The organism is Streptomyces sp. NPDC003393 (assembly GCF_053589015.1).
In genome coordinates this window covers 1-55,481 of the sequence record NZ_JBSFRB010000014.1, presented here as the reverse complement: position 1 = coordinate 55,481, position 55,481 = coordinate 1, and the positions used below count along the sequence as shown (strand labels likewise).

Here is a 55,481-nt window from a genome sequence, read left to right as displayed (position 1 = left end):
AGGGCGAGCGCGGCGGCGACCTCGCAGGCCTCCTGACCGGTGCTGGAGGGGTAGACGGCGAGCCGGCCCTGTTTGGTCAGGGCGGTGGCCTGTGCGTTGTAGCGGCGGCCGAGCACCACTTGCGCGTACAGACGGCGCAGCAGCTCCGGATCTGCCTTCCCGGCCGCGTCCGTCCCCAGGACGCGGTAGGGCTCCGCGTCGGGCAGCAGCGGCGCGGGGTCGGTACGGGGCTGCCAGGCGGGCGGCGGCGATGGCCGGTAGGCACCCCGCTGCTCCATGACCGTCATGACGGCACCTCCTCGTGGGAGCGGCTACGGAGGCGCGTCGGCTGTGACCCGCCCCACCTACCGATTGTTCGGTCGTCGGCACATTTTGGCTACAGGCGGCCCCAGGCTGTGGACAAACGGTTCTCCACGGCGTGGGATGGACGCAGTACGTCCATGGCGGAGAGGCGGGGGGACATGGCTCCTGAACAAATGGCCGAAAGCCCGGACGGCGCCGCCCTGCCGCCGCCCCGCCCGCTGGACTCCGTGGACCAGGACATCCTCCAGATGCTCCAGTCGGACGGCCGCGCCTCGATACGTTCGGTGGCCGAACACGTCCACGTCTCGCGCGCCAACGCCTACGCCCGCATCAACCGCCTCATCGAGGATGGTGTCATCCGCGGCTTCGGAGCGCGCGTCGACCATGAACGCGCCGGGCACGCCACGTCCGCCTACATCACGCTGAAGATCGTGCAGAACTCCTGGCGCACCGTGCGCGAGCAGCTTCGCCGACTTCCCGGCGCCTCCCACATCGCCCTGGTCGGCGGCGACTTCGACGTCCTGCTGCTGGTGCACACGCCGGACAACCGGGCGCTGCGCGAGCTGGTGCTGACCCGGCTCCAGGCGATCCCCGAAGTGCTCAGCACACGCACGCTGCTGGTGTTCGAGGAGGAGGACCTGGAACCGGAGCGGTGAGCGCGTGCCGGTCAGCCCTCCTTGCGCAGACCGCCGAAGACCAGCTGCACCACCGCGTCCGCCACTTCCCGCTCGCTCATGCCCCGGCCGTCCGGCCGGTACCACTCCACGATCGAGTTGATCATCCCGAAGACGAGGCGGGTCGCCAGCCGCACCTCCACGTCACCGCGCACGTCACCGTCGGCCGCCGCCGCCTTCAGCAGTTCGGCCACCCGGTGGTCGAACTCGCGCCGGCGCTCCAGCGCCCACCGCTCGGTCACGGTGTTGCCGCGCACCCGCAGCAGCAGTGTCACGTACGGCAGTTCGCCGATGAGCACCTCGACCATGCGGCGTACCACGTACTCGAGGCGTTCGGCGGCCCGCCCCGCGCGCGCGTGCTCCTCGTCGAGGATGCCGAAGAGCCCGTCCAGCGCCCGGCTGACGGCTCTGCGCAACAGTTCCTCCTTGCCGGCCACATGGTGATAGATGGACGACTTGGAGATGCCGGCGGCCTTGGACAGGTGCTCCATGGAGGTGCCGTCGTAACCGCGCTCGTTGAAGACCCGCACCGCCACGGACAGCAGCGTCTCGGGGGTGTACGTGTCGCGCCTGGCCGTGGTCATGCGATGCCCTCCCGCTTGTCGGAGGCGTAGGCGTGCCGGTACAGCGCCAGGGACGGGGCGTAACGTCCGGACGGATCACGCAGATGCAGGTCGTCCAGCAGCCCGTAGGCCCAGGTCCGGCCGAGACGGCGGTTCCACTCGAAGGGACCGAGGGGGTAGTTGACGCCCAGCCGCATCGCGGTGTCGATGTCCTCCTCGGTGGCCACGCCCTTGGCGACGGCGTCGTGCGCCAGGTCGACGATCCGGGCCACCGTCCGGGCCACGATCATTCCGGGGACGTCCCCGATGACGCTGACCTGCTTGCCGAGCGCCTGGAACAGGCCGGTGGACTCCGCGAGGGTCTGCGAGGAGGTGTCCTGGGAGGCCGACAGGGCGATGCGCGTGGCCCGCCGGTAGTCGAGCGCCAGGTCGAAGTAGACGACGTCGCGGAACTCCACCGAGGTCTGCCCGTCGGCGAGGACCAGTTGGCCGCCGCCCGGCAGCACCAGGCGGGTGCCGTTGTCCTCGTCCTCCTCACGGACCTGGATGCCCGCCTCACGGATCAGCGACAGCAACTCCGCCGCAGGTCCCAGATCGCCCTCCGCGACGACGTACGCGGGAGGCTGTGCCCGCTCGGCGGTGTGCGGCTCGGGGCGCTCGGCGCCGTCGCCGTAGTCGTACCAGCCGCGGCCGCTCTTGCGGCCGAGCCGGCCGGACTCGACCAGGCGACGCTGGGCGAGCGAGGGCGTGAAGCGCACGTCCTGGAAGAAGGACCGCCACACCGAGTGCGTCACGGACTCGTTGACGTCCTGGCCGATGAGGTCGGTCAGCTCGAAGGCGCCCATCTTGAACCCGCCGGACTCACGCAGGACCGCGTCGATGGTGGCGGGGTCGGCGGCCTGGGACTCCAGGACGGCGAAGGCCTCGGCGTAGAAGGGGCGCGCGATGCGGTTGACAATGAAGCCGGGGGTGTCGGCACAGGCGACCGGGGTCTTGCCCCAGGCGCGGGCCGTCTCGTACGCCTGCGTGGCCGAGGTGACGTCGGTGGCGAAGCCGGAGACCACCTCCACCAGCGGCATCAGCGGGGCCGGATTGAAGAAGTGCAGGCCCACGAAGCGGCCCGGGTTGCGCAGCGCCCCACCGATGGCCGTCACCGACAGGGACGAGGTGTTGGTGGCGAGCAGGCAGTCGTCGGCGACGACGTCTTCCAGTTCCTTCAGCAGCTCCTGCTTGACGTCCAGCCGCTCCAGGACGGCCTCGACGACCAGGGAGCAGTCCGCGAGCTCGGTCAGGCTCTCGGCGGGCTGCAACCGGGCCCGGGCCGCGTCCCGCTCGGCGCCGGTGAGCCGGTCCTTCTCGACGAGCCGGTCGAGCCTGGCTCCGATCGCGGTGGCCGCCTCCCGGGCCCGTCCGGGCACGGCGTCGTACAGGCGTACGAAATGGCCGGCGACCAGCGCGACCTGGGCTATGCCCTGGCCCATGGTGCCGGTGCCGACGACGGCCACGGGGCTGCTGAGGTCGAGTGCTGTCATGTGCGCGATCCTCCCGCACGGCGTTCTCCACAGATGCGGCGGACCCCGTCCGCCAGACTTTTCCACAGACGCGGCGGACCACTTGCCCCGACCGATCGTTCGGTTACTCTAACTCTGACCGGCTGTCCCTGCCCATGTTTCTGCCAGGTCATGAGCTCGACGAGGAGCTCTAGAGACGAGGAGTTGGTCCCGCATGGCCGCCGAACTGACCACGCCCGAGCTGATCGCCCGCCACCGGCCCACTCTCGACCAGGCGCTGGAAGCGATCCGCACGCGCGCGTACTGGTCGCCCCACCCCGAGCACCCCAAGGCCTACGGGGAGCACGGCAGCCTGGACGCAGCCGCCGGCAAGGCCGCCTTCGACGCCGTCCTGGGCACCCGCGTGGACCTCGGTCAGCCCGGCACCGACGACTGGGTGGGCGACGAGGTCTCGCCGTACGGCATCGAGCTGGGCGTGACGTATCCGCACGCCGACATCGACGTGCTGCTGCCCGCCATGAAGGCCGGCCAGGGCGCCTGGCGCGACGCGGGCGCCGAGACCCGCGCGGTGGTCTGCCTGGAGATCCTCAAGCGGATCAGCGACCGGACGCACGAGTTCGCGCACGCGGTCATGCACACCTCCGGCCAGGCCTTCATGATGGCGTTCCAGGCGGGCGGCCCGCACGCCCAGGACCGCGGTCTGGAAGCGGTGGCGTACGCGTACGCGGAACAGGTCCGCACGCCCGGGACCGCCGAGTGGACCAAGCCCCAGGGCAAGCGCGACCCGCTCGTCCTCACCAAGCACTTCACGCCGGTCCCGCGCGGTATCGCCCTGGTCATCGGCTGCAACACCTTCCCGACGTGGAACGGCTACCCGGGCCTGTTCGCCTCCCTGGCCACCGGCAACGCGGTCCTGGTCAAGCCCCACCCGCGCGCGGTCCTGCCGCTCGCGCTCACCGTCCGGATCGCCCGTGAGGTGCTGACCGAGGCGGGCTTCGACCCGAACCTGGTCGCGCTCGCCGCCGAACGCCAGGGGGAGGGCATCGCCAAGACACTGGCCACCCGCCCGGAGATCAGGATCATCGACTACACGGGCTCCACGGCTTTCGGCGACTGGCTGGAGGCCAACGCCCGCCAGGCGCAGGTCTACACCGAGAAGGCCGGCGTCAACACGGTCCTCGTGGAGTCCACCGACGACTACAAGGGGATGCTCTCCAACCTGGCCTTCTCGCTGTCCCTGTACAGCGGTCAGATGTGCACCACCCCGCAGAACCTGCTGATCCCCCGCGAGGGCATCCGCACCGACCAGGGCCCCAAGTCCTTCGACGAGGTGACGGCCGACCTCGCGAAGGCGGTCGACGCACTGCTCGGCGACGACGCCCGCGCGAACGCCCTGCTGGGCGCGATCGTCAACCCGGACGTCAAGGCCCGCCTGGAGGCCGCGGCATCCCTCGGAGAGGTCGCCCTCGCCTCCCGCGAGATCACCAACCCCGACTTCCCCGGAGCGGTCGTCCGCACGCCGGTCATCGTGAAGCTGGACGGCGCCAAGCCGGACGACGAGGCCGCCTACATGAGCGAGTGCTTCGGCCCCGTCTCCTTCGCCGTCGCCATGGACTCGGCCGCCGACGCGGTGGAGCTGCTGCGCCGCACGATCCGCGACAAGGGCGCCATGACGGTGGGCGCCCACACGACCGACGAGGAGGTCGAGCGGGCGGTGCGCGAGGTGTGCCTGGAAGAGGCCGCCCAGCTGTCGCTGAACCTGACCGGCGGGGTGTACGTCAACCAGACGGCCGCCTTCTCCGACTTCCACGGCTCGGGCGGCAACCCGGCGGCCAACGCGGCCCTGTGCGACGGCGCCTTCGTGGCCAACCGCTTCCGGGTCGTGGAGGTCCGGCGCGAGGCGTAGAGCGCGCGTTCCGGAAGCGGCGCCGGCCGCCCGTCAGGGTGAGAGTGCGCCCCCGGACGCGCTCCAGTGGTACAGCGTCATCGCGACACTGGTGGCGAGGTTGTAGCTGGAGACCTGGGGGCGCATCGGCAGGGCCACCAGATGGTCGGTGCGCTGCCGGAGCCCGGCGGACAGACCGCTGCGCTCGGAGCCGAAGGCGAGCACGGCGTCGTCGGGCAGCTTCAGTCCGCGGATGTCCTCGCCCTCCGGGTCGAGCGCGAACAACGGCCCGGTCGGGAGTTCGTCCGCGGACAGCCGTTCCACGACCGTCGCGAAGTGCAGCCCCGCCCCGCCGCGCACCACCGTCGGGTGCCAGGGGTCGAGGGTGCCGGTGGTGACCACCCCGGTCGCACCGAAACCGGCGGCCAGCCGGATCACCGCCCCCGCGTTGCCCAGGTTCCGCGGCTGGTCCAGGACGACGACCGGCGCGCCGCGGGGCGTGCGCGCCAGCGCCCGCAGGTTCGCCTCACGCGAGGGCCGCAGCGCGAGCGCGGCCACGGCGGTGGGATGCGGACGCGGCACCAGCGAGGCGTACGTGTCCCTCGGCACCTCGGCGAGCAGGGCGTCCAGGGTGTCTCGGACGTCCGGGGCCAGTTCCCCGGCAAGTGCGAGCGCCGCCGCGCGGTCGGCGGTGACGGCCACCGGCACCTCGGCCCCGAAGCGCACCGCGTGCTTGAGAGCGTGGAAGCCGTCGAGCAGCACGGTGGGCGTAGGCCCGTCGGCGAGCCGGCGCCAGGCGCGTACGGGGCCGAGTGCGGGGTCCGTCATGCCGGGAAGCCTACGCGCGCGGGCTCGCTGTCTTCGGGGGAGCGCGGCTGAACCGGAAATCGGCGGCCGCCACGGAGCAGCCGTCCACGCACGCGTGCCGCCCGGTCGCCGAGCCGGCGCAGGAACGACGTCGGCAGGAACACCGCGTCCGCGGCGATCATCGCCAGCGAGAAGAACGGCAGCCCCAGGACGACGGCGATCACGGCGTGCTCGGTCATCATGGCCACCAGCAGGACGTTCTTCACCCGCCGGTTGAACAGCGTGAAGGGGAAGGCGACCTGCACCATCACCGTCCCGTAGGTGACGATTGCCATGATCGTCCCGTTGGAGGACAGCAGATCGGCCAGGCCCGGCCAGGGTGAGAAGTAGTCCAGATGGAGCGGGTAGTACACCGCGGTGCCGTCCTGCCAGCGTGAGCCCTGGACCTTGTACCAGCCGGCCGTCGCGTAGATCAGGCACGCCTCGCTCATGATCACCAGCAGGGCGGCGTTGTGCAGCATGTTGGCGATCACGTCGAGCAGGATCCGCGGCTCCGCCGACCGCGCGCGCCGCGCGGCCGACCACCACAGGGCCTGCGCCGCCCACACCGCCCACAGCAGCGCGGGCACCAGCCACTCGCCCTGTGTCCTGCCCGCCAGCGTGACCGCGGCCAGGACCCCTCCCAGCACACCCCACAGCACCGGGCCCACCCGGTCCGGCGGCACCCGTTCCCCGCGCGCGCGTGCCGCACGCCCCCGCTCCGCCCGTCGCGCGTCCAGCGACCACACCTGCCCACAGCGGGTGAAGACCAGGTACAGCGACATCAGGTGCAGGACGTTGTCACCGCCGTCGCCCACGAAGACGCTGCGGTTCTGCAGCGCGAACACACCGAGCATGAACAGCACGGACATCGTGCGGGTACGCCAGCCCAGCAACAGCAGCAGGCTCGCCAGCACGGCCAGCGCGTAGACGGTCTCGAACCAGAACTGGCCCCTGAACCACAGCAGCGCGGTGAACGCGCCGTTCTCCTGCGTCAGACGCCGGCCCAGGTCCCAGCTCCACGGGCCGTCGGGGCCGTACAGCTCCTGGCGGTGCGGATACTCGCGCAACAGGAACAGTAGCCACGTCGCGGAGAAGCCGATGCGTATCACGGCCGTCTGGCAGGGGCCGTGGGCGGCCTCGGTGATCCGGCCGATCCCCCGGGACACGGTCAGGGCGAGCCGGTTCACCGCACACCTCCCCGGGCCTCGCCGGCCGGCACCGTCCACCACGGCAGCGTTCGGTAGGCGGGTTCGGACCTCGCCCTCTCGCCGCTCCACCCGGGCGGCGGCACGGCGGCGGTGCGGATGCGGACCTGGACCCGCTGGAGCGTGCCACCGGCGGCCGCCTGGTCGCGGTGCAGGCGCAGCACGACGATGCGGCGCAGGTACTCCTCGGACAGGGCGCCGCGCACGCCCACCGGCTGGTTGTCCTTGTCGTGCGTCCCGGCGTAGTAGTCGAAGGCGCGGCGCAACTGGTTCTGCTGCGTGTGGCTCGGCAGCGGGTTGTAGCGGATCGCCCGGCCGTCCTCCGCCGACAGGTCGTACCAGCCAGTGGTGGCGGTGCTGCCGTCCCCCGCATGCGTCTCGGCGCGCACCTGGACGGCGATGTTCTGCTGCAGCGGATTCGGCGCGAACAGTTTCCAGTTCTGCTCGAACTCCGGGTATATCCAGTCGTTGATGGCCTGGCCGTGCTGCTTCGTCACCGTGTTCGAGGGTGCGACGTGCAGGAACACCATGCCCAGGTGCACACAGGTGACCACCGCCACCACCGCGAGCGCCAGCGCGGCGCCCACCTGGTAGCGCGGCGAGAGCGCGGCGACACCGGAACGGACCCCGCCGAGGGGTTCGGCACGGTCCTGGGGCCCGCCGGCTCCCGGCTCCCCCTGCGGCCCCCGGGGCTCGTGCGTCGCGTGCGGACGGCCGGTCTCCCCGGTGCCGTAGGCCCAACCGGACCCGCCGGCCCCGGCGGACCAACCGGGCCCGGCGACTCGGGGGAGCTCGTCGCTCTCGCCGGTGCCGCCGGGCTCATGCGCCCCACTGGTCCCGCGGGTCCCAAGGAACTCGCGCGGATCGGCGGTCGGGTCCGGTCCGTGTCGCCCGCCCGGCCCGTGCGGAGCGTTGGAGCCCTCGTCGTGCGTGTCCATTCCGCCGCCCTGTTCCCGGTCCCGCTCCGTGCTCGCTGTCTCTTCCGGCCCTGTGGCCAGCCGTCACCCCTCCGCCCGGACGGAGGCAGGGCTCGCCGGGTCATGGCGCCCCCGCGCGCCGCTGGGAACGGTACTCAGAGCCGTCCACCGGGCACAGCCCCGGCCCGTGTGACCGCCCGGCGCGCAGGACGTTTGACACCGCTCTGTCGGTCTTCACCCGATTGGCGCCGGAGGCCGTGCACCCGAAGCCCGCACAACAGACCCTCACGGCGGGGGTGCGGCGTCCGGACCCGTCCGCGGCGGGTGCGGACGGTCCGCGCTCCGTCCACAGGGCGCGGACCGCTTTCCACAGCGGTTGACACTCCGCGGCGGCGAACCGCACCATGGAACCCACCGAACCGAACGATCGGTCGGTAGATGGCAGAGAAGTCGAGGTCAAGGGGGACCGCATGGCGACAGCAGCCGCGCACCTGACGGCCGGCACCCCGGCGCACGAGGCCCCGGACGGTGCCGCGGGAACGGACGCGAACCAGCGCGCCTTCGACGCCGCGGTGGCCGCCGACGAGCGCATCGAGCCGCGGGACTGGATGCCCGACGCCTACCGAGCGACGCTGGTCCGGCAGATCGCCCAGCACGCGCACTCCGAGATCATCGGCATGCAGCCGGAGGCCAACTGGATCACGCGCGCGCCGTCCCTGCGCCGCAAGGCCATCCTCATGGCCAAGGTCCAGGACGAGGCGGGCCACGGCCTGTACCTGTACAGCGCCGCCGAAACACTGGGCACCAGCCGCGAGGAGCTGCTCGACAAGCTGCACACGGGCCGCCAGAAGTACTCCTCGATCTTCAACTACCCGACGCTGACGTGGGCGGACGTGGGCGCGATCGGCTGGCTGGTGGACGGCGCCGCGATCACCAACCAGGTCCCCCTGTGCCGCTGCTCCTACGGCCCCTACGCCCGTGCCATGGTCCGGATCTGCAAGGAGGAGTCCTTCCACCAGCGCCAGGGGTACGAACTGCTGCTGGCCCTGAGCCGGGGCACACCCGAACAGCACGCGATGGCACAGGACGCGGTGAACCGCTGGTGGTGGCCGTCCCTGATGATGTTCGGCCCGCCGGACGACGCCTCCCAGCACTCCGCGCAGTCGATGGCCTGGAAGATCAAGCGTCATTCGAACGACGAGCTGCGCCAGCGTTTCGTCGACATCTGCGTCCCCCAGGCGGAGTCCCTCGGCCTCACTCTCCCCGACCCGGACCTGAAGTGGAACGAGGAGCGGGGGCACCACGACTTCGGCGCCATCGACTGGACCGAGTTCCAGGCCGTCCTCAAGGGCAACGGCCCGTGCAACGAGCAGCGTCTGACCCAGCGCCGCCGTGCGCACGACGAGGGGGCCTGGGTGCGGGAGGCGGCCGCGGCCCACGCCGCCCGGCACAGCGGCAGAGCCGGCGCGGCAGGCACGGCGGACACGACAGACGCGACAGACGCGACAGGCAGGACAGGAGCGAAGCAGGCATGACCAACACCGACTGGCCCCTGTGGGAGGTCTTCGTGCGCTCCCGGCGCGGGCTCTCCCACACCCACGCCGGCAGCCTGCACGCCCCCGACGCCGAGCTGGCCCTGCGCAACGCCCGCGACCTGTACACGCGGCGCGGTGAGGGCGTCTCCATCTGGGTGGTCCCCTCCGCCGCGATCACGGCCTCCTCGCCGGACGAGAAGGACCCGTTCTTCGAGCCGGCCGCCGACAAGCCCTACCGGCACCCGACCTTCTACGAGATCCCGGAAGGGGTGAAGCACCTGTGACGGCCACCGTCGCCACCACCGCCGCCCTGGCCCTGGGCGACGACGCCCTGGTGCTCTCCCACCGGCTGGGGGAGTGGGCGGGTCACGCGCCCGTCCTGGAGGAGGAGGTCGCCCTCGCCAACATCGCCCTCGACCTGCTGGGCCAGGCCCGGGTCCTGTTGTCGATGGTCGGCGACGAGGACGAACTGGCGTACCTGCGCGAGGAGCGCGCCTTCACCAACCTCCAGCTCGTCGAGCAGCCGAACGGCGACTTCGCGCACACCATCGCCCGCCAGCTGTACTTCTCCACCTACCAGCACCTGCTGTACGCGGCGCTGGCCGGCGGCGAGGGCGAGTTCGCCCCGCTCGCCGCCAAGGCGGTCCACGAGGTCGCCTACCACCGCGACCACGCCGAGCAGTGGACGCTGCGGCTCGGCGACGGCACGGACGTCAGCCACGAGCGGATGCAACGGGCCTGCGGGGCGCTGTGGCGGTTCACCGGCGAGATGTTCCAGCCGGTGGCAGGCCTGGACGTCGACTGGGCCGGCCTGGAGGCCGCCTGGCTGGAGTCCGTGGGTGACGTGCTGGAGCGGGCCACCCTGACACTGCCGGAAGGTCCGCGGGCCACGGCCTGGTCGGCGGGCGCCGGGCGACAGGGCGTGCACACCGAGCCGTTCGGGCGGATGCTCGCCGAGATGCAGCACCTGCACCGCAGCCACCCGGGGGCGTCATGGTGACCGCGACGACCACGCTGGAGGCGGAGCTGCTGCGGCTCGCGGGCTCCGTGCCCGACCCGGAGCTACCGGTGCTCACCCTCCGGGAGCTGGGCGTGGTCCGTGCGGTGCACCTGCACGGCGTGGACGCGGTCGAGGTCGAGCTGACCCCGACGTACACCGGCTGCCCGGCCGTCGAGGCGATGTCGCTCGACATAGAACGGGTGCTGCACGAGCACGGCATGCGGGAGGTCACCGTCCGCAAGGTGCTCTCGCCGGCCTGGTCGACGGACGACATCACCACCGAAGGACGGCGCAAACTGCGGGAGTTCGGCATCGCACCGCCGCGCGTACGGACCGCCTCGGGACCCGTCTCCGTGGAGCTCGGCCCCACCCGCACCCGCCCCCGTACGACCCCCGGGGCCGAGGACTCCTCCCCCACCACTCCCGCGCCCGCTCCCACCGCCGGCCCGTCTCTCGGTCCCGTCCGCTGTCCGCACTGCGGATCGGCGGACACCGAGCTGCTCAGCCGGTTCTCCTCCACCGCCTGCAAGGCGCTGCGCCGCTGCCTGGCCTGCCGGGAACCGTTCGACCACTTCAAGGAGGTGTGATGGCCCGGTTCCACCCACTGCGCGTGACGGCCGTCGACCGGCTCACCGACGACTCCGTGGCCCTCACCCTCGCGGTGCCACCGGAGCTGCGGGCGGAGTACCGGCACGCGCCGGGCCAGCACCTCGCCCTGCGGCGGGTTGCCGACGGGGCCGACATCCGCCGGACGTACTCGATCTGCTCGCCGGCCCCGGACCCCGACGGAGAGGGGCCGCGCACCCTGCGGGTCGGGGTGCGGCTGGTGGAGGGCGGGGTGTTCTCCGCCTACGCGCTGAAGGGGATCGCCGTCGGGGACGAGCTGGAGGTGATGACCCCGGCGGGCCGATTCACCCTGCATCCCGCACCCGGTCTGTACGCGGCGGTGGTCGGCGGCAGCGGCATCACGCCGGTGCTCTCCATGGCCGCCACCCTGCTGGCCCGCGAACCGTCGGCCCGCTTCTGCCTGATACGCGGCGACCGCACCACCGCCTCGACGATGTTCCTGGAAGAGGTCGCCGACCTGAAGGACCGCTACCCGGAGCGGTTTCAGCTGGTGACGGTGCTCTCGCGGGAGGAGCAGCAGGCCGGGTTGCCGACCGGGCGGCTCGACGAGGAGCGGCTCACCGGGCTGCTTCCCGCGCTGCTGCCGGTGTCCGAGGTGGCCGGGTGGTTCCTGTGCGGGCCGTACGGGCTGGTGCAGGGGGCCGAGCGGGCCCTGCGGGGACTCGGGGTCACCCGGGACCGGATCCACCAGGAGATATTCCACGTGGACGCCGGTACGGCCACCCGCCCGGCAGCCGGGGCGCCGGCGCACAGCACGGTCACCGTCCGGCTCGACGGCCGTGGCGGGACGTGGCCGGTCCAGGACGGGGAGACGCTGCTGGAGACGGTGCTGCGCAACCGTCCCGACGCGCCGTACGCCTGCAAGGGCGGCGTGTGCGGGACGTGCCGCGCCTTCCTGGTGGCGGGCGAGGTCCGCATGGACCGCAACTTCGCGCTGGAGCCGGAGGAGACGGAGGCCGGCTACGTGCTGGCGTGCCAGTCGCACCCGGCGACGGAGAAGGTGGAGCTGGACTTCGACCGCTGAGCCGGGCCCGGGTCACAGCACGTGACCCGGCGTCTGTTCACCGCGTGCTCACGGCATGTGGACCACGGAATGCAGGTCACAGCCTGCGGCTCACGGCATACGTCATAGCGTGCGGCTCACAGCACGTGCTCACGGCGTGCGGCTCACAGCACGTGGCCGGGCTTGCCCTCGTCGGTCACGACGGGGCGGCCCGCGGCGGCCCACACCTGCATTCCGCCGTCCACGTTCACCGCGTCGATGCCCTGCTGGACCAGGTACATCGTCACCTGCGCCGAACGGCCACCCGAGCGGCAGATCACATGGACCCGGCCGTCCTGCGGCGCCGCCTGTGTCAGCTCGCCGTAGCGGGCCACGAACTCGCTGATGGGGATGTGCAGGGCCGCCTCGGCATGACCCGCCTGCCACTCGTCGTCCTCGCGGACGTCCAGCAGGAAGTCGCCGTCCTTGAGGTCCTGGACCTCGACCGTGGGTACACCAGCTCCGAAATGCATGGTCCCGACGCTACCCGAAGCGCAACCGGTGGCGGACGGTCGCCGGCGGGTACGGGCCGCCACCGGACCCGGTCGAGCCGGGCTGCGGGTGCCGGGGCGTCAGGCCCCGGCCCGCAGCTCCGCCAGTTCCGACTCGCGTTTCGCCACGTCGTCGCGCAGCTGTGCGGCGATCTCGTCGAGAAGACCGTCGGGGTCGTCGGGGGCGAGCCGGAGCATCCCGGCGATCGCGCTGTCCTCCAGCTGCTTGGCGACGAGCGTGAGGATCTCCTTGCGCTCGGCGAGCCACTCCAGGCGGGCGTAGAGCTCCTCGCTGCGGCTGGGGCGCCGCTCGGCGGGTGCGGGGCCGGCGGCCCACTCCTCGGCCAGCCGACGCAGCTCGTCCTCGTCACCGCGGGCGTAGGCGATGTTGACCCGGGTGATGAACTCCTCGCGCCGCTTGCGCTCGCCGTCCTCCTGCGCCAGGTCGGGGTGGGCCTTGCGGGCCAGCTCCCGGTAGAGGCTGCGGGCCTCCTCGCTCGGGCGCACCCGCTGCGGGGGCCGCACCGGCTGGTCGGTGAGCATCGCGACGGCCTCCGGGAACAGGCCGTCTCCGTCCATCCAGCCGTGCAGCAGCTCCCCGACGCCGGGGATGGGCTGCAGGCGGGCCCGCGCCTCCTCGGCCCGGCGGACGTCCTCGGGGTCACCGGTGCGCTCGGCCCGGGCCTCGGCGATCTGCGCGTCCAGCTCGTCCAGGCGCGCGTAGAGCGGGCCGAGCCGCTGCTCGTGCAGCCGGGAGAAGTTCTCGACCTCCACCCGGAAGGTCTCCACCGCGATCTCGTACTCGATGAGCGCCTGCTCGGCGGCCCGCACGGCCCGTTCCAACCGCTCCTCGGGCCGCGCCGCGGCGCCCTGTGACCTCGCCCGATCAGCTCCGGCGACGTCACCCTGCTCAGGTTCCGGGGTCGTCACCCGACCAGCCTAGCGCCGCACCCACCGCGACCGGACCGCCGCCCGACATCACCCCCGCCGCCGACACCACCGAGATCACCCGCGGGCTGACACCGCCCGCACCACCGACACCGAGATCACCTACCGGCCGACACCACCCCCGCCACCGACACCACCAAGGTCAGCCACCGGACCGATCCCCCCGTCCGCACCGCCCGGCAGGCTCGCAGCGCCCCCAGCGGGCTACACCCCCGCCTCGGCCGCGATCCGGCCCGCCCGCACCGCCGCCACCAGGTCCGCGTGGTCCGCCTCGGTGCGGTCGGCGTAGGCGACGGCGAAGGCGGCCATGGCCTCGTCCAGCTCCTCGTTCTTGCCGCAGTAACCGGCGATCAGCCGGGGGTCGGCGCTGTGGGCGTGGGCGCGGGCCAGGAGCGCGCCGGTCATCCGGGCATAGTCGTCGATCTGGTCGGCGGGGAGGGCGGCCGGGTCGACGCTGCCCTTGCGGTTGCGGAACTGCCGCACCTGGAACGGCCGTCCCGCCACGGTCGTCCAGCCCAGCAGGATGTCGCTGACCACCTGCATCCGCTTCTGCCCGAACACCACCCGCCGGCCCTCGTGGTCCACCACCGGCGCGTCGAAACCGGCGGTCACCAGGTGCGGCTCCAGCGCCGACGGCCGGGCCTCCTTGACCTGGAGCACCAGCGGCTCACCGCGGTGGTCCAGGAGCAGCACGACGTACGACCGCGTGCCCACGCTGCCCGTACCGACCACCCGGAACGCGACGTCGTGCACGGCGTGCCGGGCCAGCAGCGGGAGCCGGTCCACCGGGAGCGAGCCCAGGTAGTGCTCCAGCGACGCCGCCACCAGCGCCGCCTCCGCGTCGCTCACCCGCCGCAGCACCGGTGGGGCGTCCACGAAGCGGCGCCCGCCGTCCCGCGTCCGCTCCGTCGACCGGGCGGCGAAACGGCCGCTGGTGTTGGCCCGCGCCTTCCGCGAGACCCGCTCCAGCGTGCCGAGCAGGTCGTGGGCGTCGGTGTGGGAGACCAGTTCCTCGTCGGCGATGGCGTTCCAGGCGTCCAGGACCGGAAGCTTGGCCAGCAGCCGCATGGTGCGCCGGTAGGCGCCCACCGCGTCCTGGGCGGCGGCACGGCAGCTGTCCTCCTCGCAGCCCGCCTCCCGGCCCGCGAGCACCAAGGAGGCGGCGAGCCGCTTCAGGTCCCACTCCCAGGGTCCGTGGACGGTCTCGTCGAAGTCGTTCAGGTCGATCACCAGGCCGCCGCGGGCGTCCGCGTACAGGCCGAAGTTGGCCGCGTGCGCGTCACCGCATATCTGGGCGCCGACGCCGGTCATGGGGGTGCGCGCGAGGTCGTACGCCATCAGGCCCGCCGAGCCGCGCAGGAACGCGAACGGTGTCGCCGCCATCCTGCCCACCCGGATCGGCGTCAGCTCGGGGATGCGGCCCCGGTTGGACTCCTCGACGGCCGTGAGGGCGTCCGGCCGGCCGGCGTCCGCCTCGAAGGCGACGTGCGCGGACCGCGGGACACGTGCTCGCAGCGCTTTGCCCTCCGCCTTGGGCGAGCCCTCGACGGGCCACCGGGCGAACCCGGGCACCACCGGCACCCGCCCCGCCCGTCCGACCCCGTCACCGGCCCCCGCGACGGCCGCCGCCGCCTCCGTGTCCCCCGGACCCCGTGCGCCTCCTACGCGCCTCGCGCGTCCTACGACCCCTTCGGCCGTGTCCGTCCCCACCGTGAGCTCGGTCATCCCGACCGTCCCTCCCCGTCCAGTTCACGTCGACGAGCCAGACCGTACAGCCGGGCCCGCCCCCGGTACACCGGGACGCCCGCCCCTCAGGGCGCCATGACGCCACGCAGGGGCCGGGTCGGTGTCTCCACGGCCGTCAGCGACGTGCCTACAGTCGTCCGGGATCGCAACGATCATCACGATCACCGCGCTCACCACCGCACACCGTCATGCCCGTCCCGTCCTTCTTCCCCCGTCCGAGGAGACCGGGGAGCCGCCATGACACCCACCCCACCCGAGACCACTCCGGCCCCGTCCCCCGACCGGACTCCTCCACCGGCCCGGCCCCCGTTCAGACCCCCCATCCCCCCGAACCCGTCTTAGGCCCCGGCCCCGGCCGCCCGATCAGCCGCAAGAGCCTGCTCGGAGCGGCCGTCGCCGACGGTGCCGACCTTCCGCTGCTCACCGGCACCGCGGCACTCGCCCGGGACTTCGCGGGCCGGGACCGGTCCTCGCCGTCCACACCCGCCTGCGAGGACGGCGACGGCCCCACCCACGACCGGATCGCGGGCCCCTACTTCAAACCGGGCTCCCCGCTGCGCACCGACCTGGTGACGCCGGGCACCGCGGGCGTCCCGCTGACCGTCGGCGGCTACGTCTTCGGGCGCGAGTGCACCCCGCTGCCGGGGTCCTCCGCGACTTCTGGCAGGCCGACGACGACGGCGCGTACGACGTGGCCGGGTACTCGCTGCTAGGGCACCGGTTCACGGACGCCACCGGGGCGTACACGCTGAGCACGGTCGGGCCGGGCCTCTATCCGGGCCGCACCCGGCACCTCCACGTCAAGGCCGGGCCCCCGGGCACCCCGCGCGTGAGCTTCGCCCCTGAGACCTTCCTCACAGGCACGAAGGCCGACCGGCACGTGCGCCCGGACACCGCCAGGCACACCCCGCAAGGCTCGGGCGACGCAAAAGCCCCGCAGGTCCGAGACCTGCGGGGCTTCCAGCTGTGCGCGAGGGGGGAGTTGAACCCCCACGCCCTTGCGGGCACTGGAACCTGAATCCAGCGCGTCTGCCTATTCCGCCACCCGCGCATTGGGTGTGTCCTCCGGCTCCGTTCCCTTCGTTTCGGGTCCGTCGCCTTCCGACACCCAGAACATTAGCACGCCGTCCGGGGTGGGTTCACATCCCTTTCCCCGGGGCAGACGCACCCGTACGCACCAGCACCGACGACGTCCGGCCGCCCCGCCCGGGCGTCCCCGCGAGGCCCGCTCTCGACGTCCCCCGACGTCCTCCGACACCCTGTTCACACAGCGATGTCCCGCGGAACGCCCGGCCGCGGGTCCCCGCACCCCGGAAGCCCCCCGCTCCGTATCAACCTGTGCCTGTTCACGTATCAACCTCGTACCGGTCCGGCCCGTCTCCCCAGGAGCCGGACAGGCCGCACCCTGAGGTGCGGGACACTGGTCTACGGCCGCCTCTACGATCCTGGGCAGACGTACACAGGGAGGTACGGACGTACAGGGAGTGTCGACAGCCGTCGACGGGGCCGACAGGGGGAACCAGCCGATTTACCGGCGCGTGGATACGATCAGTAAGCAGTACCAGGTAAGCAGTACGCCTCAGCACCACAGCAAGACCCGCAGCGACGGCCACGACGGAGGAGGTGCCCCATGGGAGTCCTGAAGAAGTTCGAGCAGCGCCTCGAAGGCCTGGTCAACGGCACCTTCGCCAAGGTCTTCAAGTCCGAGGTCCAGCCCGTGGAGATCGCGGGTGCGCTCCAGCGCGAGTGCGACAACAACGCGACCATCTGGAACCGCGACCGCACGGTCGTCCCCAACGACTTCATCGTGGAGCTCAGCGCGCCCGACTACGAGCGGCTGAGCCCCTACTCCGGTCAGCTCGGCGACGAGCTCGCCGGCATGGTGCGCGACTACGCCAAGCAGCAGCGCTACACCTTCATGGGACCGATCAAGGTCCACCTGGAGAAGGCGGACGACCTGGACACCGGCCTGTACCGGGTGCGCAGCCGTACGCTCGCCTCCTCCAGCAGCCAGCAGGCCCCGCAGAGTCCGCAGGGCCCCGCGCCGGCCGCACCCGGCCGCCCCGGCGCCCAGAGCGGCTACGGCTACCCGCCCGCGGCAGCGCCCCCCATGCCCTCCGCCCCGCCCCCGGGCTCGCGCCCCGGCGGGTACGGCTACCCGCAGCCCGCCGCGCACCGGGCCCCGCAGGGACCGTCCGCCGGCGGACGCACCCGCTACTGGATCGAGATCAACGGCAACCGCCACCAGATCTCCCGCCCGACGCTGGTGCTGGGCCGCAGCACCGACGCCGACGTGCGGATCGACGACCCCGGCGTCTCCCGCCGGCACTGCGAGATCCGGACCGGAACGCCCTCGACGATCCAGGATCTCGGGTCCACCAACGGCATCGTGGTGGACGGGCAGCACACCACCCGCGCTACGCTCCGCGACGGCTCGCGGATCGTCGTGGGCAGCACCACCGTTATCTATAGGCAAGCCGAAGGGTGAACCGGGGGCAATGTCAGAGCTGACCCTCACGGTCATGCGGCTGGGTTTCCTGGCCGTACTGTGGCTGTTCGTGATCGTGGCCGTGCAGGTCATCCGCAGCGACCTGTTCGGTACGCGCGTCACCCAGCGGGGGGCCCGCCGGGAGGCCGCCCGGCCGCAACAGGCCGCACGGCAGGCCGCGCCCCCGCAGCAGCGCGGTCAGCAGGGCGGCGGCCGGCAGCGCCGCAACGCCCCCGCCAAGCTCGTGGTGACCGAAGGCACCCTCACCGGCACCACCGTCGCGCTCCAGGGCCAGACCATCACGCTGGGCCGCGCGCACGACTCCACGATCGTGCTGGACGACGACTACGCCTCCAGCCGTCATGCCAGGATCTACCCGGACCGCGACGGCCAGTGGATCGTCGAGGACCTGGGATCCACCAACGGCACGTACCTGGACCGGTCCCGGCTGACGACCCCCACACCGATCCCGCTGGGCGCGCCGATCCGCATCGGCAAGACCGTCATCGAGCTGCGGAAGTAGTGCTACGTCATGAATGAGCGCGAGCGGAGCGAGCACGCAGCGGCGGCCGGCACCCCGGGCCCCGGCGCGCTCCCGACCGGAGGGTGGGCAGTGTGGCTCGACACGATCGGCTGTATCCGGAGCCGACGGGCGAGGTGCGCATGAGTCTGTCACTGCGCTTCGCCGCCGGATCACACAAAGGGATGATCCGCGAGGGCAACGAGGACTCCGGTTACGCCGGTCCGCGACTGCTCGCGATCGCCGACGGGATGGGTGGCCAGGCCGCCGGCGAGGTCGCCTCCTCCGAGGTGATCTCCACCATCGTCGCCCTCGACGACGACATCCCCGGCTCCGACATCCTCACCTCCCTCGCCGCGGCCGTGCAGCGCGCCAACGACCAGCTGCGCGCCATGGTCGAGGAGGATTCCCAGCTGGAGGGCATGGGGACCACGCTGACCGCACTGCTGTGGACCGGGCAGCGGCTCGGCCTCGTGCACGTCGGCGACTCGCGCGCCTATCTGCTGCGCGACGGCGTCCTGACCCAGATCACCCAGGACCACACCTGGGTGCAGCGCCTGGTCGACGAGGGACGCATCACCGAGGAGGAGGCCAGCACCCACCCGCAGCGCGCCCTGCTGATGCGCGCCCTGGGCAGCGGCGAGCACGTCGAGCCGGACCTGTCCATCCGCGAGGTCCGGGCCGGCGACCGCTACCTGATCTGCTCCGACGGCCTGTCCGGCGTGGTCTCCCACCAGACGATGGAGGAGACCCTCGCCAGCTACCAGGGCCCGCAGGAGACCGTGCAGGAACTGATCCAGCTCGCGCTGCGCGGTGGCGGCCCCGACAACATCACCGTCATCGTCGCCGACGTCCTCGACCTGGACACCGGCGACACCCTCGCCGCGCAGCTGTCCGACACCCCGGTCGTGGTCGGCGCGGTCGCGGAGAACCAGCACCACCTGCACGACAACGGCATCATGCAGACCCCGGCCGGCCGCGCCGCGGGCCTGGGCCGCCAGGTGCCCGGCCAGGGCGGCGGGGGCGAGTTCGGCCCGCCCGGGTCCGGCGACACCACCGGCTTCATCCCCGCGGGCGGCTTCGCCGGCTACGGCGACGACGACTTCGTCAAACCGCGCAGAGGACGCAGGTGGCTGAAGGGCACCCTGTACAGCGCGCTGGCGCTCGCCGTCATCGGCGGCGGCCTGTACGGGGGCTACCGCTGGACGCAGACCCAGTACTTCGTCGGCGTCAACGACGAGCACGTCGCGCTCTACCGGGGCATCAGCCAGGACCTGGCCTGGATGAAGCTGTCCAAGGTGGAGACCGACCACCCCGAGATCGAACTCAAGTACCTGCCGCCCTACCAGCAGAAGCAGGTCAAGGCGACGATCGCCGGCGACGGCGGTCTCCACGACGCCCAGAAGAAGATCGACGAGCTGTCGGTGCAGGCCTCAGCGTGCCGCAAGGAGGCCGAGCGCCGCGCCGCGGAGTCCCAGAACAACGCCAAGGAGCCGCAGGGCGAGACCGGAAGCACCACCGGCACCGACGGCACCACGGGAACCACCGCCGCCTCCTTCACGTCCAAGGCGACACCGACGCCGCATTCGTCCACGTCACCGTCCCCGTCCAAGTCCGCGACCGCGCCCACTTCCAACCCCGGCCCCACTCTCTCGGAGGAAGAGCAGAAGGTCGTCTCGCAGTGCGGTAAGCAGTAGGCAAGCCGTGAGAGGCCCCGTCACACGATGAGCAGTACTACCAACCCGCCGACGCACCACACGTCCACGATCGGCGCCATCGGCGCGCCGAGCCGGCGCAACACCGAGCTGGCCCTGCTGATCTTCGCGGTCGTCATCCCGGTCTTCGCCTACGCCAACGTGGGCCTGGCCATCGACAACCAGGTGCCCTCCGGCCTGCTGAGCTACGGCCTGGGCCTCGGCCTGCTGGCCGGCGTCGCCCATCTCGTCGTACGCAAGTTCGCCCCCTACGCGGACCCGCTGCTGCTCCCGCTGGCCACCCTGCTGAACGGGCTCGGTCTGGTCGTCATCTGGCGGCTGGACCAGTCCAAGCTGCTGCAGGCCATCGACCAGGCCGGCGACAAGGCACCCAACCAGCTGATGTACACGGCGATGGGCATCGCGCTGTTCGTCGTGGCGCTGATCTTCCTGAAGGACCACCGGGTTCTGCAGCGCTACACCTACATCTCGATGGTCGTCGCGCTGGTCCTGCTGCTGCTGCCCCTGGTCCCCGGTCTCGGCCTGCCCGTCTACGGCGCCAAGATCTGGATCCACGTCGGCAGCTTCTCCATCCAGCCGGGCGAGTTCGCCAAGATCGTCCTCGCGGTCTTCTTCGCCGGCTACCTGATGGTCAAGCGGGACGCGCTCGCCCTGGCCAGCCGCCGCTTCATGGGCCTGTACCTGCCACGCGGGCGCGACCTCGGCCCGATTCTGGTCGTCTGGGTCATCTCGATCCTCATCCTGGTCTTCGAGACGGACCTCGGCACCTCCCTGCTGTTCTTCGGCATGTTCGTGATCATGCTGTACGTCGCCACCGAGCGGACCAGCTGGATCGTCTTCGGTCTGCTGATGTCCGCGGCCGGCGCCGTCGGCGTGGCCAGCTTCGAGCCGCACGTCCACCAGCGCGTGCAGGCCTGGCTGGACCCCATGAACGAGTACAAGCTGAGCCGTTCGGGCGCACCCGGCGTGCACTCCGAGCAGCTCCAGCAGGCCCTGTGGGCGTTCGGCTCCGGCGGCACCCTCGGCTCCGGCCTCGGCCAGGGCCACTCCGACCTCATCCGGTTCGCCGCCAACTCCGACTTCATCCTCGCCACCTTCGGCGAGGAGCTGGGCCTGGCCGGCATCATGGCCATCCTGCTGATCTACGGCCTGATCGTGGAGCGCGGCGTGCGCACCGCGCTGGCCGCCCGCGACCCGTTCGGCAAGCTGCTCGCCATCGGCCTGTCCGGCGCCTTCGCGCTCCAGGTCTTCGTCGTCTCCGGCGGTGTGATGGGCCTCATCCCGCTGACCGGTATGACCATGCCGTTCCTCGCGTACGGCGGCTCCTCCGTCATCGCCAACTGGGCCCTCATCGGAGTACTGATCCGGATCAGCGACACGGCCCGCCGGCCGGCGCCCGCCCCCGCCTCCAACCCCGACGCCGAGATGACCCAGGTGGTCCGCCCGTGAACAAGCCCCTGCGCCGGATCGCGATCTTCTGCGGCCTCCTCGTCCTCACGCTGCTCATCCGCGACAACTGGCTCCAGTACGTCAAGGCCGACGGCCTGAAGAACGACGAGAACAACCGCCGCGTCACCATCGCCCGCTACTCCACCCCGCGCGGCGACATCATCGTCGGCGGCTCCCCGATCACCGGGTCGACCGAGACCAAGAGCAACGGGCTCAACGACCTGAAGTACAAGCGCACGTACAAGAACGGCCCCATGTGGGCACCCGTCACCGGTTTCGCCTCGCAGTCCTTCGGTGCCACCCAGCTGGAGAACATCGACGACGGCATCCTCACCGGCAACGACGACCGGCTGTTCTTCCGCAACACCCTGGACATGATCACGGGCAAGCCCAAGCAGGGCGGCAACGTGGTCACCACGCTGAACGCGGCGGCCCAGAAGGCGGCGTACAACGGCCTCAAGGGTCACGGCAAGGGCGCCGTCGTCGCCCTGGAGCCGTCCACCGGCAAGATCCTCGCACTGGCCTCCTACCCGTCGTACGACCCCTCCTCGTTCGCCGGCACCTCCGCGGCGGATGGCAAGGCCTGGAACAAGCTCCAGAAGAAGAACGATCCCAGCGACCCGACGCTGAACCGGGCGCTGCGCGAGACCTATCCGCCGGGCTCCACCTTCAAGGTGGTCACCGCGGCCGCCGCGCTGGAGAACAACCTGTACACGTCCGCCGACGAGAAGACCGACTCGCCGGACCCCTGGACCATGCCGGGCACCACCACCCAGCTGCCCAACGAGGGCCACATCCCCTGCAAGGACGCCACCATGCGCGTCGCGCTGCGGTACTCCTGCAACACCGTCTTCGGCAAGATCGGCTCCACCCTCGGCAACGACAAGATGCTCGACGAGGCGGAGAAGTTCGGCTTCAACGAGGAGCAGTTCACCCCGGTCCGCGCCAACGCCTCGGTGTTCTCCGACGACATGAACCCCTCGCAGACCGCGCTGTCCTCGATCGGCCAGTACAACACCGCCGCGACCCCGCTCCAGATGGCCATGGTCGCCTCCGCGGTCGCCAACGACGGCAAGCTGATGAAGCCGTACATGGTCGACAAGCTCCAGTCGCCCACCCTGGACACCCTGGAGCAGACCCAGCCGGAGGAGCTGAGCCGGCCGCTGTCCTCGAAGAACGCCCAGATCCTCCAGTCGATGATGGAGACGGTCGTCAAGGAGGGCACGGGCCAGAACGCCCAGATCGGCAACGGCGTCACCGTGGGCGGCAAGACCGGTACCGCCCAGCACGGCGTCAACAACGCCGGCAAGCCGTACGCCTGGTTCATCTCCTACGCCAAGACCAGCGACGGCAGCTCGCCGGTCGCGGTGGCCGTGGTGGTCGAGGACGACAACGCCAACCGCGACGACATCTCCGGCGGCGGCCTCGCCGCGCCCATCGCCAAGAGCGTGATGGAGGCGGTCATCAACTCCAAGAAGTGACCCTGCTCACGCCCCCTTCACATCGGTGCACGTTGACATACCGGTCCTGTATCGGGTTACGGGCTTGGCCAGGTCATACAAAGCGAGCCGGGTACGGTAGGCCCGGACGGCAGCTCCGGCGGCACATGTGGTGCCGGTCGGGTCCGACGGAGAGGGCTGGTAGGTAGCTATGGAAGAGCCGCGTCGCCTCGGCGGCCGGTACGAGCTGGGCCAGGTGCTCGGCCGTGGTGGCATGGCGGAGGTGTACCTCGCGCATGACACCCGCCTGGGCCGCACCGTGGCGGTGAAGACGCTGCGCGCCGACCTGGCGCGCGACCCTTCCTTCCAGGCCCGGTTCCGCCGGGAGGCCCAGTCGGCCGCCTCGCTCAACCATCCCGCGATCGTCGCGGTCTACGACACGGGCGAGGACTACATCGACGGGGTCTCGATCCCGTACATCGTCATGGAGTACGTCGACGGCTCCACCCTCCGTGAACTGCTGCACAGCGGCCGCAAACTGCTGCCCGAGCGGGCCATGGAGATGACCGTCGGCATCCTCCAGGGCCTGGAGTACGCCCACCGCAACGGCATCGTCCACCGCGACATCAAGCCGGCCAACGTCATGCTGACCCGCAACGGCCAGGTCAAGGTCATGGACTTCGGCATCGCCCGCGCCATGGGCGACTCCGGCATGACGATGACGCAGACGGCCGCGGTCATCGGCACCGCCCAGTACCTCTCCCCGGAGCAGGCCAAGGGCGAGCAGGTCGACGCGCGGTCGGACCTGTACTCGACGGGTTGCCTGCTGTACGAACTGTTGACGGTGCGCCCGCCGTTCGTGGGCGACTCCCCGGTCGCGGTGGCCTACCAGCACGTGCGGGAGGAACCCCAGCCGCCCAGCGTCTTCGACCCGGAGATCACGCCCGAGATGGACGCGATCGTGCTGCGGGCGCTGGTCAAGGACCCCGACTACCGCTACCAGTCGGCCGACGAGATGCGCGCCGACATCGAGGCCTGTCTCGACGGCCAGCCGGTCGCGGCCACGGCCGCCATGGGCGCGGTCGGCTACGGCGGCTACCCGGACGACCAGCCGACCACGGCCCTGCGCCCCGACGCGGGCGCGCCCGCCACCACGATGCTGCCGCCGATGAACCCGGACGACGGCGGCTACGGCTACGACGAGCGCCCCGACCGCCGCCGCCAGCCGAAGAAGTCCCACACCTCGACGATCCTCCTGGTCGTCGCCGGTGTCCTGGTGCTCCTGGGCGCCATCCTGATCGGCAAGTGGGTCTTCAGCGGTCACAACGCGAACAACGACACCCTCCCGGCACCGAACTTCGTCGGCCACACGTACGACGACGCGAAGCAGATGGCCGAGAACTCCGATCTGGAACTGGCGCCGCCCACCCGCAAGCCCTGCGAGCAGCAGCCGAAGGGCAGCGTCTGCGAGCAGGACCCGAAGGCAGGCACGGAGGTCAAGAAGGGCGAGACCATCAACGTGGTGGTGTCGACCGGAGCGCCGAAGGTCCAGGTGCCCGGCGTGATCGGCCTCACCCTCGACGACGCCAAGGCCAAGCTGGAAGGTGACGACTACAAGTTCAAGGTCGAGACCAAGTTCAGGGAGTCGTCGGAGGCCGCGAACACCGTCCTGGAACAGAACCCGGTGAACGGCAAGGACGTGCAGAAGGGATCGACGATCACCCTGATCGTCGCCAAGGCCGCGGAGAAGGTCACGGTCCCGGACGTCACGAACCAGACCTGCGAGGCCGCCAAGCAGCAGATGCAAGCCAGCAACCTCAAGGGCGAGTGCACCGAGGTGGACAACACCGACCCCGCCAAGGCGGGCAAGGTCATCCAGACCTCACCGGCCGCGAACTCCCCGGTCGACAAGGGCTCCACGGTGTCGATCCAGATCGGCAAGCAGGTCCAGCAGCAGCAGACCCAGGTACCGGGCGTGACGGGCCAGACGGTGGCGCAGGCCACGCAGATCCTGAACGGGGCCGGCTTCACCAATGTCAGGGTCAGGGGCAGCAACGACCCCAACGCCCTCGTCATCGACCAGGACCCCAAGCCGAACCAGCCGGTCGGCAACCCGGGCGCCACGCAGATCACCCTGACCGCCTTCGGAGGCGGCAACAACCAGGGAGGCAACAACGGCGGCAACGACGGCCTGTTCCCCTGACCGTCCGGCGTCCCGGCCCTGACGAACGGAGCCCCCGGCACCCTTCCGGTGCCGGGGGCTCCGTCGCGTCCGGCCCCGCCGTTCGAACACCCACGGAGGGCTGACTCCCCCTGGCCGAGGGGTCTGTCAGCCCCGCAGCTCCTTGGGCGGCGTCCGCTCGCTGTCCACCTTGTCCACACGGACCAACTCGCCCCACACCACGTACCGGTACCGGCTGGTGTACACCGGAGTGCAGGTCGTCAGGGTGATGTAGTGGCCGGGTTTGGTCACGCCCGACTCCTTCGGGATGGGGGTGAGGACCTTGATGTTGAACTTCGAGGTCTCGGGCAGGATGTCGTAGACCTTGTAGACGTACCACTTGTCCCGGGTCTCGAAGACGATCGGGTCGCCCTTCTCGATCTTGTCGATGTTGTGGAACTTCGCGCCGTGCCCGTCCCGGTGGGCGGCGAGGGAGAAGTTGCCCGTCTTGCCGGTCGTCGGCAGGGTCGCCTTGACCGGGTCGACGTAGTAGCCGGCCACGCCGTCGTTCAGGATGTCCGTCGACGTGCCCTTCTTCACCAGGACCTCGCCGTTGTGCATGGCCGGCACGTGCAGGAAGCCGATGCCGTCCTTGGTGTCCAGCGCGCCGGGGCCGCCGGGCGCGGAGTGCGCCCACTGGTCGCGGATCCTGTGGCCCTGCCGGTCGGCCTTGCGGTCCGCTATCACATTGGTCCACCACAGCGAGTAGACGACGAACAGGCCGAGCACCAGACCCGCCGTGATGAGGAGTTCACCGAAGACGCTGACGGCCAGGGCCGGCCGGCCACCGCCCCGCCGGCGTGAGCGCGGCGCCGGGCCGTCGTCGGTGTGCTCTGCCGTGTCGTCCGTGGTCGCTGCCACTGTTCATCCGCCCTTTAACTGACGAGCGCATCCGGCTTGCCCTTGCTGCGCGGCCGTTCCTCGACCATCTTGCCCCAGACGATCAACCGGTACTTGCTGGTGAACTCCGGTGTGCAGGTGGTGAGTGTGATGTAGCGGCCCGGCTCGGTGAACCCCGAGCCCTTGGGGACCGGATCCAGGACACTGATGTTGGCCGGTGACGTCACCGGCAGCATCGACGTCATCTTGTACACGAAATAGGCGTCCTGCGTCTCCACGACGATCGGATCGCCCGGCTTGAGCCGGTTGATGTACCGGAACGGCTCGCCATGGGTGTTGCGGTGACCGGCGAGCCCGAAGTTGCCCGTCTTCGCCTCGGGCATCGCCGTGTTGAGGTCGCCCTGGCCGTAGTGCCCGACCATGCCCTTGTCCAGCACCTTCGTCTTGCTGGTGCCCTCCGCGATCGGCACCACCACGTCCAGCTTCGGGATGTGCAGGATGGCGAAGCCCTGCCCCGGCTCGAAGACCCCCGGGCTGCGCTTGCCGCTGGCCCAGTCGTCCTGCAGCTGATGCGTCTCGTTGCCGGCCTGCGCGTGGGCCCGGACGTTCGTCCACCACAGCTGATAGGTGACGAACAGGAGCATCAGCACACCGGTGGTGATGAACACCTCGCCGACGATCCGGCTGGCGATCACACCCGGGCCCGGCCGGCGCGCTCGCGCGAGCCGCCGCGCCTCCACCCGGCTCAGGGGAACGGCCGGCTGCTCCCCGGGCGCCCCGTCGCCTCCGGGCGAGGTACGGCCGGAGGCATGCGCGCCGGTCCCATGACGCCCTCCACGCGCCTGACGCCCGCGACGGCCCCTGGCGGCCTTCCTGCGGGCCGCGCGGCCCCCCTGGGGGCCTTCGGGCGTCAGGGCCGGTCCGGGCGCCGAGGGCGGGCTCGAGGTCGGTCCGCCGGCCGCCGCGGTGTCCCGCGTCCCTCCCGAGGCCCTCGGCGGCGGCTCGGGCACCCGCAGCCCCAGCGTCTCATCGGTGAGGGCACCCCCGTACGGCGCCGCCGAGCCAGGCGTGTCGTAGGGCACCGAGGCGTACGGATCCGCGGGGGCCTCGTAGCCCTCGGAGGATCCGTACCAGTCGGCACCGGACTCGCGCTCGGGGCGCAGCGCGGTCACGCCGTGGCCCTGCCCACCACCGGGGCGAGCCCCGCAGATCTCGCCACGGCACCCTGGTCGCCGCACTCCGCCAGCCAGTTGGCCAGCATCCGGTGGCCGTGCTCGGTGAGCACCGACTCGGGATGGAACTGCACGCCTTCCACGGGAAGTTCCCGGTGACGCAGACCCATGATGATGCCGTCGTGCGTGCGGGCGGTGACCTCCAGCTCGTCGGGCACGGTCTGCGGCATGGCGGCCAGCGAGTGGTAGCGGGTCGCCGTGAACGGAGAGGGCAGCCCGGCGAAGACGCCCCTGCCCTCGTGCTCCACCAGCGACGTCTTGCCGTGCAGCAGCTCGGGCGCCCGGTCCACCACGCCGCCGTACGCCACCTGCATGGACTGCATGCCCAGACACACGCCGAAGACGGGGACACCGGTCGCCGCGCAGTGCCGCACCATGTCCACGCACACCCCGGCGTGCTCGGGCGTGCCCGGACCCGGCGAGAGCAGCACGCCGTCGAAGCCGTCCTGGGCGTGCGCCGTGGACACCTCGTCGTTGCGCAGCACCTCGCACTCGGCGCCGAGCTGGTACAGATACTGGACGAGGTTGAAGACGAAACTGTCGTAGTTGTCGACGACGAGGATCCGCGCACTCACTGGTTGTTCACCGTCACATCGTTGAAGGGCAGCAGCGGTTCGGCCCACGGGAAGACGTACTGGAACAGGACGTAGACCACGGCCAGGACCAGGACCAGTGAGATCAGCGCCCTCACCAAGGCGTTCCCCGGCAGATGCCGCCAGATCCAGCCGTACATGCCGTCCCTTCCGTCTCACACGGCACCAGACTCACGCCGTACGCCGCCACTCACGCCGTACGCCAACAGACTAACGGCGCGGCGCCCCCGGTTTCCCGGCCTCGCGCAACCGCGCCCGGCGGCTACTTCACCGGCTGCGCGTAGTGCAGGTCCACAGTGCCCGAGTAGCCCGGCAGGGACACCGTCCCGTCCTCGGTGACCTTCCAGCCGAGGCCGTAGACGTTGACGTACACCATGTAGTTCTGGATCGCCGGGGAGTCCGCGAGCGCCTGCTGGAGCTTCTCCGGGTCGCCGACCGCCGTGATCTTGTACGGCGGGGAGTAGACGCGGCCCTGGAGGATCAGGGTGTTGCCCACGCAGCGCACGGCGCTGGTGGAGATGAGCCGCTGGTCCATGACCTTGATGCCCCGGGCGCCGCCGTGCCACAGCGCGTTGACCACGGCCTGCAGGTCCTGCTGGTGGATCACCAGGTAGTCGGGCTGCGGCTCGGGGTAGCCGGGGAGCTTGGCGGTGGCGTTCGGCGGGGCGTCGTCGAGGGTGACCGTGATCGCCTTCCCCTTGACCGGCCGCGTTCCCGCGCTGTCCTCCAGACCCGTCAGTTTCTCGTCCTGCGCCCTGGTGCTGCCGTCGTCGCTCTCGGCGAGGGACTCGACGTCGTGGCGCAGGGCCGCGTTGGACTCGTCCAGCTCCTTGTTCTTGCGGCTGCGTTCCTGGATGAGGTCCGACAGCTTCAGCAGTGAGGCGTCCGTCCGGATATTGGTGCCCTTGGCCGTGTTGAAGCTGGTGAAGAAGATCAGCCCGGCGAGGGCGAACACACCCACGGTGAGGATCCGCACGGGCCGGAAACGGGGCGTGCGGGCCGGACTGGATCCGGTCCCCGGAGAGTCGGCAGAATTGCTCAACGTACCCTTATCTCCTTCGGCGCCGCGGAAGGACTACGCTAACGGACGCCCGGGGGAGCGCGGGGTTCCCCCAGCAGTCCCTCGTACCGCCCCGGAGCCAGCCCAGTTCCCCTGCGCGGCCACGCAGCGCATCGACAGGAGAGACCCTCGTGCCGAAGTCACGTATCCGCAAGAAGGCCGACTACACGCCGCCGCCCGCGAAGCAGGCGACCGCCCTGAAGCTGGAGAGCCGCGGCTGGGTGGCCCCCGTGATGCTGGCCATGTTCGTCATCGGCCTGGCCTGGATCGTCGTCTTCTACGTGACCGACGGCTCGCTGCCCATCGACGCGCTGGACAACTGGAACATCGTGGTCGGCTTCGGCTTCATCGCGGCCGGATTCGGCGTCTCCACGCAGTGGAAGTAGCGGCCGGCCGCAGGTGAACCGGGCGGAGCCGGCTCTGCCCACGACCTCTCCGCCGAGTTATCCACAGCCTGTAGAAATCCCTGGGGAAAGAAACGACCATCTGTGGATAACCAGTCCCCCGTTGACACCGGTACGACTGTCGCACCACCTCCCCGCCAAGCCCCTGGCCCCCTTCCTGACCTGCACAAATACAGGTGAGCGACAGGGGGCACAGTTGTTCTCGCACACTGTGCACAAGATTCGGCACACACTGTGGACAACAGTGGACAACGCAGCGGAGACAAGGGGAGACCGCCCGGTCCGGGCCCGGTCTCAGGCGAGCTGGGCGGTTCTGGCGAGGACCATGACGACGATGACCGCCAGCACCAGTGCGCACGTCCCGTACTGCACCAGGGCCCGCCGCTCGCGCGGGGCGTGGACCATCGCGTAGCCGACGATCACACCGGCGACCAGGCCGCCGATGTGCGCCTGCCAGGAGATGTGGAACCCGGGGCTGAAGGTGAAGATCAGGTTGATCACCAGCAGCGCGATGATCGGGCGCAGGTCGTAGTTGAGCCGCCTCATCAGGACGGCGATGGCGCCGAACAGGCCGAAGATGGCGCCGGAGGCGCCGAGCGTGGCCGTGGTGGGAGAGGCCAGCAGATAGGCCAGGGCGCTGCCCGCCAGTCCGGAGACGAAGTAGACCGCGAGGTAGCGGGCGCGGCCGAGGGCGGCTTCGAGGGGGCCGCCGAGCCACCACAGGCTGAGCATGTTGAAGCCGATGTGCCAGTACTCCTGGTGCGTGAACATCGACGTCACCAGGCGGTACCACTGACCTCCCGCGACACCTTCGGTGGGCGTGAGGGGGGCCGGTGGCCAGGCTCCGAAGAGGACCAGGTCGTCGAGCAGCGAGGACCGCACCTGTACGGCGATGAACACCGCGATGTTGATCCCGATGAGGATCTTGGTGAGCAGCCGCGGGTCGGCCGTCACGGTGCCTCCCGCGACCGTGCGCGGCCGGGACGTCCGGGGCGGGTGGCCGGTGCCGGACCCGCTGCGGACGCAGTCCGGGCACTGGAAGCCCACGGAGGCGTCGACCATGCACTCCGGGCAGATCGGCCGCTCGCAGCGGGTGCAGCGGATGCCGGTCTCGCGGTCGGGGTGCCGGTAGCAGGTGGGCACGTCGCTGCGCGCCTCCGACCGGCCGCCTGGCGCCTGTTCCATGAGATCCCCTCGTGTTCGCTGTGGACGGTGCACGACGCGCCGTGGCAACGCACCGCCCCGCTCATCCTTACGGACGAGCGGGGCGATTGGTTCCCTTCCGGAGCCGCCGGGCCCGGCCCGGCCGAAGTCCTTGCGCGGGTCATGCGGCTCCTCGCGGGACTAGGCTCCGCGGGACTCGACCACGACCGACTCGATGACCACGTCGTTGAGCGGGCGGTCGTTGCGGTTGGTCTTCGTGGTCGCGATGGCGTCCACGACCTTCTGGCTGGCCGGGTCGGTGACCTCGCCGAAGATGGTGTGCTTCCGGGTCAGCCAGGCCGTCGGGGCGACGGTGACGAAGAACTGGGAGCCGTTGGTACCGGGGCCGGCGTTGGCCATCGCCAGCAGGTAGGGCTTGTTGAAGGCGAGGTCCGGGTGGAACTCGTCCTCGAAGGTGTAGCCGGGGCCGCCGGTGCCGTTGCCCAGCGGGTCACCGCCCTGGATCATGAAACCGCTGATCACCCGGTGGAAGACCGTGCCGTCGTACAGCTTCGCCGTGGACTTCTCGCCGGTGGCGGGGTGTGTCCACTCGCGCTCGCCCTTGGCGAGCTCCACGAAGTTGCGGACCGTCTTGGGGGCATGGTCCGGCAGGAGCCGGATCTCGATGTCGCCGTGGTTGGTCTTCAGGGTGGCGTAGAGCTGCTCAGCCACGATCTGCCTTCCGTTGTCTCTTCTTGACCCTCCGATCCTCGCACGGCGTGGGCCGGGCGTCGTCCGACGCCCGCGTCCGGGCGGACATCCGCCGGAATCGGTTGCGGAAATCGGGGTCAGTCCTCTCGGGTCGGGAGCGCCGCGCGGCGATCCGTGGCATTGTCATCGGCAAGCTCCCGTTGCTCCGTATTCATCCGCTATCGCCCTTCCACCGTCTTCGCGTGACGGTGACCCGGATGCCCGCGCGCACATGCTCACGGGCCCGTTGGCAGGCATGATCCGTAAATGGGTGGAAAGTCGAATTACCGTACGCCACCGAGGAGGAGGAACCCGTGACCCGCATCGACAGCGTGCGCGCCGCGACCGGCTCGGCGAAGGACAGCGTGCTGCACGCCGCGGAAGTGGTGGCGCCCTACGCCGACACGGCCAGGGAAAGGGCCGCGCACTATGCGCACGAGGCACGCGTACGGCTGGCGCCGAAGGTCTCCCTGGCCGCCGACCAGGCCCGTGTGCAGTATGGCGCCCATGTCGCCCCGCGGCTGGGCCAGGCCCGCACGCAGGCCATGACGTATGTCCCGCCGAAGCTCGATCAGGCCGCCCAGGAAGCCGCCTGCCGCACGCGCAAGGCCGCGCGGCAGGCCGCCGAGTATTCCAGGCCGCGGATTGAGCAGGCGGTGGCGGTGTCCCGGCCGCGCATCGAGCAGGCGATGGCCGCGGCCGGGCCGGTCGCGGACGAGGCCGCCGCGCGGGGTGCCGCCGCACTGGTCGCGCTGCGCGGCCAGGTTCCGGCCCAGAAGATCCAGAAGCTCGCCCGCAGGCGGACCCGGATGGCGCGGGCCGGTCGCATCGCCCGGATGGTCGCGCTGGCGGGCATGGTCGCGGGCGGCGCGTTCGCCGCCTGGAAGTGGTGGGACAAGCAGGCCAATCCCGACTGGCTGGTGGAGCCGCCGGCCGCCACCGAGGTACCCGAGTCCGGCCGGCTGTCCTCGGTGGACGGCAGCGGTCAGTCGGTCCTGGACCCCGAGGTCGAGGCCAAGGAGGCCGAGGAGGGCGCGGCGGACCGCGACGACCAGGGCTGACGGCGCGCCTCGCACGCTGTCCGGGCCGCCCGCGTACACCCGGTACGCGGGCGGCCCGCCGTTGTCCGCGCGTACGGGTGTACGCGTGACGGTCCGCGGCCTCCCTCGTCGTGGGCGGGACCCGGCGCGGATGCGGGGCGGTGCCGGCGTCCCGAGCGGCAGCCGTCCACGCCACTTGACCTGCGAAAAGCCCACCCGCCCTACGTTTCCGCAGGTCAGGTGGGCTGTGCCGGGGTGGAGCCTAGGGGAGTCGAACCCCTGACATCTGCCATGCAAAGACAGCGCTCTACCAACTGAGCTAAGGCCCCGAGGGGAAGCATCCGCCCGGACGAACCGTCCGCCGGTCGGTGCCGCAGACCAGAGTACCGGGTCACCCCCCGGATCTCGCAAAAGGATTGGGGGTCCCCGTCGCCGACCACTCTCCGTAAGATGCTCCGCGTGGTTCGCTACAGCGAACCACGGTAGTCGGGGAAGCGATGGGGAGACGCAATGGACGCCGCACAGCAGGAAGCCACCGCGAGAGCGCGGGAGCTGCAGCGGAACTGGTACGGGGAGCCGTTGGGGGCGCTGTTCCGCAAGCTCATAGACGACCTGGGGCTCAACCAGGCGCGTCTGGCGGGGGTACTGGGGCTGTCGGCGCCCATGCTGTCGCAGCTGATGAGCGGCCAGCGCGCGAAGATCGGCAATCCGGCGGTCGTCCAGCGCGTGCAACTGCTCCAGGAACTCGCGGGCCAGGTGGCCGACGGCAGCGTCAGCGCGGCCGAGGCGACCGAGCGCATGGATGAGATCAAGAGGTCGCAGGGGGGCTCGGTGCTCAGCAACGTCACACAGACGGCCGGCAGTTCGGGAGCGCCGACGGTCAAGCGCGTGGTCCGCGAGATCCAGTCGCTGCTCCGCTCGGTCGCCGCCGCCGGCGACATCATCGAGGCGGCGGACAGCCTCGCTCCCACCCACCCCGAACTGGCGGAGTTCCTGCGGGTCTACGGCGCCGGCCGCACCTCCGACGCGGTCGCCCACTACCAGACCCACCAGAACTGAGGCCGCGAAAGGCGTCGCGGCGCGTCCCGTGGGGGAGGCAAGGGGGGTGACCGCAGGGGGAGGAGCGACGTACAGCCATGGGTGAGGTCTTCGCCGGCCGGTACGAGCTGGCCGATCCGATCGGTCGCGGCGGGACCGGCGCGGTCTGGCGGGTCTGGGACCACCGGCGCCGCAGGTATGTCGCCGCGAAGGTGCTGCGGCAGCGCGACGCGCACTCCCTGCTGCGCTTCGTGCGGGAGCAGGCGCTGCGGATCGACCACCCCCATGTGCTCGCCCCGGCCAGCTGGGCCGCCGACGACGACAAGGTCCTGTTCACCATGGACCTGGTGGCCGGCGGCTCGCTGGTCCATCTGGTCGGTGACTACGGCCCGCTGCCCGCGTGGTTCGTCTGCACCCTCCTGGACCAGTTGCTGTCGGGGCTCGCCGCCGTGCACGAGGAAGGGGTCGTGCACCGCGACATCAAGCCCGCCAACGTGCTCCTGGAAGCCACCGGCACGGGACGTCCCCGACTGCGGCTGTCCGACTTCGGCATCGCCATGCGGCTGGGCGAGCCCCGGCTGACGGAGGTCGATCTCGTGGTGGGGACGCCCGGTTATCTCGCCCCCGAGCAGATGATGGGCGCCGAACCGGACTTCCCCGCCGACCTGTTCGCCACCGGTCTGGTCGCCCTCTATCTGCTGCAGGGCGCCAAGCCGGACGCCAAGGCGCTCGTGGAGCACTTCACGGAGCATGGAACTCCGAGTGCGCCCAGGGGCGTTCCCGAGCCGTTGTGGCAGGTCGTGGCGGCCCTGCTGCAACCGGACCCGCTGGCCCGGTTCCGTACGGCCACGGGGGCGCGCAAGGCCCTGGCCGCGGCCGCCGAGCTGTTGCCGGAGCCGGGCCCGGACGAGGAGCAGATCGAGGTCTTCGACCAACTCGGCCCCCTGCCACCGGGATTCGGGCCGGACGGCCCGGAGCGGTCCCGGGGTCCCGGCGTCACCGAGGAGACCGGGACAGGCGTGACACCCGTCCGTGCGCCGGCGCCCGGCGAGGACACCGACGGTTTCCTCCTCCCCCCGCCGGAACGCCCCCAGGACCCCGCCTCCGCCGCTTTGGCCACCCCCTCCACTGCTCCCACCGCCCCTGTCGTCCCCACGGCCTCGTACACCGCCGAGGACCCGCGCCTCCCCTCCCCGGCGGTTCCTCGCCCGCCGACTCCCCCTCCGGTCGTCCCCCCTCCGGCCGAACCCGCCGCGGCTCAGGCGGTCATACCGCACCGCGCCGTACACCCGCGCCGTCCCGGGCCGCCCGCCAAGGTGGCGCTCCCGCTTCTGCTCCTCGCGCTGGTCTGCTACGCCGTGGGGTTCTGGGCACTGGCCCGGATCTGAGGGCCGGCGCGGAGCCGTCGCGCTACCAGGCCCCCGCGCGGCGCCGGGCGGCCAGCGTCCACACCCCGAGGACCAGCAGCAGGACCGTCCCCGCACCGATGCCGCCCACGGCGAGCGCGCGCAGCGCCGCGGAGCCGCCGCCGGCACCGGCCCCGGTCGCCGCCTGCCGGTCCCCGGCCGTGACCTCGAACAGGTTCCGCGGCTCGGACCGGCCCGCGTACCCCGGCCCCGACCGTGCCGCACCGTCCACCCGCACCCGCAGGGTCAGGCCGTAAGGGCCCTCGCCGAAGGTGTCGGCGGTCTGGGCGGCGAGGTGCACGACCAGGTAGTAGGAGCCCGCGAACCGCATGGCCTTCACCTGGTCGGCGAATCCGTAGCGGTTGGCGTAGGCGACGGGCGGCAGGGGTGCGAGCGCGGCGGAGGCGGGCTGGCCGCTGTAACCGGCGTACGCGTCCTCGACATAGCCCCGGACCGGGTTGTACAGCGACAGCGTCAGCGCGCCGTCGGCGTAGCCGCTGCCCCCGCCGGCACCGGCCAGCTCGGCGAGGGCGCTCAGTTGCTGCCCCCAGTCCACCGGCACCCGGTAGAAGATTGTCTGACCGGGTCTGATCCGGGCCTGCCAGACCCCTTGACCGACCGTCGCGGCCCGGGCGAAGCCGGAGCCGCCCGCCCGGTGCACCGCCCGGCCCCCGGCCGGCTCCGGCGAGGCCGAGTCCCATGTCCGCGGCGCCCTCGTCGCACCGGAGCGTTCGAGGGCCGGCTCCGTCACGACGGCCAGTTCCAGAGGCCAGGCGTCCGACGAGGAGCCCGTGGCGGCGATGCGCTCGACGAGGACGTAGTACGCGCCGGCGCCCTGGCACAGCGCATGGCCGGGGGAGGCTTCGCGCGCCCCCCAAGCGGCGATCGGGTGCGCGCTGCGGCCCGTGCCGAAGCGGGTGGCCTGATAGGAGCAGGCGCTGCCCCGGGCATCGCGCACGGAGACGCGCAGGCCGTCCGTGGCCGAGACGGTGGTGCCCGCGCCGGGGACGGCGGTGGCGGAGACGTAGGCGGTGGAGGTGGCGTCGAGGTCGAGGCGGTAATAGAGCCTGCCGTTCGCCGGCAGGGAGCTCGCGTAGACACGGCCCGGCTCCAGGCTCTGCGCGCCCGAGGTCGTCGTCGCCCCTGTGACCGCCTCGGCCCCGTCGGCGAAGCCGTATCCGCCCGGTGTCCCGTCCGCGACGGCGCTCGTCGCCGGCAGGGCCGCCACCACCAGGCCCAGCACGGCCGCGACGACGCCGAGGCGTGCGACGCCGACGGTCCACCCTGCGGGACCATGCCGCCCCGTCACAGGCCCCGGTCCAGCCATGGGCCGTCTCATGCCGCGCCCCCTCGCGTTCGCCGCCGCTTCGGACGTCGCCCATCCTGCCCCGCGGGGTGTTGCGCCATCCGGGGGTTCCGTACGAGCGTCCGAAACATCCGCCTCAGGAGGTGACCGCTACCTCGGCGGCCGCGCCCTCGCAACACGAAACCCCGACCGCAACGGCGGTCGGGGCCTGCTCAGTATCGAGTATCGGTGCTCACGAACCCGTGGGCACGGAGTCAGTCGCCTCCGTCCACAGATCCTGCTCGGCGCGATCCGCCTGGATCTGGCGGTACACGAGGAGCCCGCCGATGGCGGCCAGTGCGACCAGGAGAAGCTTCTTCACCGCGCGACCTCGTCTTTCCTTGACGTAGGGGACCTCTGGCGCCCGACTATACACACCGGTCGATACCGATCGGTGACCTGCACGTGCCCTCGGCCCTCCGCACTTTCTCGCCTTTCATGCGTCCATCCGAGTGGTGTTCATCCGAAGAGCGACGCGCCACGAGCGTCGGTCCACCACTTCTCGGGGCTCATACACATCATGAGCAAAGTACGCAAATCGCCCAACCCGAAAGTGAGGGGCCATGGACCAGCACAAGGTCGTCAAGCTGTGGACCGCCATCGTCACCGCCTTCCTCGCGCTCTGCACGGCGCTCGGACTCATCACCACGACGGCCGGGGCGGCAAGCGCCGCGCCGCAGTCGGACAAGGCATCCAAGAGCACCAGCACCCGGCTGCGAGCTCTACCGGAACAGGCGACGTCCTCCCCATGGCCCAGGACCCATCTTCGGGCCCTGCCCCCCACGATGAAGCAGCGGATCCGGGCCGAGGCCCACGGAAAGTCCCCCAGCTGCCGGCACCGCCCGCTGGGTGACACTCCCTCCCTGGCCACCGATCCGCAGTGCGCCCCCGCCGACCCACCGGCCCGCCCCACCATTCCCCTCCAGCGCTGACAGCGCCAGCCCGGCACCACCGGGCACCACCAACCCGCACCCATGACGTAACGGCGAACTGCGTACAGCATCTCCGGAACCGAAACCCACGAAGATCCCCCGGTCGCTCCCGCCCGGGGATCTTCGCGTATCCCCGCCCGCTGGAAGTAGAACGGCACCACGTCAGGACCGACGAGAGTGTCATGAGTGACCTGGACGGTCTGCACGGCGGACAGGTCGGCCGGTATGCCCAGCGAGCGTGCCACCGCCGAAATCCGCCGGGCCGGCTCGATGTGCGGCTCGGTCAGCCCGTAGTAGTCGTCCGTCACCGTGATCAGCCGTACGGTCACGCCCTCGTGTCTCAGGTCGATGTCCGGGCGGCCGTCTCCCACGCCCGGCAACTCGCTGATCGCCTGCACGAGCCCGGCGCCGACGGCGAGCGACCCGGTCGGGTAGTGGCCGCACGCCCTCTCGCCCACCACCCGCCAGTCCTCCAGGCCGGGCGTCTAGTGGAACTGCCGCGGCCTGATGCGCTCGTGCTCGCCCTCTGCAAAGCTCATGCGCTCAACGTAGCGTCCAGGTCCGACAACTCTTGTCGACCGTCCGGAACCTGGGAACCACACCCGTGGATGCCGAAGACTCCCGACCATGGTCGAGGCGTGCTTCGCCGCTCCGCAGCCCCCGCCCTACTCCTCCGGGTCCCACGCGCGGAGCAGGTCGAACAAACCTGCGTCTCCCTCGATCCGCAAGGAGTCCGCCGGGACACGGTCGTACACGAAGAGAACCAGCTCACCGGCCGAGCCGCGAACGACGACGCCGGCCGCGTTCGGTCCCTCGTCGGCAGCGGCGACCGCTGCCGCGCCGGGCGCGGGGATCCGGGCGAAGCGCGCGCCGGCGCCGTCGACCGTGAGGCGCCAGGAGCGGCCCTCGGTGGCGTGGAAGTCGAAGGCGGTGGGCTTGTGCGGCCAGGCACTCGTCGTTGCGACGCAGGTGGACAGGAACTCCTCGACACCGTCGAGTGCCACCTCGTCCGGCAGCGGCTCCGGGCCCCCTGCGGTGACCTGGGCGTCGTAGGTGTGCACCGTGATCTGCTGGAGCTGGTGCCGGGCGACGGCGCCACAGGTCTGCGGCGACTGGGACGCACCCCACCACGTCCAGCACCCGCGATCCGGGCTGGCCTCGCGCAACGCGTCCAGCAGTTGCTCCGTGGACTCCGCCAGCCAGGCCAGCAGGGCCTCGCGCTCCCGAGGCGCAGCCGAGGCGCCCTCCGCCGCGGACTTGGCCGAAGCAGGCCCCGCGGCGACGGTGGCGGCCCAGGCGCGGCGCCCCTCGCCGATGTGCTCTGCCAGATCGAACAGCGTCCACTCGGGGCAGGTCGGCACCTGTACGTCGAGGCTGGGCGCGGAGGCGACCGCGGCGCGGAAGGCGCTCGACCGTTCGTCGATCAGTCGCAACAGAACGGGGAACGCGAGTGTCGTCGTCACAAGGAGTCTCTATCACCGTGTTCCGACCAACGGACAGTGATTTTCACAGCCGAGGCGGCAAGCGCGCGGCACGGACCGGGCCCCCTCAGGAACCACTCAAAAATAGCCGATGGATGTCAGAAGACCCCCGATCCGTCTGGACCGGGGGTCTTCTCGCTGGTGGGGCTAACAGGATTTGAACCTGTGGCCTCATCCTTATCAGGTCGAGAACAGTCCCCCGGGAGGTGGAGGGATCCAAGCCTGGCGACGGTCTATCGACCGCTGGGGGCCGCTCTCGTCCGTTGGCGTTCGCCGAGGTTGGTGTCAGATGCTGGTGTCAGGCACACCGACGGGCTTGACACGCGGCTGTGGAAGACGCCTTGCGATCACCTGCACGACAATGAGAACGATCACTGCGACGATCAGCCACGTTGCCTGGCGAAGAACAGCAGTCATCGTGTCACCGTTGATCACGCACGCCATGACTACGGCGAAGGGGATCATGATTTTCTTGCGGCTGTCAGTCCCACGTGCGACAGTTTCAAGCAGGTGGGTGTCGAGCACCGACAGTCCACCAAGGCCCGGGATGGGCATACGTCCTCCTTGGTTGTCAGAAGGGCGCGCCCGGATCCTCTTCCCAAAGGCGGGCGCGCCCTTCGGTGTTGGTACTCCAACGGTATGACACGCACGTGACAGTAGGTGCCCGTCGCCTCGAAGTCTCCGTCTTGTACACGGCACCGTGGACGCGATGAACTAGGGCTAACTCAGGCCAACTTGGGTCGACACTCCTCAGCCCACTGACCTGCAAGGACGCATTCCCATACCACACACCACTGACAGACATACACTGAAACGCGAGGTGACACGACTCGTGTCAAGTCGCATTGCCCCGCTTTATTACAGATTCGTCAGTGACCAAGCTCATATAAGACATAGCCGATCGCTTCCTCGACGGCACCAACCCACCACTCTCCCCAGCTTCCATCCCGTCCGCCGTCGACCCACACGCATGTGGAGCGGGCGTGGTTCAGGGCGTCCAGGTGGAGCGCGCCACTGTACGAACGACCTGGACGCCCTGGGCCGCGTCTGCTCGGCTCTGCCTGGGTCGATGGTGGACGGGATGGAAGCCCCCGCGCACGCCAATACGGACCCGCAGTCGGCAACGGCGCCCCCTCCATCCCGGTGCCGGCCGATCCCCCGCCGGAGGCTCTGTTCTGACCGTGGCGGCGCTATGCCGTGATCGACTCATGGCTTCCGGCCCTATCCAAACGTGGGCGCGCGTCGGCGCAGCGCGGGCGGAGCGGGCCGAAGGCAGGAGCGGCGCCCGGAGCGGAGCCGGGAAGCGCGCCCGGCGGAGCGGAGCGCAGCCGGGGCTTGATGAGGTAGAGAAACCTGTAACAGCTCAGGCATGCATGGGCTCGGGGCTGGGCGTCTCGTCGGCGAATCCGTGATCGGCAAGCCGTGTGCGGCGTTGGGCAAGCCATCCTGAGACGCGCGGGCCACCGTTGACGGCAGTGCCTTCGAGGACGGTCCTCACATGCTGGAAGCCCTGGTCAAGGTAGTACCGCTGAAGCCGCTCGTTCGTGGTCCACGCGTCGAGCCGTAGCCACTGCGCCGCTGCTCGGTATGCCCGGTCGCCGGCCCAGTCCAAGAGTCTGCCGCCGAGGTCCTGCCCCGCGTAGTCGCGAGAGACAGTCAACTTGTTGATGAACATCGAGGGCTCGGCAAGTTCTTCATCCGACCACAACCCCTCCTCTGCCTCCGAGGTGAGTGTGATCGTGCCGGCAGTCCGCCCCCCATCCCTCAGCATGAACACGGTTCCGCTTTCGATGGTGGCCAAGAGACGATCTGCCGGGTAGGGCCGACTCCACTGATCACTGCCCAGCTTGCTGATCCAGGACGCAGCCTCGGCGCGAAAGGCCAACAATTGTTCGAGGTCGGCCGGGGTGGCGCTGGTGATTCTCACTTGGCTTCGGTCTCATTCCGGGCGGACAGGTCGCCGATCTCGTAGTTCATGCGGTTCAGGTCGCCTCGGAAGGTCGTGATCGTGCAGCGGACAGGGCGTTGCACGGTGTAGCCCGTGCGTGTCCAGAGCAGGACGGGCACCCCAGGGCCGATCTCCAAGAGGCGCGCCTCTTCAGGGGTCGGCATGCGAGTGGCGATCTCATCGGCGTATCCGACTTGCTCGATGCCGAGGCTGGCCAGGTAGCGCGTGGTCCCCTCGTCTATGTCGCCGGGCTCGGCGATGCGCGGTGCCTCCCGGATCAGCCAATCCGGGTAGTGCGTCGCCTGCGTCGACCACGGCACGTCATCGACGAAACGATGACAGAACCGCAGTACGGAACGCGATCCCGGCTCCACCTTCAACCGCTGGGCGATGTACTCGGGCGTGGTCGTCAGCTCGACCCGGAAGGTCTGGTGCGGGCGCCGGCCTGCGTTCGTGACATCGGTCGAGTAGGCGTCGCCGTTTTGCGGCAAGTCCAGGTTCTCGAAGCGGGAGGCGTTCAGCTCGAAGACTTCGTGCTTGCGTACCTCGTACCCCAGGCCCTGGCTCGACGTGATGAGCCCCTGGCTGACGAGCAAGCTCAACCCTGATCGGACGGTGTTTCGCGACGCGTCGAAGCGGGTCGCCAACTCGGCCTCCGAGGGGAGTCGGGAACCTGGCCCGTAGGTGCCGTTGTCGATCTCGCGACGCAACGCGTCGGCCACCTGTCGGTACTTGGGCTGCTTGCTCATGTGTCCATCATGACGCACTCGCTCAACTTGTAGGTACAGGTACGCGCAAAGTGCTTGACGTCTCACTCGGGGTGCTGCAATCTCTAGGCATCAGCTTGTTCCTACAAGTTGAGCAAGAGGTCCAAGGGGCCTAACTCCAACCTGTTTGGGAGAAGCAATGCCGTCGTTCAAGATCGACCTTTCGACCGCTGTGGTGTTCGTGGCGACCGCCCCGACGCCGAAGCTGGCGAACGCCAAGACGGGTGAGCGTGCGATGGACCGGGAGACCGGGGCGCCGCTGTCGACGGTGGGCCTGCTGGTCTCGGATGAGGGGGAGGGCAACCTCTACCAGGTCACCATCCCGGAGACGGGCTACCAGGAGGGTCTGGCGCCGGGGATGCCGGTCAAGGTCGTCGGTCTCAAGGCGCGGGACTGGGAGAACGAGTTCAACGGGCAGAAGCGGCACGGCATCTCGTTCCGCGCGGTCGCGATCACCCCGGCGGCCTGACCATGACCGATCTGTCCATGGTGCTGGAAGCCGCGGGAGCCCTTGCAGGGGCCGGTGGTCTCGGCTACGCGAAGGTTCGCGCGCCGCGCGTGTACTGGTCTCTGGTCGGACTGCCGGTCACCTGGGGCCGGTTCACCCTCTCCTACCGCTCGACGATGGACGTGTGCGGGCTGACGGTGCAGCCGTCGCGTCTGCGGGCGTTCATCACGCGGAACGTGACCCGGCGTGAGGTGCTGCCGGTCCCTCCGAAGGTGCGCCGGGTTCGGGGCACGTCGACGGGGCTGCGGGTGACGCTGCGGCTTCCCGCCGGCCTGGAGCCTGCCGACCTGGTGGCCGCCTCGGAGCGGCTGCGGCACGCCTGGGGTGTGCACTCGGTGACCGTCGCCGAGACCAAGCCGGGGTACGTCGAGCTGCGCATGACCGGCTATGACGTGCTCCGCCGGGTCCGGATGCCCCGCCGGGTACGGCTGCAGGGCCTGGCCGTGCCGGTGGCGCTGCGGGAGGACGGGACCGCGTTCGTCCGCGACTACCGCAAGGTCCCCATGGCGCTGACGCTCGGGGCGAACAACTCGGGCAAGTCCGTCTATCAGCGCAACCTGATCAAGGGCCTGGCGCGGCTGCCCGTGGCGCTGGTCGGGATCGACTGCAAGCGCGGTGTCGAGCAGTCGGCGTACGCGCCTCGGCTGTCGGCCCTGGCCACCACCCCGGACGACGCGGCCTCCCTGCTGGATGTGCTGGTCTCCGAGATGGAAGACCGGTTCGACCTGCTGAGCCTGCATGGGGTCTCGGACGTGTGGGAGCTGCCCGAGAAGTTACGGCCGGTGCCGGTCGTCGTCCTGGTGGACGAGGTGGCGGAACTGTTCCTGATCTCCTCCCGGAAGGATGAGGAGCGGCGGGAGCGGATCGTCACGGCCTTGATTCGGCTGGCGCAGATGGCCCGCGCGGTCGGCATCCATCTGGAGATCTGCGGGCAGCGGTTCGGCTCCGAGCTGGGCAAGGGCGCGACCATGCTCCGCGCGCAGCTCACCGGCCGTGTGGTGCACCGGGTCAACGACAAGCAGACCGCGGAAATGGGTCTCACGGACGTGGCTCCGGATGCGGTCGTGGCGGCCTCCTTGATCCCGGCGGAGCGTCCCGGCACCGCGGTCGCGGCGGACTCCTCCGGAGGCTGGGCGAAGATCCGCACCCCGCACACCTCCCGCGATGAGGTCGTGGCTGTGTGCCGGGAGTTCGCCCACCTGGTCCCGGACCTGCCCGTACTTGATCCTTACCGGCCGCACGTGCCCACCGACGCCCCGGAGTCGGGTCCGTCGCTGGTCAAGCCGGTGCCGGTCACGGAGTAGGGAGTGATCGCTGTGAGTCGCTCGATCCACCCTGATGCCGTCCTGATCCAAGCCGTGATCGCTGGTGCCCTGTCGTTCGCGCACCTGCACGATCTGGCGGCGGCGGCCGGGCAGTCCGGATGGAAGGCGTGGGCCTACCCGGTCTCGGTCGACCTGCTGTTGGTCGCCGCCTGGCGTCGGCTGCGCACCGGCCGGGACCGGTCTTCCTGGACCTGGTTCGCCATCGCCCTCGCGGCTTCACTCGGTGCCAACGTCGCCACCGCGGGCCTGCTCGACCTGCACCACGTGCCCGCCTGGCTGCGCATCCTCGTCGCGGGCTGGCCCGCCCTGGCCTTCCTCGGCGGAACTCTCCTCGTCCACGCCCCGGCTCCTGCCCAGGTCGCCTCGGCACCGGAGCCGGACGGACCGGCGGCGCCGGAAGTCGAGATGCACCGCACCGACACACCCGAGCCTGCCCCGGCTCCGGTCCCGGCTGCGGCGCCGGAACTGACCCCGGCACCGGCCAAGCCACCCGCCAGCAGCCCGGCCGTTCCGCCGGTTCCGCCGGCCCTGCTCGACCACGCCCGCTCGATCGCCGACGCCCACCGCAACTCGACGGGTGAGCCGATCACTGCCGAAGCGCTGACCGCCCGGCTCGGCCTGCCCGCCCCGACCTGCCAAGCGATCGCCGCGCAACTCCAACTCGCCTGATCTGGAAGGGAGGTTCACCCCGTGCGCCCGAACCGCTTCTTCAACGTGATCCGCATCGGGCCGGTCAAGGTCGGCACCTACAACAACGGCCGTGGCCAGACCCGGCACACCGCCGCCTGCACCGCCCCCGGCTGCGGCTTCTCCACCGACCACCGCGACCGCTCGGCCGCCGAACTGGCCGCCCGCACCCACCGCTGCACCGCCTGACGACAGGAGACGATCCCGTGTTCACCCCGAAGTACCCGCCCCCGGACACCGCCCGCACCACGTCGGCGCCCGCGCCCTCGGTCGACCAAGCCCCGGCCCCCGCGTCGGCCCCGGTCCCGGCCGTCCCCGCGGCGAACCGGCCGATGGTTCAGCTCACGCCGGGCAGCGCGCTCGCCCTCGCGGCCGGCGGCGGCGCCGTCGTCCTCGTCGTCGGCGCGGTCCTGGTCTCCCTGCTCCTGGCCGTCGCCATCACCGGCGTCTCGGTCGCCGTCGTCGCGGTCGTCCTGCGGCTGCTCATCAAGGACCTGCACAAGCACTGAACGGCCCCCGGAGCGGCCTCGGTCGCCAAACTTCCGCCACTCCGGGGCGCCTGGACCCCATTCCAGATCCAACGGACCCGAAAGGGAGACCTCATCATGCCCCAGCACGCCCCGAGCCCGCGCGTCTGCCGCGACTGCGACGGCTTCGCCACCGTCGCCATCACCACCGGCACCCGCCACCCGGACGGCACCCGCGCCACCCTCCGCGTCGACTGCCCCACCTGCAAGGGCACCGGCCACACCCTCCCCGCCGCCCTCGTCCGCGCCGGGAGGTGACGACATGAGGACCCTCACCACCTCCGCACACCTGGAGCCGGACACCACCACCCGCGTGAACGTGTTCGACGCGACGCACGACGGCGAGTGCTTCGTCAGCCTCCGCATCGGCGGCGAACTGGTCGACATCGCGCTCATCGCCCGGCCGGGCACCGCCGATGCCCTGCGCGCCCTCGCCCGTGCCGCTGAGGAAGCCGCCTCGGCCCTCGACCAGATCACCGACCTTGCCGCGGACGGTGACGCGTGACCGACACCGCCACCATGGCGGGCCTGGACCCGGCCACCCTCGCCGACGTGCTGAGGCTGGCCGGGTCGGACGGCTTCGACCGCATCCAAGAACAGATCCGCCGCACCGGAGGCTGCTCCGACCCGATCCGCCTACAGGGCTCCACCGTCACCCGCGACGCCGCGACAGGGCACGTCCTGCACTCGTACTCGACCGACACCGAGCCGGGCGGCGTGCTGCGGGTGGCGTGCGGCAACCGGCGGGCCTCCCGCTGCCCTGCCTGCGCCTGGACCTACGCCGGGGACACCTACCACCTCATCCGCGCCGGCCTCGTCGGCGACCCGGCCAAGGGCACCCCGGACACCATCCGGGATCACCCGCGGGTCTTCGCCACGCTCACCGCGCCGTCGTTCGGCCCGGTCCACAACCGGCCCGGCAACCGGCCCTGCCGCTGCGGCACCCACCACCCCGAAGACGCCCCCGAGCTGGGCGCCCCACTCGACCCCGAGACGTACGACTACGCCGGGGCGGTGCTGTGGAACAACCACGCCTCCGAGCTGTGGCGCTACTTCACGATCTACCTGCGCCGAGAGATCGCCAGGCGGGCCGGGCTCACTCAGAAGGCCGCCCGCGAACAGTCGCGGGTCTCCTTCGGCAAGGTCGCCGAGTACCAAAAGCGCGGGGCCGTCCATTTCCACGCCGTGATCCGCTTCGATGGACCCGAAGGACCCGACACCCCGCCGCCGGCTTGGGCCACCCTCGACCTGCTCACCGACGCTATCCATGCCGCCGCTGCCCGCGTCGCCGTCGACGTGCCCCCGGCCGGTGACCAACCGGCCCGCACCCTGCGCTGGGGCACCCAGCTCGACGTACGGCCGATCCGCGCCTTCGGCGGCGGCCAGGAGATCACTGAACAGGCCGTGGCCTCCTACGTGGCCAAGTACGCCACCAAAGCCGCCGAGACCACCGGCACCGTGGACCGCCGCATCGGCAACAAGGAAGCCCTGGCCCTGCTCGGCGTGCCCGACCACCCGGCCCGGCTCATCGCCGCGTGCCTCGACCTGCACGCGCTCTACCCGGACCGCAAGTTACGGGACTGGGCTCACATGCTCGGCTTCCGCGGCCACTTCTCCACCAAGTCCCGCCGCTACTCCACCACCCTCGGCGCGCTGCGCCAGGTCCGCGCCGACTACCGCGCCGCCCAGCAACGCGAAGCGCTCGGCCTGCCCGACCCGGACGACGAGGAAGCAACCACGCTCACCCTCGCCCACTGGGTCTACGCCGGCCACGGCCACACCCCCGGCGAATCCTGGCTCGCCGCCACTGTCCGCCGGGACATCGAACTGAACCGCCAAACCGCCCGCGAAGAGCTGCCCGCTCAACTCGCCCTGGAAGGAGCCGCCGCATGACCACCGCCACCGCCGAACTCCTGACCGTGCCGGAAGTCATGGCGCGGCTCAAGGTCGGCCGGACCAAGGTCTACGACCTCATCCGTACCCACCGTCTGGCTTCGATCAAGGTCGACGGATGCCGCCGTATCCCCGCGGACTCGGTCGGGGACTTCATCCGCCGGCAGATCGAAAGGGGTGCCTGATGGCGAAGAGGCGGCCCAACGGCGGCGGCACGATCTCCAAGCGTGTGGACGGCCGCTACATGGGACGCGCGTATGTCACGGACACTGACGGCAACCGCGTCCGCAAGACCGTCTACGGCGCCACGTGGGACGAAGCCAACGAAAAGCTCGGCAAGCTCCAGGACCAGGAGCGCAACGGCGTCCCGGTGCCGTCCCGCTCCTGGACGGTCGGCGAGTGGCTGACCTACTGGCTTGAGCACATCGTGGAGCCGGAGCGCGAGCACAACACCTACGTCAAGTACGAGTCCAAGGTCCGGCTGTACCTGCTGCCGCACCTGGGCAAGAAGCCCTTGGTGAAGCTCACGCCTGCCCAGCTCCGCACGTTCATGGCGGCGTTGAAGCGTGAGAAGGTCGGCGCGGCGACTCGCTTCGAGGTGCTCCGCGTCCTCCGGAACGCGCTCAACCGGGCCATCCGTGAGGAGCTGCTGACCCGCAACGTCGCGCTCCTGGTCGACATGCCCAAGGTCGCTAAAGACAAGGGCAAGGCGTGGAGCGCGCCGGAGGCCATTACGTTCCTTCGCTTAGCCCGCGCCCACCGCCTCTACGCGGCCTGCGTGCTTGTCCTTGTGCTGGGGCTCCGCCGGAGTGAGGTCCTGGGCCTGCGCTGGCAGGACATCGACTTCGAGGCGGGCCAGTTCACCCCGGTCAAGCAGGTGCAGCGGGTCAAGGGCGCCGGCCTGGTCCTCAAGGACCTCAAGACCGAGTCCTCACAGGCCGTGCTCCCTCTGCCGGAGTTCTGCGCCCGCGCGCTGGAAGAACGGCGGGAGCTGCAAGAGCTGGAACGGAAGATTGCTGGTGAGCACTGGTCGCAGGAGCCGGACCATGACCTGATCTTCTCCTCGGGGCATGGCGGGATGATCGACCCGATGGGCTTCTCCCGCACCTTCGATCGTCTCGTCAAGCGCGCTGGCGTCCGCCGCATCACGGTCCGGCTCGCCCGGCACACCTGCGGCACGCTGCTCGCCTTCCTGAAGGTGCACCCCAAGGTGGCACAGGCGATCCTCCGGCACAGCCAGATCAGCATGACCATGGACGTCTACACGCACGTGGTCGGCGACAGTGAGCGGGAAGCCGTCGCGATGCTCGCCGAGCTCCTGGAGGACCCACTCATCGGCTGATCGGCGCTGTTGGTGTCAATCGTGGGTGTCAAAAGACCCCCGGCCCATTCGGACCGGGGGTCTTCTCGCTGGTGGGGCTAACAGGATTTGAACCTGTGGCCTCATCCTTATCAGGGATGCGCTCTAACCAACTGAGCTATAGCCCCGCCGCGCTCTGCGGTGTATCCCGCGCGCTGACTCCTGAAGATTAGCGCACGAGGCGGGCAGTCCCAAAATCGGTTGTCGGGGGACCGTCGCGGACACGCGGAGCGCTGTCACTCGTCCTCGGCCAGCGTCAGCTCGATGCCGCCGACGAAGCCCGCGGAGAGGTTGTAGATGAACGCCCCGAGGGTCGCCAGGGCGGTCGCCAGGACGACGTCGATGACCGCGATGATCGACGTGAACATCAGGACGTGCGGCAGCGACAGGAAGGACTGCAGGTCGAAGCCGTTCGAGTCGTTCGAGCCGGTCGCCTCCGAGATGGTCCCGCCGACCGTCGAGAAGACGCCCATGGCGTTCATGACCATCCACAGCACCGCGGCCGCCACGATCGTGCAGATGCCCAGCGCGATGGAGAGCAGGAAGCTGACCTTCATCACCGACCACGGGTCGGCCTTGGCCACGCGCAGCCGGGCCTTGCGGGTGCGCGGCATCGTCCGGGCGCCCGTGCGCGGGCGGCGCACCGAGGCGGACCCGGCCGCGCCGGGCGCGGCGCCCGCGGCCGGCGGGTAGGCCTGCGGCGGGTGGTACGGCCCCGCCTGCTGCTGCGGCTGCCGCTCGCCCGGCAGCGGGGAGGCCGCGCCGTGGCTTGGCAGGCCGGCCTGCGCCTGCGGGCTCTGCGGGCCTCGGGTGTCCGTCACCGTTCCCCCCTGGGATCCGTGAGTATGGGGTGCGTGCGCGTCGGCCGCGGGCGGCTTGATCGCTTGCAGGTTGGTCGTGTGCGAATCCGTCGCACGCGCGGCGGAGCCACGGCCGCCGCCGCCCGTCTCCGTACCAGTGGAGGTACCGGCCGATCCGGCGCCCGTGGCTCCGCTCACGATGACTCACTCCTCGTGCCTACTCGGCCGAGGGCGCCTCACCCTCGTCCGTGCCGATGCTCGCGGCACCCTCGGCGGTCTCGTCCACGGCCACGTCGCCGTCGACCTCCTCCGCCTCGCGTCCCGCCTCGGCGTTGCGTGCGATACCGACCACGGCATCGCGCTTGCCCAGGTTGATCAGCTGGACGCCCATGGTGTCACGGCCCGTCTCCCTGACCTCATTGACCCGCGTACGAATCACACCGCCCGAGAGCGTGATGGCGAGGATCTCGTCGGTCTCCTCGACCACCAGCGCGCCGACCAGCGAACCACGGTCCTCCACGATCTTGGCGGCCTTGATGCCGAGGCCGCCGCGACCCTGGACGCGGTACTCGTCGACGGCGGTCCGCTTCGCGTACCCGCCGTCCGTGGCAGTGAACACGAACGTACCGGGTCGAACAACATTCATCGAGAGCAGCTCGTCGCCCTCGCGGAAGCTCATGCCCTTCACACCCGAGGTGGCGCGGCCCATGGGACGCAGAGTGTCGTCCGATGCGGTGAACCTGATCGATTGCGCCTTCTTGCTGATCAGCAGCAGGTCGTCCTCGGCCGAGACGAGTTCGGCACCGATCAGTTCGTCATCGGTTCCGTCCTCCCGCTCACGCAGGTTGATCGCGATGACACCACCGGAACGCGGAGAATCGTAATCCTTCAGAGGCGTCTTCTTGACCAGGCCGCCCTTGGTGGCCAGCACCAGGTACGGAGCCGCCTCGTAGTCGCGGATCGCGAGGATCTCGGCGATCGCCTCGTCCGGCTGGAAGGCCAGCAGGTTCGCCACGTGCTGGCCGCGCGCGTCCCGGCCGGCGTCGGGCAGCTCGTAGGCCTTCGCCCGGTACACCCGGCCCTTGTTCGTGAAGAACAGCAGCCAGTGGTGCGTGGTGGAGACGAAGAAGTGGTCGACGATGTCGTCCTCCTTCAGCTTCGTCCCGCGCACGCCCTTGCCGCCGCGCTTCTGGGCGCGGTAGTCGTCGGTCTTGGTCCGCTTGATGTAGCCGCCGCGGGTGACCGTGACGACGATGTCCTCCTCGGCGATCAGATCCTCGATGGACATGTCGCCCTCGTACGGGATCAGCTTGGTCTGGCGGTCGTCGCCGTACTTCTCGACGATCGCGGCCAGCTCGGAGCTGACGATCCCGCGCTGGCGGACCGGGGAGGCCAGGATCTCGTTGTACTCGTTGATCTTCGACTGGAGCTCGTCGTGCTCCTGGACGATCTTCTGCCGCTCCAGGGCGGCCAGCCGCCGCAGCTGCATCTCGAGAATGGCGTTGGCCTGGATCTCGTCGATCTCCAGCAGGCCCATCAGGCCGCCACGTGCGACCTCGACGGTCTCGCTGCGCCGGATCAGCGCGATGACCTCGTCGATCGCGTCCAGGGCCTTGAGCAGACCGCGCAGGATGTGCGCCCGCTCCTCCGCCTTGCGCAGCCGGAAGCGCGTACGGCGGACGACGACCTCGATCTGGTGCGTCACCCAGTGCCGGATGAACGCGTCCAGCGACAGCGTGCGCGGCACACCGTCCACCAGCGCCAGCATGTTGGCACCGAAGTTCGTCTGCAGGTCCGTGTGCTTGTACAGGTTGTTCAGCACGACCTTGGCGACCGCGTCCCGCTTCAGCACGATCACCAGACGCTGGCCCGTGCGGGAGCTCGTCTCGTCACGGACGTCCGCGATGCCGCCGACCTTGCCGTCCTTCACCAGGTCGGCGATCTTCTGCGCCAGGTTGTCCGGGTTGACCTGGTACGGCAGCTCGGTGACCACCAGGCACTGACGGTTCTGGATCTCCTCGACCTCGACCACCGCGCGCATCGTGATGGAGCCACGGCCCGTGCGGTACGCCTCCTCGATGCCCTTGCGGCCCACCACCAGGGCGCCGGTCGGGAAGTCCGGGCCCTTGATCCGCTCGATCAGCGCGTCCAGCAGTTCCTCGTGCGAGGCGTCCGGGTTCTCCAGGCACCACTGGGCGCCCGCCGCGACCTCCCGCAGATTGTGCGGGGGGATGTTGGTCGCCATGCCGACCGCGATGCCGGCCGAGCCGTTGATCAGCAGGTTCGGGAAACGGGAGGGCAGGACGGTCGGCTCCTGGGAGCGGCCGTCGTAGTTGTCCGTGAAGTCGACGGTCTCCTCGTCGATGTCGCGGACCATCTCCATCGACAGCGGCGCCATCTTGCACTCGGTGTAGCGCATGGCCGCCGCCGGGTCGTTGCCCGGCGAGCCGAAGTTGCCGTTGGAGTCCACCAGCGGCATCCGCATCGACCACGGCTGCGCGAGACGGACCAGCGCGTCGTAGATCGAGGAGTCGCCGTGCGGGTGGTAGTTGCCCATGACGTCGCCGACGACGCGGGCGCACTTGTAGAAGCCGCGCTCGGGGCGGTAGCCGCCGTCGTACATCGCGTACAGCACACGGCGGTGGACGGGCTTGAGGCCGTCCCGGACGTCCGGCAGCGCGCGCGAGACGATGACGGACATCGCGTAGTCGAGGTACGAGCGCTGCATCTCCGTCTCGAGCCCGACGGGCTCGACACGCAGGCCGGTCTCGCCGCCTTCTTCAGGCGTGACAGGGGTGTTCTCGTCGGCCATTGCTGGTGAGGTTCCTTCCTGGTGCGGTCAGCTGAGACCGACTCAGATGTCGAGGAAGCGGACGTCCTTGGCGTTGCGCTGGATGAACTGGCGGCGGGCCTCGACGTCCTCGCCCATCAGGACCGAGAACAGGTCGTCGGCCTGGGCGGCGTCGTCGAGGGTGACCTGGCCGAGGACCCGGTGCTCCTGGTCCATCGTCGTCACGCGCAACTCCTCGGCGTTCATCTCGCCGAGGCCCTTGAAGCGCTGGATGGAGTCCTCGCGCACCCGCTTGCCGCGCTGCCGGCCCATCTCGATCAGGGCGTCGCGCTCGCGGTCGGAGTAGGCGTAGTCGATGTCGTCCTTGCCCCACTTGATCTTGTAGAGCGGGGGGCGGGACAGGAAGACGTGACCCGCCTCGACCAGCGGCCGCATGAAGCGGAACAGGAAGGTCAGCAGCAGGGTGTTGATGTGCTGGCCGTCGACGTCGGCGTCCGCCATCAGGATGATCTTGTGATAGCGGAGCTTCTCGATGTCGAAGTCCTCGTGCACACCCGTGCCGAACGCGGAGATCAGTGCCTGGATCTCCTGGTTCTGCAGGATCTTGTCGATGCGCGCCTTCTCGACGTTCAGGATCTTGCCGCGGATCGGGAGGATCGCCTGGTACTCCGGGTTCCGGCCGGACTTGGCCGAGCCGCCGGCGGAGTCACCCTCGACGATGAAGATCTCGCACTTGGTCGGGTCGTTCGACTGGCAGTCGGAGAGCTTGCCCGGCAGGGACGCCGACTCCAGCAGACCCTTACGGCGGGTCAGGTCACGGGCCTTGCGGGCCGCCACACGCGCGGTGGCCGCCTGGATGGCCTTGCGGACGATGTCCGCCGCCTCGTTCGGATTGCGGTCCAGCCAGTCGGTGAGGTGCTCGTAGACCGCCTTCTGCACGAAGGTCTTCGCCTCCGTGTTGCCCAGCTTCGTCTTGGTCTGGCCCTCGAACTGCGGCTCGCTCAGCTTCACCGAGATGATCGCCGTCAGACCCTCGCGGATGTCGTCACCCGTGAGGTTGTCGTCCTTCTCCCGCAGCAGCTTCTTGTCGCGCGCGTACTTGTTGATCAGCGAGGTCAGCGCGGCGCGGAAACCCTCCTCGTGCGTACCGCCCTCGTGCGTGTGGATGATGTTGGCGAAGGAGTACACGCCCTCGCTGTAACCGTTGTTCCACTGCATCGCGACCTCGAGGGACAGGCTCTTGTCCCTGTCCTCGGCCTCGAGGTCGATGACGCTGGGGTGCACCACGTCTCCCTTGCGGGAGTTGAGGTACTTCACGAAGTCGACGATGCCGCCCTCGTAGTGGTACGTGACCGTCTTGACCTCGGCCTTCTGGTCCGCACCCGCCTCGTCCGCACCGGAGGTGGCCTTCGCCGACTCACGCTCGTCGGTGAGCCTGATCGTCAGACCCTTGTTCAGGAACGCCATCTCCTGGAAGCGCCGCGAAAGCGTCTCGAAGGAGTACTCGGTGGTCTCGAAGATGTCCGGGTCGGCCCAGAACGTCACCGAGGTGCCGGTCTCGTCCGTCGCCTCGTGCTGGGCGAGCGGAGCGGTCGGAACACCCAGCTTGTAGTCCTGCGTCCAGCGGTGCCCGTCGGTCCTGATCTCCACGGAGACCCTGCTCGACAGAGCGTTCACCACGGAGACACCGACACCGTGCAGACCACCGGAGACCGCGTAGCCACCGCCGCCGAACTTGCCGCCCGCGTGCAGCACGGTCAGCACGACCTCGACGGCCGGCTTGCCCTCGGAGGGCACGATGCCCACCGGGATGCCACGGCCGTTGTCGACGACGCGGACACCGCCGTCGGCCAGGATCGTCACATCGATGGTGTCCGCGTGCCCGGCCAGCGCCTCGTCGACGGAGTTGTCGACCACCTCGTACACGAGGTGGTGCAGGCCGCGCTCACCGGTCGAACCGATGTACATGCCGGGTCGCTTGCGGACCGCGTCCAGGCCCTCGAGGACGGTGATGGCGCTGGCGTCGTACGAGGCCGTCACCTCACCGTTCGATGAGGTCGAAGAGGCGGCCGGGACAGCGCCGGCGTCGGTGGACGGGATGTTCTCGTTGGGGTTGCCGGAATCGGCCACGAAGCGCCCTTTCTGGCACAGCACGAGCCGGGCTCCAGGGGTGCCGGAGCGGCTGCGGCATGTTGCGTTGGTAAGCCTTGATCAGCGTTGCTCAGCTTTTCCCGGACGGTCCCCACGTTCGGGGCGGGATTGGCTCCCAGTCTACCGGTAGCGCCGACAGTGATGGGGGTTTGCCGGTACCTGAGTCCGCATGTGGCGCCCTGAACCGGTCTTGGCCGGGTCCCGATATACGGAAGGGGTCTCCGAGAGGCTCACAGCGGCACTCAGCGCTTCCAGCCGTCAACCCTTCGCTACTCCAGGGTCAGGTAGCCGTTCGCAAGAGCGTGCGGTTGCGCGCCGGACCACGGCCGGACGCCCCCCGACCGGCCTCCACGAAGCATTTTTGTGAAGTCCGTCACCCGAAGGTGTCGCGGGGCCCCAGACTGCCGGGCGCGCGCAGCGGACCGTACCGACGGGCGCCCCCGCCGGGGCCGTGCACCTTGATCAGCCGGACCGCGCCATGGCCCAGGTCCTCGTTGAGACGGGCGACCAGCGTCGGGGCCAGCAGACGCAGATTGGTCGCCCACGCCGTCGAGTCGCAGCGCACGCTCAGCACCCGCTCGTCCTCGTCGTAGCCCTCCGGCTCACAGTGCTTGGCCACGTCCGCACCGACGATCTGCGGCCAGCGCCCCATCACACCGCCCACGGCGGCCGGAGTCTCCCAGCCACGCTCGGTGATCAGCCGGTTGATCGCCGCGCCCAGCGCCATCGGATCGCGGCCGTCGGCACGCGCGCCCGAACGCAGCCCGCCGCGCCGCCCCTGCCGCTTCTGCTGCGCCACATCGCCCCGCGCGCGTGCCGCCTCCTTCGCCGCACGCAGCGCCACCCGCGCCAGGTCGACACCGGACGTCTCCGCCGTCTTCCGGGCGTCCGCCGCGGACGCCTTCCGGGGCGAGTCCTCCGGGGGCGCATCCCGGCGCGCCGGGTCGTGCTCGCCGCTCGTACGCCCACCGCTCATACCCGCTCCACCGCCCCTTCCGACACGGAGAACCGCGTACCCGCCAGCACATCCGGCACGTCGTCGTCCACCGCCGCGGTCACCAGAACCTGCTCACCGGGCGCGACCATCTCGGCCAGACGCTCACGGCGACGCGAGTCCAGCTCGGCGAACACATCGTCGAGGATCAGCACCGGCTCATTGCCCTCGGCGCGCAGCAGGTCGTACGACGCCAGCCGCAGCGCCAGCGCGCAGGACCACGACTCGCCGTGGGAGGCGTAACCCTTGGCGGGCAACTGCCCCAGCTTGAGCACCAGATCGTCCCGGTGCGGACCCACCAGGGTGACGCCCCGCTCGATCTCCTGCTTGCGGGCCTCCGCGAGCGCGGCCATCAGCTGGTCGAACAGCGCCTCCCGCGTGTGCGCCTCGCCGGGCGCCGACGGCTTGTACTCCAGCGCGACCGGGCCGCCCCCGGGTGCCAGCTGCTCGTAGGCCTTGTCGGCCAGCGGCTGCATCGCGGCGAGCAGATCGAGGCGCTGCGCGAGCAACTCCGCACCCGCGCGCGCCAAGTGCTGGTCCCACACGTCCAGCGTCGACAGGTCCATGGAGCGGCCGCCGTGCCGACGGGCCAGCGCGGCCGACTTCAGCAGCGTGTTGCGCTGCTTGAGCACCCGCTCGTAGTCCGAACGCACGCCCGCCATGCGCGGGGAGCGGGCCGTGATCAGCTCGTCCAGGAAGCGGCGCCGCTCACCCGGGTCGCCCTTGACCAGCGCCAGATCCTCCGGCGCGAACAGCACGGTCCGTACGATGCCCAGCACGTCACGCGGTCTGACCTGGGACGACCTGTTGATGCGGGCGCGGTTGGCCTTGCCCGGGTTCAGCTCCAGCTCGACCAGCTGCTGCCGCTCACCCTGTCTGACCTGGGCGCGGATCACCGCCCGGGCGGCCCCCATACGCACCAGCGGGACATCGGAGGCGACCCGGTGACTGCCCAGGGTGGCCAGGTACCCGATCGCCTCGACGAGATTGGTCTTGCCCTGGCCGTTGGGGCCGACGAAGGCGGTGACGCCCGGGTCGAGCGGAACCTCGGCCCGGGCGTACGAGCGGAAGTCGGCCAGCGACAGATGCGTGACGTGCATGGTCGTTCGCCGGCCTCCCCCAGCGTTGCGGACCCCCGGACGGTGCCGGGCGGTCCTGGGGCCCGTGAGCCCCTGTGGACTACTTCTTCTCTACGGCGTGGCCGCCGAACTGGTTGCGCAGCGCGGCGATCATCTTCATCTGCGGCGAGTCCTCCTGGCGGGAGGCGAACCGCGCGAACAGCGAGGCCGTGATCGCGGGCAGCGGCACGGCGTTGTCGATGGCGGCCTCCACGGTCCA

At 70.5% G+C, this 55,481-nt stretch carries 55 protein-coding genes, 3 tRNA genes and 2 pseudogenes (1 of these 60 running past the window's edge); 29 read left to right on the top strand and 31 right to left on the bottom strand.

Annotated features, from left to right (window positions below; translation table 11 throughout):
- Positions 1 to 287, bottom strand: the 5' portion of a protein-coding gene (gene pdhA / locus ACWDUZ_RS16375; protein WP_451632480.1) for a pyruvate dehydrogenase (acetyl-transferring) E1 component subunit alpha. The gene continues 847 nt to the left of window position 1, outside the view; only the first 287 of its 1,134 coding nucleotides appear in the window; the start codon lies at positions 285 to 287; its stop codon lies beyond the left edge, outside the window.
- Positions 288 to 476: 189 nt separating this feature from the next.
- Between pdhA and ACWDUZ_RS16370 the strand changes: the two genes are divergently transcribed.
- Positions 477 to 959, top strand: a complete 483-nt coding sequence (locus tag ACWDUZ_RS16370) for an Lrp/AsnC family transcriptional regulator (RefSeq protein WP_451632559.1) — start codon at positions 477 to 479, stop codon at positions 957 to 959.
- Between the two features lie 11 nt (positions 960 to 970).
- Here the strand turns inward: ACWDUZ_RS16370 and ACWDUZ_RS16365 are convergent, their stop codons facing one another.
- Both ACWDUZ_RS16365 and ACWDUZ_RS16360 read right to left on the bottom strand, forming a co-directional pair.
- A complete protein-coding gene (locus ACWDUZ_RS16365) occupies positions 971 to 1,561 on the bottom strand; it encodes a TetR/AcrR family transcriptional regulator (RefSeq protein WP_451632479.1) in 591 nt (196 codons plus the stop codon).
- Positions 1,558 to 3,072, bottom strand: a complete 1,515-nt coding sequence (locus ACWDUZ_RS16360) for a 3-hydroxyacyl-CoA dehydrogenase (protein WP_451632478.1) — start codon at positions 3,070 to 3,072, stop codon at positions 1,558 to 1,560. Before ACWDUZ_RS16360 ends, ACWDUZ_RS16365 begins: the two co-directional genes overlap by 4 nt.
- A gap of 193 nt (positions 3,073 to 3,265) precedes the next feature.
- On the opposite strand from ACWDUZ_RS16360, the gene paaN reads away from it, so the two are divergent.
- Positions 3,266 to 4,957, top strand: coding sequence for a phenylacetic acid degradation protein PaaN (paaN, locus tag ACWDUZ_RS16355; RefSeq protein WP_451632477.1), 1,692 nt, complete (start codon positions 3,266 to 3,268; stop codon positions 4,955 to 4,957).
- 33 nt (positions 4,958 to 4,990) lie between these two features.
- Here paaN and ACWDUZ_RS16350 read toward each other — a convergent pair whose 3' ends face one another.
- The 3 genes from ACWDUZ_RS16350 to ACWDUZ_RS16340 are packed head-to-tail and all read right to left on the bottom strand — an operon-like array spanning position 4,991 to position 7,928.
- Positions 4,991 to 5,764, bottom strand: a complete 774-nt coding sequence (locus ACWDUZ_RS16350) for a TrmH family RNA methyltransferase (RefSeq protein WP_451632476.1) — start codon at positions 5,762 to 5,764, stop codon at positions 4,991 to 4,993.
- Positions 5,761 to 6,972: an HTTM domain-containing protein gene (locus tag ACWDUZ_RS16345; protein WP_451632475.1), complete on the bottom strand. Its 1,212-nt coding sequence runs from the start codon at positions 6,970 to 6,972 to the stop codon at positions 5,761 to 5,763. The genes ACWDUZ_RS16350 and ACWDUZ_RS16345 overlap by 4 nt, the downstream gene beginning before the upstream one ends.
- Positions 6,969 to 7,928, bottom strand: a complete 960-nt coding sequence (locus ACWDUZ_RS16340; RefSeq protein ID WP_451632474.1) for a DUF5819 family protein — start codon at positions 7,926 to 7,928, stop codon at positions 6,969 to 6,971. Before ACWDUZ_RS16340 ends, ACWDUZ_RS16345 begins: the two co-directional genes overlap by 4 nt.
- A 449-nt stretch (positions 7,929 to 8,377) precedes the next feature.
- Here ACWDUZ_RS16340 and paaA point away from each other — a divergent pair, with 449 nt between their 5' ends.
- Genes paaA through ACWDUZ_RS16315 form a run of 5 tightly spaced genes read left to right on the top strand, consistent with a single transcriptional unit; the run spans position 8,378 to position 12,093 of the window.
- Positions 8,378 to 9,442, top strand: coding sequence for a 1,2-phenylacetyl-CoA epoxidase subunit PaaA (gene paaA / locus ACWDUZ_RS16335; protein ID WP_451632473.1), 1,065 nt, complete (start codon positions 8,378 to 8,380; stop codon positions 9,440 to 9,442).
- Positions 9,439 to 9,726, top strand: a complete 288-nt coding sequence (paaB, locus tag ACWDUZ_RS16330) for a 1,2-phenylacetyl-CoA epoxidase subunit PaaB (protein WP_037614825.1) — start codon at positions 9,439 to 9,441, stop codon at positions 9,724 to 9,726. Before paaA ends, paaB begins: the two co-directional genes overlap by 4 nt.
- Complete coding sequence (gene paaC, locus ACWDUZ_RS16325; protein ID WP_451632472.1) at positions 9,723 to 10,442, top strand: 1,2-phenylacetyl-CoA epoxidase subunit PaaC; 720 nt, start codon at positions 9,723 to 9,725, stop codon at positions 10,440 to 10,442. The genes paaB and paaC overlap by 4 nt, the downstream gene beginning before the upstream one ends.
- Positions 10,436 to 11,029, top strand: a complete 594-nt coding sequence (paaD, locus tag ACWDUZ_RS16320; RefSeq protein ID WP_451632471.1) for a 1,2-phenylacetyl-CoA epoxidase subunit PaaD — start codon at positions 10,436 to 10,438, stop codon at positions 11,027 to 11,029. The genes paaC and paaD overlap by 7 nt, the downstream gene beginning before the upstream one ends.
- Positions 11,029 to 12,093 (top strand): 2Fe-2S iron-sulfur cluster-binding protein, encoded by a 1,065-nt coding sequence (locus tag ACWDUZ_RS16315; protein WP_451632470.1) that lies wholly within the window; start codon positions 11,029 to 11,031, stop codon positions 12,091 to 12,093. The genes paaD and ACWDUZ_RS16315 overlap by 1 nt, the downstream gene beginning before the upstream one ends.
- Positions 12,094 to 12,236: 143 nt before the next feature.
- On the opposite strand, the gene ACWDUZ_RS16310 is transcribed toward ACWDUZ_RS16315, so the two are convergent.
- From ACWDUZ_RS16310 to ACWDUZ_RS16300, 3 genes are all read right to left on the bottom strand, one after another.
- Positions 12,237 to 12,584, bottom strand: a complete 348-nt coding sequence (locus ACWDUZ_RS16310; RefSeq protein WP_451632469.1) for a rhodanese-like domain-containing protein — start codon at positions 12,582 to 12,584, stop codon at positions 12,237 to 12,239.
- Positions 12,585 to 12,683: 99 nt separating this feature from the next.
- On the bottom strand, positions 12,684 to 13,532 hold the full coding sequence (locus ACWDUZ_RS16305; protein ID WP_451632468.1) for a hypothetical protein: 849 nt from the start codon (positions 13,530 to 13,532) through the stop codon (positions 12,684 to 12,686).
- A gap of 222 nt (positions 13,533 to 13,754) precedes the next feature.
- Positions 13,755 to 15,275: a DUF2252 domain-containing protein gene (locus ACWDUZ_RS16300; protein ID WP_451632467.1), complete on the bottom strand. Its 1,521-nt coding sequence runs from the start codon at positions 15,273 to 15,275 to the stop codon at positions 13,755 to 13,757.
- A gap of 258 nt (positions 15,276 to 15,533) precedes the next feature.
- Here ACWDUZ_RS16300 and ACWDUZ_RS16295 point away from each other — a divergent pair.
- Positions 15,534 to 16,122 (top strand): annotated as a pseudogene (locus ACWDUZ_RS16295) (dioxygenase family protein); the annotation flags it as partial.
- Between the two features lie 141 nt (positions 16,123 to 16,263).
- Here the strand turns inward: ACWDUZ_RS16295 and ACWDUZ_RS16290 are convergent.
- Positions 16,264 to 16,347, bottom strand: a tRNA-Leu gene (locus ACWDUZ_RS16290).
- Positions 16,348 to 16,926: 579 nt separating this feature from the next.
- On the opposite strand from ACWDUZ_RS16290, the gene ACWDUZ_RS16285 reads away from it, so the two are divergent.
- The 6 genes from ACWDUZ_RS16285 (at position 16,927) to pknB (ending at position 25,110) form a co-directional block, all read left to right on the top strand.
- On the top strand, positions 16,927 to 17,784 hold the full coding sequence (locus ACWDUZ_RS16285) for an FhaA domain-containing protein (protein WP_451632466.1): 858 nt from the start codon (positions 16,927 to 16,929) through the stop codon (positions 17,782 to 17,784).
- A gap of 10 nt (positions 17,785 to 17,794) precedes the next feature.
- Positions 17,795 to 18,307 (top strand): FHA domain-containing protein FhaB/FipA, encoded by a 513-nt coding sequence (locus tag ACWDUZ_RS16280; protein ID WP_451632465.1) that lies wholly within the window; start codon positions 17,795 to 17,797, stop codon positions 18,305 to 18,307.
- A 140-nt stretch (positions 18,308 to 18,447) separates the two neighbouring features.
- Complete coding sequence (locus ACWDUZ_RS16275; RefSeq protein WP_451632464.1) at positions 18,448 to 20,001, top strand: Stp1/IreP family PP2C-type Ser/Thr phosphatase; 1,554 nt, start codon at positions 18,448 to 18,450, stop codon at positions 19,999 to 20,001.
- 27 nt (positions 20,002 to 20,028) lie between these two features.
- On the top strand, positions 20,029 to 21,468 hold the full coding sequence (locus ACWDUZ_RS16270; RefSeq protein WP_451632463.1) for an FtsW/RodA/SpoVE family cell cycle protein: 1,440 nt from the start codon (positions 20,029 to 20,031) through the stop codon (positions 21,466 to 21,468).
- Entirely contained in the window at positions 21,465 to 22,949 is a 1,485-nt protein-coding gene (locus ACWDUZ_RS16265) for a peptidoglycan D,D-transpeptidase FtsI family protein (protein WP_451632462.1), read from the top strand. Before ACWDUZ_RS16270 ends, ACWDUZ_RS16265 begins: the two co-directional genes overlap by 4 nt.
- Positions 22,950 to 23,118: 169 nt before the next feature.
- Positions 23,119 to 25,110, top strand: coding sequence for a Stk1 family PASTA domain-containing Ser/Thr kinase (gene pknB / locus ACWDUZ_RS16260; RefSeq protein ID WP_451632461.1), 1,992 nt, complete (start codon positions 23,119 to 23,121; stop codon positions 25,108 to 25,110).
- A gap of 126 nt (positions 25,111 to 25,236) precedes the next feature.
- On the opposite strand, the gene ACWDUZ_RS16255 is transcribed toward pknB, so the two are convergent.
- The 5 genes from ACWDUZ_RS16255 to ACWDUZ_RS16235 form a co-directional block, all read right to left on the bottom strand.
- The gene (locus ACWDUZ_RS16255) at positions 25,237 to 25,989 is read right to left on the bottom strand and encodes a class E sortase (RefSeq protein ID WP_451632460.1); all 753 of its coding nucleotides are present in this window, start codon (positions 25,987 to 25,989) and stop codon (positions 25,237 to 25,239) included.
- Between the two features lie 14 nt (positions 25,990 to 26,003).
- Positions 26,004 to 27,140, bottom strand: a complete 1,137-nt coding sequence (locus ACWDUZ_RS16250) for a class E sortase (protein ID WP_451632459.1) — start codon at positions 27,138 to 27,140, stop codon at positions 26,004 to 26,006.
- Positions 27,137 to 27,775, bottom strand: coding sequence for an aminodeoxychorismate/anthranilate synthase component II (locus ACWDUZ_RS16245; protein ID WP_451632458.1), 639 nt, complete (start codon positions 27,773 to 27,775; stop codon positions 27,137 to 27,139). The genes ACWDUZ_RS16250 and ACWDUZ_RS16245 overlap by 4 nt, the downstream gene beginning before the upstream one ends.
- Complete coding sequence (locus tag ACWDUZ_RS16240; RefSeq protein ID WP_451632457.1) at positions 27,772 to 27,933, bottom strand: hypothetical protein; 162 nt, start codon at positions 27,931 to 27,933, stop codon at positions 27,772 to 27,774. The genes ACWDUZ_RS16245 and ACWDUZ_RS16240 overlap by 4 nt, the downstream gene beginning before the upstream one ends.
- 122 nt (positions 27,934 to 28,055) lie before the next feature.
- The gene (locus ACWDUZ_RS16235; protein ID WP_451632456.1) at positions 28,056 to 28,835 is read right to left on the bottom strand and encodes a DUF881 domain-containing protein; all 780 of its coding nucleotides are present in this window, start codon (positions 28,833 to 28,835) and stop codon (positions 28,056 to 28,058) included.
- Positions 28,836 to 28,984: 149 nt separating this feature from the next.
- On the opposite strand from ACWDUZ_RS16235, the gene crgA reads away from it, so the two are divergent.
- Positions 28,985 to 29,239, top strand: a complete 255-nt coding sequence (gene crgA, locus ACWDUZ_RS16230) for a cell division protein CrgA (RefSeq protein ID WP_030181722.1) — start codon at positions 28,985 to 28,987, stop codon at positions 29,237 to 29,239.
- A gap of 312 nt (positions 29,240 to 29,551) precedes the next feature.
- Here crgA and ACWDUZ_RS16225 read toward each other — a convergent pair whose 3' ends face one another.
- A complete protein-coding gene (locus ACWDUZ_RS16225) occupies positions 29,552 to 30,442 on the bottom strand; it encodes a rhomboid family intramembrane serine protease (RefSeq protein ID WP_451632455.1) in 891 nt (296 codons plus the stop codon).
- Positions 30,443 to 30,601: 159 nt separating this feature from the next.
- Complete coding sequence (locus ACWDUZ_RS16220; RefSeq protein ID WP_451632454.1) at positions 30,602 to 31,132, bottom strand: peptidylprolyl isomerase; 531 nt, start codon at positions 31,130 to 31,132, stop codon at positions 30,602 to 30,604.
- Between the two features lie 332 nt (positions 31,133 to 31,464).
- On the opposite strand from ACWDUZ_RS16220, the gene ACWDUZ_RS16215 reads away from it, so the two are divergent.
- Complete coding sequence (locus tag ACWDUZ_RS16215; RefSeq protein WP_451632453.1) at positions 31,465 to 32,211, top strand: DUF5324 family protein; 747 nt, start codon at positions 31,465 to 31,467, stop codon at positions 32,209 to 32,211.
- A 235-nt stretch (positions 32,212 to 32,446) separates the two neighbouring features.
- Here ACWDUZ_RS16215 and ACWDUZ_RS16210 read toward each other — a convergent pair.
- Positions 32,447 to 32,519 (bottom strand) — tRNA-Ala (locus ACWDUZ_RS16210).
- 181 nt (positions 32,520 to 32,700) lie between these two features.
- Between ACWDUZ_RS16210 and ACWDUZ_RS16205 the strand changes: the two genes are divergently transcribed.
- Together ACWDUZ_RS16205 and ACWDUZ_RS16200 are read left to right on the top strand one after the other, a co-directional pair.
- Positions 32,701 to 33,249, top strand: coding sequence for a helix-turn-helix domain-containing protein (locus ACWDUZ_RS16205; RefSeq protein WP_451632452.1), 549 nt, complete (start codon positions 32,701 to 32,703; stop codon positions 33,247 to 33,249).
- 77 nt (positions 33,250 to 33,326) lie between these two features.
- Positions 33,327 to 34,616, top strand: coding sequence for a protein kinase domain-containing protein (locus ACWDUZ_RS16200; RefSeq protein ID WP_451632451.1), 1,290 nt, complete (start codon positions 33,327 to 33,329; stop codon positions 34,614 to 34,616).
- A gap of 22 nt (positions 34,617 to 34,638) precedes the next feature.
- On the opposite strand, the gene ACWDUZ_RS16195 is transcribed toward ACWDUZ_RS16200, so the two are convergent.
- Both ACWDUZ_RS16195 and ACWDUZ_RS16190 read right to left on the bottom strand, forming a co-directional pair.
- The gene (locus ACWDUZ_RS16195) at positions 34,639 to 35,961 is read right to left on the bottom strand and encodes a hypothetical protein (RefSeq protein ID WP_451632450.1); all 1,323 of its coding nucleotides are present in this window, start codon (positions 35,959 to 35,961) and stop codon (positions 34,639 to 34,641) included.
- 211 nt (positions 35,962 to 36,172) lie between these two features.
- On the bottom strand, positions 36,173 to 36,301 hold the full coding sequence (locus ACWDUZ_RS16190; protein WP_003999697.1) for a DLW-39 family protein: 129 nt from the start codon (positions 36,299 to 36,301) through the stop codon (positions 36,173 to 36,175).
- 241 nt (positions 36,302 to 36,542) lie between these two features.
- Here ACWDUZ_RS16190 and ACWDUZ_RS16185 point away from each other — a divergent pair, with 241 nt between their 5' ends.
- A complete protein-coding gene (locus ACWDUZ_RS16185; RefSeq protein ID WP_451632449.1) occupies positions 36,543 to 36,911 on the top strand; it encodes a DUF6344 domain-containing protein in 369 nt (122 codons plus the stop codon).
- Positions 36,912 to 37,576: 665 nt separating this feature from the next.
- On the opposite strand, the gene ACWDUZ_RS16180 is transcribed toward ACWDUZ_RS16185, so the two are convergent.
- The 4 genes from ACWDUZ_RS16180 to ACWDUZ_RS16165 form a co-directional block, all read right to left on the bottom strand.
- Positions 37,577 to 38,374, bottom strand: a complete 798-nt coding sequence (locus ACWDUZ_RS16180; RefSeq protein ID WP_451632448.1) for a maleylpyruvate isomerase family mycothiol-dependent enzyme — start codon at positions 38,372 to 38,374, stop codon at positions 37,577 to 37,579.
- A gap of 303 nt (positions 38,375 to 38,677) precedes the next feature.
- Positions 38,678 to 38,947: a hypothetical protein gene (locus ACWDUZ_RS16175; RefSeq protein WP_451632447.1), complete on the bottom strand. Its 270-nt coding sequence runs from the start codon at positions 38,945 to 38,947 to the stop codon at positions 38,678 to 38,680.
- Positions 38,948 to 39,755: 808 nt separating this feature from the next.
- A complete protein-coding gene (locus ACWDUZ_RS16170) occupies positions 39,756 to 40,319 on the bottom strand; it encodes a GNAT family N-acetyltransferase (protein WP_451632446.1) in 564 nt (187 codons plus the stop codon).
- Positions 40,316 to 41,089 (bottom strand): GntR family transcriptional regulator, encoded by a 774-nt coding sequence (locus ACWDUZ_RS16165; RefSeq protein ID WP_451632445.1) that lies wholly within the window; start codon positions 41,087 to 41,089, stop codon positions 40,316 to 40,318. The genes ACWDUZ_RS16170 and ACWDUZ_RS16165 overlap by 4 nt, the downstream gene beginning before the upstream one ends.
- A gap of 157 nt (positions 41,090 to 41,246) precedes the next feature.
- On the opposite strand from ACWDUZ_RS16165, the gene ACWDUZ_RS16160 reads away from it, so the two are divergent.
- The 10 genes from ACWDUZ_RS16160 to ACWDUZ_RS16115 all read left to right on the top strand — a co-directional run bounded on the left by ACWDUZ_RS16160 (position 41,247) and on the right by ACWDUZ_RS16115 (position 47,389).
- Positions 41,247 to 41,576, top strand: a complete 330-nt coding sequence (locus ACWDUZ_RS16160; protein WP_451632444.1) for an SCO3933 family regulatory protein — start codon at positions 41,247 to 41,249, stop codon at positions 41,574 to 41,576.
- Positions 41,577 to 41,578: 2 nt separating this feature from the next.
- Positions 41,579 to 42,919, top strand: a complete 1,341-nt coding sequence (locus ACWDUZ_RS16155; protein ID WP_451632443.1) for an FtsK/SpoIIIE domain-containing protein — start codon at positions 41,579 to 41,581, stop codon at positions 42,917 to 42,919.
- Between the two features lie 12 nt (positions 42,920 to 42,931).
- A complete protein-coding gene (locus ACWDUZ_RS16150; RefSeq protein WP_451632442.1) occupies positions 42,932 to 43,609 on the top strand; it encodes a DUF2637 domain-containing protein in 678 nt (225 codons plus the stop codon).
- Between the two features lie 21 nt (positions 43,610 to 43,630).
- Positions 43,631 to 43,816, top strand: a complete 186-nt coding sequence (locus ACWDUZ_RS16145) for a mobile element transfer protein (protein WP_451632441.1) — start codon at positions 43,631 to 43,633, stop codon at positions 43,814 to 43,816.
- 17 nt (positions 43,817 to 43,833) lie between these two features.
- Positions 43,834 to 44,136 (top strand): SpdD protein, encoded by a 303-nt coding sequence (locus ACWDUZ_RS16140; protein WP_451632440.1) that lies wholly within the window; start codon positions 43,834 to 43,836, stop codon positions 44,134 to 44,136.
- 96 nt (positions 44,137 to 44,232) lie between these two features.
- The gene (locus ACWDUZ_RS16135; protein WP_451632439.1) at positions 44,233 to 44,412 is read left to right on the top strand and encodes a hypothetical protein; all 180 of its coding nucleotides are present in this window, start codon (positions 44,233 to 44,235) and stop codon (positions 44,410 to 44,412) included.
- Between the two features lie 4 nt (positions 44,413 to 44,416).
- Positions 44,417 to 44,659: a hypothetical protein gene (locus ACWDUZ_RS16130; RefSeq protein WP_451632438.1), complete on the top strand. Its 243-nt coding sequence runs from the start codon at positions 44,417 to 44,419 to the stop codon at positions 44,657 to 44,659.
- Positions 44,656 to 46,047 carry a replication initiator protein RepSA gene (repSA, locus tag ACWDUZ_RS16125; protein WP_451632437.1) on the top strand — a complete coding sequence of 464 codons (1,392 nt, stop codon included), beginning with the start codon at positions 44,656 to 44,658 and terminating at the stop codon, positions 46,045 to 46,047. The genes ACWDUZ_RS16130 and repSA overlap by 4 nt, the downstream gene beginning before the upstream one ends.
- Positions 46,044 to 46,232, top strand: coding sequence for a helix-turn-helix domain-containing protein (locus ACWDUZ_RS16120; RefSeq protein ID WP_451632436.1), 189 nt, complete (start codon positions 46,044 to 46,046; stop codon positions 46,230 to 46,232). Before repSA ends, ACWDUZ_RS16120 begins: the two co-directional genes overlap by 4 nt.
- Entirely contained in the window at positions 46,232 to 47,389 is a 1,158-nt protein-coding gene (locus ACWDUZ_RS16115; protein ID WP_451632435.1) for a tyrosine-type recombinase/integrase, read from the top strand. Before ACWDUZ_RS16120 ends, ACWDUZ_RS16115 begins: the two co-directional genes overlap by 1 nt.
- 69 nt (positions 47,390 to 47,458) lie before the next feature.
- Here the strand turns inward: ACWDUZ_RS16115 and ACWDUZ_RS16110 are convergent.
- The 7 genes and pseudogenes from ACWDUZ_RS16110 to ACWDUZ_RS16080 all read right to left on the bottom strand — a co-directional run.
- A tRNA-Ile gene (locus tag ACWDUZ_RS16110) sits at positions 47,459 to 47,535 on the bottom strand.
- Positions 47,536 to 47,643: 108 nt separating this feature from the next.
- Positions 47,644 to 48,405: a DUF3566 domain-containing protein gene (locus ACWDUZ_RS16105; RefSeq protein WP_451632434.1), complete on the bottom strand. Its 762-nt coding sequence runs from the start codon at positions 48,403 to 48,405 to the stop codon at positions 47,644 to 47,646.
- A gap of 19 nt (positions 48,406 to 48,424) precedes the next feature.
- Positions 48,425 to 51,019, bottom strand: coding sequence for a DNA gyrase subunit A (gyrA, locus tag ACWDUZ_RS16100; RefSeq protein ID WP_451632433.1), 2,595 nt, complete (start codon positions 51,017 to 51,019; stop codon positions 48,425 to 48,427).
- Between the two features lie 42 nt (positions 51,020 to 51,061).
- Positions 51,062 to 53,152, bottom strand: a complete 2,091-nt coding sequence (gene gyrB / locus ACWDUZ_RS16095; RefSeq protein WP_451632432.1) for a DNA topoisomerase (ATP-hydrolyzing) subunit B — start codon at positions 53,150 to 53,152, stop codon at positions 51,062 to 51,064.
- Between the two features lie 370 nt (positions 53,153 to 53,522).
- Complete coding sequence (locus ACWDUZ_RS16090) at positions 53,523 to 54,125, bottom strand: DUF721 domain-containing protein (RefSeq protein ID WP_451632431.1); 603 nt, start codon at positions 54,123 to 54,125, stop codon at positions 53,523 to 53,525.
- Positions 54,122 to 55,243, bottom strand: coding sequence for a DNA replication/repair protein RecF (gene recF / locus ACWDUZ_RS16085; protein ID WP_451632430.1), 1,122 nt, complete (start codon positions 55,241 to 55,243; stop codon positions 54,122 to 54,124). Before recF ends, ACWDUZ_RS16090 begins: the two co-directional genes overlap by 4 nt.
- Positions 55,244 to 55,322: 79 nt before the next feature.
- Positions 55,323 to 55,481, bottom strand: a pseudogene (locus tag ACWDUZ_RS16080) (6-phosphogluconate dehydrogenase); the annotation flags it as partial.

Coding starts and splice junctions, on each gene's coding strand:
- ACWDUZ_RS16165 (WP_451632445.1), bottom strand. CDS start 41,089: ATGAGCAAGCAGCCCAAGTACCGACAGGTGGCCGACGCGTTGCGTCGC.
- ACWDUZ_RS16275 (WP_451632464.1), top strand. CDS start 18,448: ATGAGTCTGTCACTGCGCTTCGCCGCCGGATCACACAAAGGGATGATC.
- ACWDUZ_RS16310 (WP_451632469.1), bottom strand. CDS start 12,584: ATGCATTTCGGAGCTGGTGTACCCACGGTCGAGGTCCAGGACCTCAAG.
- ACWDUZ_RS16175 (WP_451632447.1), bottom strand. CDS start 38,947: ATGCCCATCCCGGGCCTTGGTGGACTGTCGGTGCTCGACACCCACCTG.
- ACWDUZ_RS16160 (WP_451632444.1), top strand. CDS start 41,247: ATGCCGTCGTTCAAGATCGACCTTTCGACCGCTGTGGTGTTCGTGGCG.
- ACWDUZ_RS16155 (WP_451632443.1), top strand. CDS start 41,579: ATGACCGATCTGTCCATGGTGCTGGAAGCCGCGGGAGCCCTTGCAGGG.
- ACWDUZ_RS16135 (WP_451632439.1), top strand. CDS start 44,233: ATGCCCCAGCACGCCCCGAGCCCGCGCGTCTGCCGCGACTGCGACGGC.
- ACWDUZ_RS16225 (WP_451632455.1), bottom strand. CDS start 30,442: ATGGAACAGGCGCCAGGCGGCCGGTCGGAGGCGCGCAGCGACGTGCCC.
- ACWDUZ_RS16270 (WP_451632463.1), top strand. CDS start 20,029: ATGAGCAGTACTACCAACCCGCCGACGCACCACACGTCCACGATCGGC.
- ACWDUZ_RS16115 (WP_451632435.1), top strand. CDS start 46,232: ATGGCGAAGAGGCGGCCCAACGGCGGCGGCACGATCTCCAAGCGTGTG.
- pknB (WP_451632461.1), top strand. CDS start 23,119: ATGGAAGAGCCGCGTCGCCTCGGCGGCCGGTACGAGCTGGGCCAGGTG.
- ACWDUZ_RS16350 (WP_451632476.1), bottom strand. CDS start 5,764: ATGACGGACCCCGCACTCGGCCCCGTACGCGCCTGGCGCCGGCTCGCC.
- ACWDUZ_RS16340 (WP_451632474.1), bottom strand. CDS start 7,928: ATGGACACGCACGACGAGGGCTCCAACGCTCCGCACGGGCCGGGCGGG.
- ACWDUZ_RS16090 (WP_451632431.1), bottom strand. CDS start 54,125: ATGAGCGGTGGGCGTACGAGCGGCGAGCACGACCCGGCGCGCCGGGAT.
- paaA (WP_451632473.1), top strand. CDS start 8,378: ATGGCGACAGCAGCCGCGCACCTGACGGCCGGCACCCCGGCGCACGAG.
- paaD (WP_451632471.1), top strand. CDS start 10,436: ATGGTGACCGCGACGACCACGCTGGAGGCGGAGCTGCTGCGGCTCGCG.
- ACWDUZ_RS16240 (WP_451632457.1), bottom strand. CDS start 27,933: ATGTACGGCTGGATCTGGCGGCATCTGCCGGGGAACGCCTTGGTGAGG.
- paaN (WP_451632477.1), top strand. CDS start 3,266: ATGGCCGCCGAACTGACCACGCCCGAGCTGATCGCCCGCCACCGGCCC.
- ACWDUZ_RS16315 (WP_451632470.1), top strand. CDS start 11,029: ATGGCCCGGTTCCACCCACTGCGCGTGACGGCCGTCGACCGGCTCACC.
- ACWDUZ_RS16280 (WP_451632465.1), top strand. CDS start 17,795: ATGTCAGAGCTGACCCTCACGGTCATGCGGCTGGGTTTCCTGGCCGTA.
- ACWDUZ_RS16130 (WP_451632438.1), top strand. CDS start 44,417: ATGAGGACCCTCACCACCTCCGCACACCTGGAGCCGGACACCACCACC.
- ACWDUZ_RS16200 (WP_451632451.1), top strand. CDS start 33,327: ATGGGTGAGGTCTTCGCCGGCCGGTACGAGCTGGCCGATCCGATCGGT.
- gyrA (WP_451632433.1), bottom strand. CDS start 51,019: ATGGCCGACGAGAACACCCCTGTCACGCCTGAAGAAGGCGGCGAGACC.
- paaB (WP_037614825.1), top strand. CDS start 9,439: ATGACCAACACCGACTGGCCCCTGTGGGAGGTCTTCGTGCGCTCCCGG.
- ACWDUZ_RS16285 (WP_451632466.1), top strand. CDS start 16,927: ATGGGAGTCCTGAAGAAGTTCGAGCAGCGCCTCGAAGGCCTGGTCAAC.
- ACWDUZ_RS16120 (WP_451632436.1), top strand. CDS start 46,044: ATGACCACCGCCACCGCCGAACTCCTGACCGTGCCGGAAGTCATGGCG.
- ACWDUZ_RS16205 (WP_451632452.1), top strand. CDS start 32,701: ATGGACGCCGCACAGCAGGAAGCCACCGCGAGAGCGCGGGAGCTGCAG.
- ACWDUZ_RS16300 (WP_451632467.1), bottom strand. CDS start 15,275: ATGACCGAGCTCACGGTGGGGACGGACACGGCCGAAGGGGTCGTAGGA.
- ACWDUZ_RS16370 (WP_451632559.1), top strand. CDS start 477: ATGGCCGAAAGCCCGGACGGCGCCGCCCTGCCGCCGCCCCGCCCGCTG.
- recF (WP_451632430.1), bottom strand. CDS start 55,243: ATGCACGTCACGCATCTGTCGCTGGCCGACTTCCGCTCGTACGCCCGG.
- ACWDUZ_RS16365 (WP_451632479.1), bottom strand. CDS start 1,561: ATGACCACGGCCAGGCGCGACACGTACACCCCCGAGACGCTGCTGTCC.
- ACWDUZ_RS16185 (WP_451632449.1), top strand. CDS start 36,543: ATGGACCAGCACAAGGTCGTCAAGCTGTGGACCGCCATCGTCACCGCC.
- ACWDUZ_RS16360 (WP_451632478.1), bottom strand. CDS start 3,072: ATGACAGCACTCGACCTCAGCAGCCCCGTGGCCGTCGTCGGCACCGGC.
- ACWDUZ_RS16195 (WP_451632450.1), bottom strand. CDS start 35,961: ATGGCTGGACCGGGGCCTGTGACGGGGCGGCATGGTCCCGCAGGGTGG.